Source organism: Streptomyces sp. NPDC088252 (genome assembly GCF_044740965.1).
Taxonomy (GTDB): domain Bacteria; phylum Actinomycetota; class Actinomycetes; order Streptomycetales; family Streptomycetaceae; genus Streptomyces.
In genome coordinates, this window is the sequence record NZ_JBIURS010000006.1 from 1 (window position 1) to 57,671 (window position 57,671).

The window sequence follows — 57,671 nt, forward strand, 5'->3', positions numbered from 1 at the left end:
TTCCGTCGGGACGATCGGCGTGATGAGCGTTCGGGTGGGTTCCGTCGGGATGACAGCCGTGGTGGTTCCGGTGGCGGTTTCCGTCGGGACGACCGCGACCGTGATCGTGGGCCGCGTCGTGACGACGACCGCGGTGGTTTCCGTGGGCCGCGACGTGATGACGACCGTGGTGGTTTCCGTGGGCCGCGTCGTGATGACGACCGTGGTGGGCGGTCCGGCGGTGGGTTCGAGCGGCGGGACGACCGACCGCGTGGGCCGCGTCGCGACGACGACAGCCGTGGTGGTTCCGGTAGTGGCTTCCGTCGGGACGATCGGCGTGATGAGCGTTCGGGTGGGTTCCGTCGGGATGACAGCCGTGGTGGTTCCGGTGGCGGTTTCCGTCGGGACGACCGGGACCGTGATCGTGGGCCGCGTCGTGATGACGACCGTGGTGGTTTCCGTGGGCCGCGTCGTGATGACGACCGTGGTGGGCGGTCCGGCGGTGGGTTCGAGCGGCGGGACGACCGGCCGCGTGGGCCGCGTCGCGACGACGACAGCCGCGGCGGCGGGTACCGGCGCGACGACAGCCGTGGCGGGGGCTACCGCGGCCAGCGGGACGATCGTGGTGGTGGCCGGGGCGGCTACCGCGGCCGTGACGACCGCGGTGGGTACGAGCGGCGGGACGACCGGGACCGCGAGCCCATCAAGCGGCTTCCGATTCCGGAGGACGTCACCGGCGACGAGATCGACAAGGATGTGCGGCAGGAGCTGATGAGCCTGCCGAAGACCCTGGCCGAGGATGTCGCCAGGAACCTCGTCATGGTGGCCCGCCTGATCGACGAGGACCCCGAGCAGGCGTACGCGTACTCGCGGATCGCACTGCGGCTGGCCTCACGGGTCGCGGCCGTGCGTGAGGCGGCCGGGTTCGCCGCGTACGCGACGCAGAAGTACTCGGAGGCGCTGGCGGAGTTCCGCGCTGCCAAGCGGATGACCGGTTCCGTGGAGCTGTGGCCCGTCATGGCCGACTGCGAGCGTGGGCTCGGGCGCCCCGAGCGGGCGATGGCCATGGCCGGCGAGCCCGAGGTGCAGAAGCTGGACAAGGCCGGTCAGGTCGAGATGCGTCTGGTGGCTGCCGGGGCCCGTCGTGACATGGGGCAGATCGATGCGGCCATCGTCACGCTGCAGAGCCCCGAACTGGCTTCGAGCGCCGTGCACCCGTGGACGCCGCGACTGCGCTACGCGTACGCGGACGCGCTGTTGGCGGCCGGGCGCGAGGACGAGGCGCGTGAGTGGTTCGGGAAGGCGCTGGAGGCCGACAAGGACGGCGCCACCAATGCGTCGGACCGGCTCGCCGAGCTGGAAGGTGTCGAGTTCGTCGATGCCCTGGATGAGGACGGCGAGGGCGAGAACGACGTCGCCCCCTCGGCCGCCGCTGCGGACGACGACCAGGAGAAGGGTCGGGGCCAGGACGGTACGTCCGAGGCGTAAGGGATGAGAGTGGGCGGCACCCTGCGGGGTGCCGCCCTTTTGCCGTTTCCGGGGGGTCAGCCGAGAGCGAGGCTTCGCAGGACCAGGCCGGAGGCGGGCTTGGGGCCGAAGGAGGTCGACTTGCGAGGCATGGTGACGCCCTGTCGGGCGAGGTCCCGGACGACCTCCTCGCGTACCGGATGCATCAGGACCGCCGTGGCGTTGTGGCGTTCGGCCTGTTCGACGGCGGCCGCGGTGTCGTGGATGTATGCGATCTGTTCGGGGGCGTCGGGGATCTGCCAGACGTGGTCGAGCAGAGCCGCGTGCAGGACCGTCGCGTCGAGGGTCTGCCAGGCGGTCGGGTGATCGGCCGGAATCGTACGTGCCAGCAGGGCGGCGTCGGGGCGGTCGACGAGGTGGAAGCGGCCGTCGCCGGCGAGCAGGAACGCGTTGCCTTCGACGGCCGCCTCGGCGAGTGCCTCCAGGGCCAGGGGCAGCGGGCCCTCGATGTCGCGGACGTGGAAGAGGCCGTTCAGCGCGGCGAGCGCGTCGGCGACGGGCAGGCGGTGGAGCAGTCGGTGGATGGCGCGGACCCGGAGCGGGTAGCGGGCCGTGTCGACGAGGAGGACCAGGCCGAAGTCCCAGGGGCCGGGATCGGTGTGCTCCTGTTGCAGCCGGAGATAGGTGGCCCAGCGGTGGTGGCCGTCGGCGATCAGGGCCTGGTGGTGGGCCAGATCGGCCTCGATCTCGGCTCGTTCGGCCGGATCGGTGACGGCCCACAGCCGGTGGCTGTAACCGTCCTCGGTGGTGGTGGCGAGCAGCGGTGGACGCTCGATGGTCCGCTCGATGACGGCGGTCGCGCCCGAGACGTCCTCGTCGCTGCGGTAGGTGAGCAGCAGCGGTTCGAGATGGGCGGCCGTGGTGCGCATCAGGGCGGCCCGGTCCTCGACGACGTGGGCCATCACGTCCTCGTGCGGCAGGACGATGCCCTCGGCGGGCGCGGACAGTGCCAGTGCTCCGACGATGCCGCGTTGCAGGATCTCGGCGTCGCGCTGCTCGTAGACGTACAGCGCGGGCTCGGCATCGGGAGCGAGGACGCCCTCGGCCAGCCAGCGGTCCAGGGTCTCGGCGGCCTGCTTGTGACGGGCCGCGGCGGTGTCGGCCTGCGGCAGGATCAGCCGGACGATGTTGTGCGGGTCCGCCGACTCCAGGTGGTGCAGTCCGTCGGGGCGTACGACGACGTCGTACGGCGGTGAGGTCACCGCGGCGAGACTGCCGACCCGCTCGGGGACGTAGCGCAGTCCACGGAACGGGGTCAGACGCAGTCCCTGGCCGGCCGGACCTGATGTGTTCATTTCTGCATCGTATGTGTGCGGCGGGGATGCGCGATGATCGGGACAGAAGCATGGAACGAGGAGCGCAAAGAATGAGTCAGGCGAGCAGGACCAGGCCGAGCGGCAGCGGCACCGCGTTGAACGAGGCGTACGACACCGCGCTGCTCGATCTCGACGGGGTGGTGTACGCGGGCGGTCACGCGATCGCCCACGCCGTCGACTCGCTGGGAGCGGCGCGGGAGGGCGGGATGCATCTGGCGTACGTGACCAACAACGCCCTGCGGACCCCGGCCGCGGTGGCCGAGCACCTGACCGACCTCGGGGTGCCGGCCGGGCCCGGCGATGTGATCACCTCGGCGCAGGCGGTGGCGCGGCTGATGGCGGATCAGCTGCCCGCCGGTGCGCGGGTTCTGGTGGTGGGTGGCGAGGGGCTGCGCGTCGCACTGCGCGAGCGCGGGCTGGTGCCGGTGGAATCGGCGGACGACGAGCCGGCCGCGGTGGCGCAGGGGTACGGCGGGCCCGACATGGCGTGGGGGCGGTTTGCCGAGGCGGCCTACGCGATCGCGCGGGGGGTGCCGTGGTTCGCGTCCAACACGGATCTGACGATTCCGAGTGCCCGGGGGATCGCGCCGGGGAACGGTGCGGCGGTGGAGGTCGTACGGATCGCGACCGGGGCCGAGCCGCAGGTTGCCGGGAAGCCGTTGCCGCCGATGCACCGGGAGACGGTGTTGCGGACCGGGGCCGAGCGCCCGCTGGTGGTCGGGGACCGGCTGGACACGGACATCGAGGGTGCCTTCAACGGCGGTGTGGACTCCCTGCTGGTGCTCACCGGGGTGACGGACGCGGCGCGGTTGCTGGCCGCCGGGCCGAAGCACCGGCCGACGTTCGTGGACGCGGACCTGCGGGGGTTGCTGACCGGGCAGCCGGAGGTGACGCGGACGGGCGAAGGGTTCGGCTGTGGTGGCTGGACGGCGTCGGTGCGTGGTGACGACCTGGTGATCGAGGGGGACGGGGAGGCGCTCGACGGGCTGCGGGCGCTCTGCGGGGCGGCGTGGTCGTACGCCGGGGACGGCTCGTGCGGGCTCGACGCGGCGAAGGCGGTTGCCAGGCTGGGGCTGTAGGAACGGTTCCCGGTGCGTCGAAGACAAAAGAGGGTAGGCTAACCTAACTTTGTTCTGCTCGGTGTGCCACCGTCCGGATGGCCGACCCGCCCGGCGGGTGGTGCCGGGCTCGGGCCCACCCGCCGCCTGTGGTGAAGGACGGCCCTCGCGCCCGATCACCCCCGACCCCGGGAGTACGACCATGCAGCGCCTCACCGCGGACTCGGTGACCCTCGGCTACGACCAGCGGGTCATCGCGGAGAATCTCTCCGTCGAGATCCCCGACAACTCGTTCACGGTGATCGTCGGTCCCAACGCCTGTGGCAAGTCGACCCTGTTGCGCGCGCTCTCGCGGATGCTGAAGCCGAACAGCGGACGGGTGCTCCTGGACGGGCAGGCGATCCACGCGATGCCCGCGAAGAAGGTCGCCAGGACGTTGGGACTGCTGCCGCAGTCCTCCGTCGCGCCGGACGGCATCACCGTCGTCGACCTCGTCGGGCGCGGCCGGTACCCGCATCAGGGGCTGCTGCGGCAGTGGTCGCCGGACGACGAACGCATTGTCGAGGAATCGATGGCGGCGACCGGGGTCGGCACGCTCGCCGATCGCTATGTCGATGAATTGTCCGGCGGGCAGCGGCAGCGTGTCTGGATCGCCATGGCGCTCGCCCAGCAGACGCCGCTCCTGCTGCTCGACGAGCCGACGACGTACCTCGACATCCAGCACCAGATCGACGTCCTCGACCTCTGCGCGGAACTGCACGAGGCGCAGGGGCGCACCCTGGTGGCCGTCCTGCACGATCTGAACCACGCCGCGCGGTACGCCACACATCTCGTCGCGATGCGGGAGGGCGAGGTGATCGCCGAGGGTGCGCCGGGCGACGTCGTCACCGCGGAACTGGTGGAGCGGGTCTTCGGGCTGCGCTGCCAGGTCATCGACGACCCGGAGACCGGCACGCCGCTGGTGGTCCCGGCCGCACGCAAACCGCGGAGCGGCGGGGCGGGCACACGGGGCAAGGCGCCGGCCGGGGCCTCGACGGGGGGCTGACGGGTCGAAAGGGACCCAACGAGCTGCCGTCCCGGTCGCGCCACGGCCCGGGCAAGGGGCCCACGCGGTGGCTACAGCAGCGTCCTGAGTCTCAGAAGGTCGCGGAATCCTGCCTCCAGCCGGACCCGGCCCGTGCCCCATGCCTTGGCGAAGTTCAGCTCACCGTCCACCATGGCCACCAGGTCGTCACCGGTCATCGCGAGCCGGATCTCGGCCTTCTCCCGGGGCGGACCGTCGGCCGTGTCCAGGACCTGGATCCGGCCATGGGCCAGCCGCCCGGTGAAGGTGATGTCGAGGTCCTTGATGTGGCAGCTCAGCGAGCGGTCGAGGGCTGCCGCGCTGCGCACGTCGCCGTCGGCCACCGCGAGGTTGCCGGAGAGTCTGTCGAGTGCGCTGCGGCACTCCGCCATGGTCGCCATCGTGACCGACGGTACCGCAGCGCTACGCGGTAGCGTTTCCCGCATGAGCGACTCGATGCCGGGGCCCGGGGCGGCATACGGAACAGTGCCCGGAGCCACGTCCGGGGAAGCGGCGCAGGGCTCGCCCGACGAGGACGCGGCCCCGGCCGCCGCAACCGCGTCCGAGCCCGCCGCGCCCGCTCCCCTCGGTATCGCACGCACCTCGACCGGCGACGCCGAGATCGACGCGCGGCTGGAGCGTCTGGCCGACGCGGACCACCTCACGGCGGACGGGCACATCGAGGTGTACGAGGATGTACATCGTGGGCTGCGCGACGCGCTGACCGCGCTGGACGCAGGACCCGCACCCGCACCGATGCCCTCGTACAACCACAGGAGCTGAACCGAACGTGGCAGGAGTGACACGTCACCGCCTCGACGCCGAGCTGGTACGCCGTGAGCTCGCCCGCTCGCGCGAGCACGCGAGCCAGCTGATCGCCGCGGGACGGGTGACCGTCGGTGGCAACACCGCGACCAAGGCCGCCACCCAGGTCGAGACCCGCGCCGCCATCGTCGTGACCAAGGACGACAGCGACCCCGAGTACGTCTCCCGCGGTGGACACAAGCTCGCCGGAGCCCTCGCCGCCTTCGTACCCCTCGGGCTGAAGATCGAGGGGCGGCGGGCGCTGGACGCCGGGGCGTCGACCGGCGGCTTCACCGACGTGCTGCTGCGGGCCGGCGCCGGTCATGTCGTCGCCGTCGACGTCGGCTACGGACAGCTCGCCTGGTCGCTGCAGTCGGATGAGCGCGTCACCGTCAAGGACCGTACCAACGTGCGTGAGCTGACCCTGGAGACGATCGACGGCCGGCCGGTGGATCTGGTGGTCGGTGATCTGTCGTTCATCCCGCTGGGGCTGGTCCTGCCCGCCCTGGCGCGCTGCGCGGCCCCCGACGCCGATCTGGTCCTCATGGTCAAGCCGCAGTTCGAGGTCGGCAAGGAGCGGCTCGGCAGCGGCGGCGTGGTGCGCAGCCCCGAACTGCGGGCCGAAGCGGTACGGGAGGTGGCGCGCCGGGCCTGGGCGCTGGGCCTCGGAGTGCGGGGGGTGACGGCGAGCCCGCTGCCGGGGCCCGCAGGAAATGTCGAGTACTTTCTCTGGCTGCGGGCCGGAGCGCCCGAGCTGGACCCGGCGGATGTCGACCGTGCAGTGGCGGAGGGGCCTCGTTGACGACGAATGCGGCACGAACTGTCTTTCTTCTGGCGCACACCGGCCGTCCGGCCGCGATCCGCAGCGCCGAACTTGTCGTACAGGGACTGCTGCGCAGTGGCCTCGGGGTGCGGGTGCTGGCCACCGAGGCGGCCGATCTGCCGCTGCCGGCGTCCGTCGAGACGGTCACGGACACCACACCCGGGGCCGTGGACGGCTGTGAGCTGCTGATCGTGCTCGGCGGGGACGGGACGCTGCTGCGCGGCGCCGAGTTCTCCCGCGCCTCCGGGGTGCCGATGCTCGGCGTCAACCTCGGCCGGGTCGGCTTCCTCGCCGAGGCCGAGCGGGACGACCTGGACAAGGTGGTCGACCGGGTCGTCACCCGGGCGTACCAGGTCGAGGAACGCATGACGCTCGATGTCGTCGTGCACAGCAACGGCGACGTCGTCCACACCGACTGGGCGCTCAACGAAGCGGCCGTGCAGAAGGTGTCGCCCGAGCGGATGCTGGAGGTCGTCCTGGAGATCGACGGCCGGCCGGTGACCGGGTTCGGCTGCGACGGGATCGTCTGCGCGACCCCGACCGGATCGACCGCCTACGCCTTCTCGGCGGGCGGTCCCGTCGTCTGGCCCGAGGTCGAGGCGCTGCTGATGGTGCCGATCAGCGCCCACGCGCTGTTCGCCAAGCCGCTGGTGACCTCGCCGGACTCGGTGCTGGCCGTCGAGGTCCAGCAGCACACCCCGCACGGGGTGCTGTGGTGCGACGGGCGCAGGACCGTGGAGCTGCCCTCTGGGGCGCGGGTCGAGGTGCGCCGCGGTGCGGTGCCCGTACGGCTGGCTCGGCTGCACCACGCCTCGTTCACGGACCGGCTGGTGGCGAAGTTCGCGCTGCCCGTCTCGGGGTGGCGGGGCGCGCCGCACTGACCGGCGGACATGCCTCCGGAGGCGGTGCGAATGCTCCAGGAGCACACGGGGGAGTGAACCCCGGGTGGCGGGGTCCGTCGCACATCGGGGCTCGGACCTCGTAAGGTCATGTCCGTGTTGGAGGAGATGCGGATACGGTCGCTCGGAGTCATCGACGACGCGGTGGTCGAGCTGTCACCCGGTTTCACCGCGGTGACGGGTGAGACCGGCGCGGGCAAGACCATGGTCGTCACCAGCCTGGGGCTGCTGCTCGGCGGGCGTGCCGACCCCGCCCTCGTACGGATCGGGGCCAAGGCCGCCGTCGTCGAGGGACGGATCACGGTGTCCGAGGGCGAGGCCGTGGCCCTGCGGGCGGAGGAGGCCGGGGCCGAATTCGACGACGGTGCGCTGTTGATCAGCCGTACCGTCTCCGCGGAGGGGCGCTCCCGGGCGCATCTCGGCGGGAGATCGGTGCCGGTGGGGGTGCTCGCGGAACTGGCCGACGAGCTCGTCGCCGTGCATGGCCAGACCGACCAGCAGGGGCTGCTCAAGCCCGCCCGGCAGCGACAGGCCCTGGACCGGTACGCGGGCGACGGCGTCGCCGTGCCGCACGCCAAGTACGCGGCGGCGTACCAGCGGCTGCGGGCCGTCGTCACGGAGCTCGACGAGCTGACGACGCGCGCCCGCGAACGTGCCCAGGAAGCGGATCTGCTGCGTTTCGGGCTGGGCGAGATCGCCGGGGTCGAACCGTTGGCGGGCGAGGACGACGACCTGGCCGCCGAGGCCGAACGGCTCGGTCACGCCGAAGCCCTCGCCTCCGCGGCGGCCCTTGCGCACACCGCGCTCGCGGGCAACCCGGAGGACCCGGAGGGCGTCGACGCGACGACCGTGGTCGCGGCGGCCGGACGGTCCCTGGACGCCGTGCGGGCCCACGATCCGGCGCTGGCCGCGCTCGCCGACCGGATCGGCGAGATCTCGATCCTGCTCGCCGACGTGGCGGGTGAACTGGCCGGGTACGCCGACCAGCTGGACGCCGATCCGCTGCGGCTCGCCGCGGTGGAGGAGCGGCGCGCGGCGCTCACGGGGCTCACCCGCAAGTACGGCGAGGACATCACCGCCGTGCTCGCCTGGGCCCAGGAGGGGGCCGCCCGGCTCACCGAGCTGGAGGGCGACGACGACCGCATCGGCGAACTGACGGCGGAGCGCGACGCGCTGCGGGCCGAACTCTCGGGCCTCGGACAGGCGTTGACCGATGCGCGTACCGGGGCGGCGGAGCGCTTCGCCGAGGCCGTCACGGCGGAACTGGCGTCCCTCGCGATGCCGCACGCCCGGGTCTCCTTCGACATCCGGCAGACCGAGGCGGCCGACGAGACCTCCGGCATCGAAATCGGTGGGCGGAGCGTGGTCTACGGTCCCTCCGGCGCCGACGAGGTCGAGCTCCTGCTGGCCCCGCACCCGGGAGCCCAGCCGCGGCCGATCGCCAAGGGCGCGTCGGGCGGCGAGCTGTCCCGGGTGATGCTCGCCGTCGAGGTGGTCTTCGCCGGCTCCGACCCCGTCCCCACGTACCTCTTCGACGAGGTGGACGCGGGCGTCGGCGGCAAGGCCGCCGTGGAGGTCGGGCGGCGGCTCGCGAAGCTCGCCAGGTCCGCCCAGGTCGTCGTCGTCACGCACCTGCCGCAGGTGGCGGCCTTCGCCGACCGGCAACTGCTGGTCGAGAAGACCGTCGACGGGGCGGTGACCAGCAGCGGGGTCACGGTCCTGGAGGGCGAGGACCGGGTGCGGGAGCTGTCCCGGATGCTCGCCGGGCAGGAGGACTCGCAGACGGCGCGGGCTCATGCGGAGGAGCTGCTCGCGGCGGCGCGGGCGGACGGGTAGCCGGGGCTTCGGGGCCGTCGGGCGCGCGTTCACGGCCCGCCGCCGGGCGACCCCGCCCTCCGGGGGCCGTCCGGCGGTTCGCTCACCGGACGGCCGCCGGACGGCCCCGGCGGACCGCTGCGTAGCCTGCTCGTATGGGAACAGCGCGCAGCAGGGCCGTGGTGTCAGGTGCGGTCGCCGCCGTCGTCGCGGGGGGTGTGTACCGGGTGCTGCGGGCCCGGCCGCGCAGGCGCTGGCAGCGCACCAACTACGCGGGCCGCACCGTCGATCTGTACGCGGGCCCGGCCGTCGCCCTCGGAACCGTGGCCGCAATCGCCGTCCTTCCGCTGCCTGCTCGCACCAAGTACGCCGCAGCGCTCGCCGTGCTCGCGGCCGGCGGCTGCGGTGCCTACGACGACCTCGTCGGTGGAGGCGATCCGCGCCGCGGGTTCCGGGCCCACCTGGGCGCGCTGCGGGGCGGCGAGGTGACCAGCGGAGCGGTGAAACTTCTCGGCATCGGGACCGCTGGGCTCGTGGCCGGGACGCTGATCGAGGAACGTCCCGTCGATCGGATCCTCGCCGGGGTCGTGATCGCCGCAACCGCGCACCTCGTCAATCTGACGGACGTACGGCCCGCCGCCGCTGCCGCCACCGTGCTCGCCCTCGGGGCCCCGGGCCTGCCGACGACCGCGCTCGCCGCCGCGCCGATGGGCGCCGCGGCGGCCCTCGTCACCGACGACCTGGGGGAGCGCACCATGATCGGGGACACCGGGGCCCACGCCCTGGGCGCCGCGCTCGGCGTCGCCGTCGTCGCGGGCCGCGGCCGGGCCGGTCTCGTCGCTCACGCCGTGGGGCTCGTCGTGGCGACGGTCCACGGGGACCGGGTCAGCCGGCTCGTCCGGGAGCTGTGGGACCGCTGACGGAGGAGGCCGGGACACAGGCGCGTCAACATCGCGTCAGCTTCTCACCTGTACGAGTGGTAGGTCGCGGTCGGTTGCTGTTGTATGCAGCGGGACAGTGGCCCGATTGTGCCGGAACGTGCGTACGGACTGGCATCCTTGGCGTGCCATCACCGCCGACTCGGGAGCCCCGGGAGCCATTCAACGTGTCACAGCTGCGTACGGTCCAAGTCCTGGGCGGCGGCAGCGCGGGCAGCAGTGCCCACGTCAGCTCGCTCGCCGCGGGGCTGGTGGCGAGAGGCGTGCACGTCACCGTCTGCGCCCCGGCCGAACTGGACCATGCCTACGACTTCTCCGGCAAGGGAGTCGACTTCGCCCCCGTACCGCGACGCAGTGACCCCACCGCCGTCGCCGCGCTGCGTACCGCATGCCTGACCGCGGACGTGGTCCACGCGCACGGTCTGCACGCCGCCGTACGGGCCGCTCTCGCGCTCGGCGGCCGACGCGTCCCGCTGGTCGTCACCTGGCACGCCCGCGCCCACGCCGAGGGCGCTCGCAGCCGACTGCTGCATCTGATGGAACGAAGGGCCGCCCGTGCGGCGGCAGTTGTGCTCGGCACGACATCGGACCTGGTCGACCGGGCGCGGCGCCGGGGCGCGCGCGACGCCCGGCTCTCGCCGGTCTCGGCCCCCGTGCCGCAGCGGCCCGCCGTCGTCCACGAGGGCAAGACGCGGGCCGAACTCGGTGTGACGGAACGGCCGTTGATCATGTCGTACGGGAGTCTCGTGCCGCACCACGGGTACGACACGCTGCTCGACGCCGCACGGATGTGGCGCGGGCTCGACCCCGTGCCGCTGCTGGTCATCGCGGGGGAGGGGCGGGAACGGGCCGCCCTGCAGCGCCGGATCAGGGACGAGGAACTGCCCGTCCGGCTCATCGGCAGCCGCGACGACATCGCCGAACTGCTCGCCGTCGCCGATCTGGCAGTGCTGTCCAGCCGGTGGGAGGCGCGCTCGGTGCTGGCCCAGGAGGCGCTGCGGCTCGGCGTTCCGCTGGTCGCCACCGCGGTCGGAGGGGTGCCCGAACTCGTCGGGGACGGGGCGGAGCTCGTGCCGTGCGGCAACGGCGAGGCGCTCGGACGGGCGGTCGTCAGGCTGCTCGGTGATCCGGAGCGGTGCGAGCAGTTGGTGGCCGCGGGGCGCGCGCAGGCCGCCGACTGGCCGACGGAGGACGACACGATCGCGCAAGTCCTCTCCGTCTACGACGAGTTGACGCAGCCGTTGGCGGCGGCCCGGACGCGGTGAACGCTCCGCCTGCCGTGCCCCGCCAGGTCTGGGGTCATGGGGCTGCGACGTGCGGCGGCGGGCTCGGGGCTGCGATGTGTGGCGGCGGGCCCGGGGGCTACGAGGTGTGGCGGCGGGCCCGGGGGCTACGAGGTGTGGCGGCGGGCCCGGAGCGCCAGACTGAGGGCCAGGACCGCCTGCGGGTCGTCGAGGTCGGTGCCGAGCAGCTCGCCGATGCGGGCCAGCCGGTTGTACAACGTCTGCCGGTTCAGATGGAGTTCGCGTGCCGTCTCCGCCTTGCGGCCCGCGTGGGCGAGGTACGTCTCCAGCGTCGGCAGCAGTGGAGGGCGCGAGCTGCGGTCGTGGTCGCGCAGCGGACCGATCGCCCGGTCCACGAACGCGGCCAGATCCGGATGGTCGCGCAGCCGCCACAGCAGCAGATCGATGTCCAGGCGCCGGGCGTCGTACCAGGGCCGGTCGCTGAGCCCCTGCGCGGCCGTCGCCGTCTCCGCGGCGTGCCGCAGTCCGGCACCGGCCGCGGCCCAGCCACCGGCCACGCCCACCACCACGACCGGCGGATGCGATCCGGCCCGCTCCAGACCGGCGCGTTCCACACCGGCCCGCAACGCCGCCGCGACCCGGTCCGCGACCGCCGTGCGCTCCGTCTCGGACCGCAGCCCCAGCAACACCGGAACCCGGCCCTCCACGGGCCGCACGCCGAGCAGCACCGGCACGCCCACCGACGAGAGCTCCTCCAGCACGGCCCGTGCCAGCAGCGCCCAGTTCCCCGACACGGACAGTTCGGGGGCCAGCCGCATCACCACCGGCAGCAGCGGTGTCCCGCCCGGTTTGAAGCCCAGCACACGGGCCTGCGCCGGGGCGTCCTCCGGAGTGATCCGGCCCTCCGCGAGATCCGACAGGAAGTCGCCCCGGCCGCGCGCCGCGAGCTCCTCCTCCTGACGGGCCTGCATCAGCACGACGGCGAGGATCCCCGCCGCCCGTTCCGCCGCCATCCGGTGCACCGGCACCAGCGGTGCGGACACGGCCAGCAGCACCAGCCTGGCCCGTACCGAACCGGTTCCCGGCCCGCCGCCCGGCACGTCCACCAGCACCGAACCCGTGGGCGGCGCCTCGCGGGCCGCCCGGCCGCCGCGCATGCCGTCCCACACCTGGAGCGGATCGGCGGACACCGGGCCCGACCCGGGGCCGGCCGCGTACAGCAGCTGGCCGTCCGCCGTCTCCAGGAAGACCGGGTTGGCCGCGAAGTCCGCCAGGATGCCCAGCACCTGGGGCACCCCGCCACCGCCGAGGAGCGCCTCCGTACACCTGCGGTGCACATCCTCGGCCTGTCGCAGCAGGGCGTAGTGACCGTTGACGATCTCGGTGTGTATCTCCTCGGTCACCGTCACGAACGGCACCTCACGGTGCAGCTGCACCAGCGGCAGACCGGCCGCGCGGGCGGCGTCCACGATCGATGCGGGCAGCCTGCTGAAGCGCGGACCGAGCTCCACCACCAGGGCGGCGATCCCGCGGTCGGCGAGCCTGCGGACGAAGGCGCGCTGCTCGGCGGGACGGGTGCCGAGCCCCAGTCCGGTGGTGAGCAGCAGCTCACCGCCCTTGAGCAGCGAAGCGATGTTCGGGACCTCGCCCGCGTGCACCCAGCGCACCGTACGGTTCAGCCGGTCCGCACCGGCCACCACCTCCGGGAGCCCGCTGCGCAGCCCCGGCAGCTCAAGGGCCCGCTGCACGGTGATTCCGCCTTGCGTCTCCACTGGCTCCGGCCTCGCGTTTCCATTCGGTTCAAACGGGCGGTCGCCCTGATTCAGGAAGGTACCGGCCCCGGGCGCGGGGGGCGCGGTCGGGGAGGTGCCGAGCGGGTCCGCCGACCGGGAGCGGCCGCTCTGATCTGCCGCTTTCGACCTGCCCGAGGACATGGAACCACGGTTGACACGGGTCGGGGCCGCTGCGATCTTGTGACCGCCGTGCGGTTCGGACCGTGTGGCTCTCCTACCCGGACCTGGAGCAGACGTGGGCGACGACGTATCGGCGTACGCAAGCCGGGAGGACCTTCCCGGCCCCCTGGTCGGGGTCGACTGGCTCGCGTCGCGGCTGGGCGAGCCCGGACTGGTGGTCCTGGACGCCTCCGTGGGTGCGCACCGGGGCTCCGGGCGGCGGATCCCGGACGCGCGGCCCTTCGACATCGACGGGGCGCTGTCCGACCACTCGGGACCACTGCCGCACACGATGCCCGATGCCCGCCGGTTCACCGAGGAGCTGCGCTCCCTCGGCGTCCACGACACCGACACCGTCGTCGTCTACGACGGCGCGGGCATCTACTCCAGCCCGCGCGCCTGGTGGATGCTGCGCGCGATGGGCTTCGACCGGGCCGCGGTGCTCGACGGCGGCCTGCCCGCCTGGACGGCCGCCGGGCTGCCGCTGGAGACCGCCCGGCCCGCGCCCGCCGCGGAGTGCGGCGACTTCACGGCCCGGCCGCGCGCGGGACGGATCGTGGGCAGCGACGAGGTGGTGGCGGCCCTGGCCGACCCTGCGGCGGCGGTCTTCGACGCCCGCTCCGGGGAGCGGTACTCCGGCGTGGTCGCCGAGCCACGACCGGGACTGCGCGCCGGCCATATGCCGGGGGCGGTCAATCTGCCCTTCGGCGAGCTCCAACGCGACGGCCGGATGCGCCCGGCGGATGAGCTGCGCGCCGTGTTCGCCGCCCTCGCCGGTGACCGGCAACGGCTGTTCTTCAGCTGCGGATCGGGCGTCACCGCCTGCGTGCTGGCGCTCGGGGCCGAACTGGCCGGGTACCGCGAGCCGGCCGTGTACGACGGGTCCTGGAGCGAATGGGGGCTGCCCTCGGAGCTGCCCGTCGTGACCGGAACGGGGGGCGTGGGGCAGCCGCGCCGACCCGGCTCGCCGCACTCCTGCGAGAACCCGGAACCGGAGCAGATCGGCGTCCGGGCGGACGGAAGGGGGCGGACACCGCTCGCGCGATGACCGCCCCCTTCCCGAGGTCAGCCGACGTACGCCCCGCTCGCCGTCAGGCGCAGTGCCGTGTCGATCAGCGGCACGTGGCTGAACGCCTGGGGGAAGTTCCCCACCTGGCGCTGCAGCCGGGAGTCCCACTCCTCCGCGAGCAGGCCCAGATCGTTGCGCAGGGACAGCAGCCGCTCGAAGAGCTGGCGTGCCTCGTCGACCCGGCCGATCATCGCCAGGTCGTCGGCCAGCCAGAACGAGCAGGCCAGGAACGCGCCCTCGTCGCCCTCCAGGCCGTCGACGCCGGCGTGCTCGCCCTTGGTGGGGTAGCGCAGCACGAAGCCGTCCTCGGTGGACAGCTCGCGCTGGATCGCCTCGATCGTTCCGATCACGCGCTTGTCGTCGGGCGGCAGGAATCCCATCTGGGGGATCAGCAGGAGGGAGGCGTCCAGTTCCTTCGACCCGTAGGACTGGGTGAAGGTGTTGCGCTCCTTGTCGTAGCCCCGGTCGCAGACGTCGTGGTGGATCTCGTCACGCAGTGCGCGCAGCCGCTCCACCGGTCCCTCCGCGTCACCGGACTCGATCAGCTTGATGGTGCGGTCGACGGCGACCCAGGCCATCACCTTGGAGTGGACGAAGTGGCGGCGCGGGCCGCGCACCTCCCAGATGCCCTCGTCCGGCTCGTCCCAGTGCTTCTCCAGGTACTCGATCAGCTTGAGCTGGAGGCCCGTGGCGTAGTCGTTGCGGGTCAGGCCCGTCATGTGGGCGAGGTGCAGTGCCTCGGTGACCTCGCCGTACACGTCCAGCTGGAGCTGGCCCGCGGCGCCGTTGCCGACCCGGACCGGGCCGGAGTTCTCGTAACCGGGCAGCCAGTCCAGCTCGGCCTCGCCCAGCTCGCGCTCGCCCGCGATGCCGTACATGATCTGCAGGTTCTCCGGGTCCCCGGCGACCGCCCGCAGCAGCCACTCGCGCCAGGCGCGGGCCTCCTCGCGGTAGCCGGTGCGCAACAGGGACGAGAGGGTGATCGCGGCGTCACGCAGCCAGGTGTAGCGGTAGTCCCAGTTCCGGGAGCCGCCGATGTCCTCGGGCAGGGACGTGGTCGGCGCGGCGACGATGCCGCCGGTCGGGGCGTACGTCAGAGCCTTGAGGGTGATCAGGGAGCGGACCACGGCCTCGCGGTAGGGCCCGTGGTACGTGCACTGTTCGACCCATTCACGCCAGAAGTCCGCGGTCGCGTCCAGCGAACCCTCCGGGTCCGGCAGGCCGGGCGGCTCGTGGTGCGAGGGCTGCCAGCTGATCGTGAACGCGATCCGGTCACCCGGCGCGACCGTGAAGTCGGAGTACGTCGTCAGGTTCTCGCCGAAGGTGTCGGCGGGAGTGTCCAGCCAGACGGAGTCCGGGCCGGCGACGGCGACCGTACGGCCGTCGACCTTGTGCACCCACGGGGTGACCCGGCCGTAGCTGAATCGCATGCGCAGCTCCGAGCGCATGGGCACCCGGCCGCTGATTCCCTCCACGATCCGGATCACCTGCGGGGCACCGTCACGCGGTGGCATGAAATCGGTCACTCTGACCGTTCCGCGCGGGGTGTCCCATTCCGATTCCAGGATCAGGGAATCCCCGCGGTAGCGGCGGCGGTCGGCGGAGGGCGGCTCGGCCCCCTCCTCCCGCGCCGGTCCCAGGCGCCAGAAGCCGTGCTCCTCAGTACCCAGAAGTCCCGCAAAAACGGCATGCGAATCGAAGCGGGGAAGGCACAGCCAGTCGACTGTGCCGTCCCGGCAGACCAGGGCGGCGGTCTGCATGTCTCCGATAAGTGCGTAATCCTCGATGCGCCCGGCCACGTGCATCTCCAGTCGAACGGCCTTGTCACCCCGTAGGGCATTACTGCGGGTCAAGAGGTCGTCGCAAGGGGTTGTTGTGGGGGAACCTGCGTGCTCGGAACCTCGCCCGGAGCGAGTGTCCGAGCAGGATACGACGCACCCGGGTGGTCTGCGCGACCGTCTCATCAACGGGTCTGCGCCGAACGGGTGCGGTGTGAGGGGCTTGAGATGATCTTGTGTAGTGAGTGTGCGGGGTGTGGCCGGAAGCAGCCTCCCCGGGTCGCTGATACCCTGGTAGCCCGTGGACCGGTGGTCGTCCGCAACAGCGGACGAGGCCCCCGAACCGCAGCGACGGCACCTCCGGAACGACCGGACGGCAACGCCGGTACGCACCTCACGATCGCGACCACGGGAGCCCCCTTTGGCTATGCAGCCCACATCCACGACGACCAAGCACATCTTCGTCACCGGGGGTGTCGCCTCTTCCCTCGGCAAGGGTCTGACTGCCTCCAGCCTCGGCGCCCTGCTCAAGGCGCGCGGACTCCGGGTCACCATGCAGAAGCTCGACCCGTACCTGAACGTCGACCCGGGCACGATGAACCCGTTCCAGCACGGTGAGGTGTTCGTCACCAACGACGGCGCCGAGACCGACCTGGACATCGGCCACTACGAGCGCTTCCTCGACGTCGACCTCGACGGCTCCGCCAACGTCACCACCGGGCAGGTCTACTCCCAGGTGATCGCCAAGGAGCGGCGCGGCGAGTACCTCGGTGACACCGTGCAGGTCATCCCGCACATCACCAACGAGATCAAGCACCGCATCCGCCGCATGGCCACCGACGACGTCGATGTCGTCATCACCGAGGTCGGCGGCACGGTCGGTGACATCGAGTCGCTGCCGTTCCTGGAGACCGTGCGCCAGGTCCGCCACGAGGTCGGCCGGGACAACGTCTTCGTCGTGCACATCTCGCTGCTGCCCTACATCGGCCCGTCCGGCGAGCTCAAGACCAAGCCGACCCAGCACTCCGTCGCAGCGCTGCGCAACATCGGCATCCAGCCCGACGCCATCGTGCTCCGCGCCGACCGTGACGTGCCGACCGCCATCAAGCGCAAGATCTCGCTGATGTGCGACGTCGACGAGGCCGCCGTGGTGGCCTGCGTGGACGCCAAGTCGATCTACGACATCCCCAAGGTGCTGCACACCGAGGGCCTGGACGCCTATGTCGTGCGCAAGCTCGACCTGCCGTTCCGTGATGTCGACTGGACCACCTGGGACGATCTGCTGGACCGCGTCCACAACCCCGACCACGAGGTCACCGTCGCGCTCGTCGGCAAGTACATCGACCTGCCCGACGCCTACCTCTCGGTCACCGAGGCCATCCGGGCCGGCGGCTTCGCGAACAAGGCCCGGGTCAAGGTCAAGTGGGTCGCCTCCGACGACTGCAAGACCCCGGCCGGCGCCGCCAGGCAGCTCTCCGACGTGGACGCGATCTGCGTCCCGGGCGGCTTCGGCGACCGCGGTGTCAACGGCAAGATCGGCGCCATCCAGTACGCCCGTGAGAACAAGGTGCCGCTGCTCGGCCTCTGCCTCGGCCTCCAGTGCATCGTGATCGAGGCGGCGCGCAACCTCGCCGAGATCCCCGACGCCAACTCCACCGAGTTCGACGCCGCCACCGCGCACCCCGTCATCTCGACGATGGAGGAGCAGCTCGCGTACGTCGAGGGCGCGGGCGACCTGGGCGGCACCATGCGGCTCGGCCTGTACCCGGCGAAGCTCGCCGAGGGCTCGCTGGTCCGCGAGGCGTACGACGACCAGCCGTACGTGGAGGAGCGTCACCGCCACCGCTACGAGGTCAACAACGCCTACCGTGCCGAGCTGGAGAAGAAGGCCGGTCTGGTCTTCTCCGGCACCTCCCCGGACAACAAGCTCGTCGAGTACGTCGAGTACCCGCGCGAGATCCACCCCTACCTGGTCGCCACCCAGGCGCACCCGGAGCTCCGCTCCCGCCCGACCCGCCCGCACCCGCTCTTCGCGGGCCTGGTGAAGGCCGCCGTCGAGCGCAGGACGGGCGCCGGGGCCGGTGGCAAGCAGACCGCCGCATCGGGCAAGTAGTCCGGCGGCAGGCAGGCGTTAACGTTGACCGGGGTACGGATCCACTGTGGATGCGTGCCCCGGTTTCTGTTCTTCGTGGGAGGACGTAGATGGGTTTCCAGGACACGCCCGAGGAGTGGCAGGTCACCGCGACCAAGACGCCCTTCACCGGCAACAAGACCAGCGTCCGCACCGATGAAGTGGTGATGCCCGACGGCACGGTCGTACGCCGCGACTACCAGGTCCACCCGGGTTCGGTCGCCGTGCTCGCGATCGACGAGGAGGACCGGGTCCTCGTGCTGCGGCAGTACCGTCACCCGGTGCGCCACAAACTCTGGGAGATCCCGGCCGGACTGCTCGACATCCCCGGCGAGAACCCGCTGCACGCGGCGCAGCGCGAGCTCTACGAGGAGGCGTACGCCAAGGCCGAGGACTGGCGGGTGCTGACGGACGTCTACACCACGCCGGGCGGCTGCGACGAAGCCGTACGGATCTTCCTGGCCCGGAATCTCTCCGAGGCCGACGGGGAGCGCTACGAGGTCTCCGAGGAGGAGGCCGACATGGAGCTGGCCCGGGTGCCGCTCCAGGAGCTGGTGCGAGGGGTGCTCGCCGGGGATCTGCACAACAACTGCCTCGTGGTGGGTGTCCTCTCGCTCGCGGCGGTGCGCGCCGGTGACGGGATCGATTCCCTGCGTCCGGCCGAGGCGCCCTGGCCGGCCCGTCCGTTCGAGGTCTGACGATGGCAAGGACCGCTCGGGGTCCGGCCGTTCGACGGGAAGGTGTCGTCCGGGGCCCGGTGGTCCGATCGGCACCCTGACCGGGCGGCGCGGCGGGCCGCTGAACGGTTCACCGACATCACCGACATCTTCCGATCGGAAAAGATGCTGATCCGATCGGGGGACCTCTGCGCCATGCTCCACGGAATTCGTCCATACGCCTGAACTACGCTCGGAATGCCCAGACCGGAGTCCCGGCGGGCGATGCGTGCAGCGAAGTGGAGCGTGGCTCGTGACGGATCAGGCGGTGGACACCAGCGGCCCGGTCGAGGCAGCGGGAACCGAGGAGCCGTCCGGCGTCGCCCCACCCCAATTCTTCGGCCGCGAACGCGAGTTGAAGGCACTACGGGCCGACATCGAGCGGGCCGGACTGGACACCCTGGCCGGCCGCAAGGCCGCCCGCGCCCGGGTCCTGCTGATCGCCGGCCGTCCCGGTTCCGGACGCACCGCGCTCGCCGGTGAACTCACCCGCCGGCTGCTCTCCACCGACGACTACGCGGACGGACTGCTCAGGGCTCGGCTCACCGATCCCGGCGGCGCGCCGGTTCCCACCGAGCGCACCGCGCGGGAGCTGCTCGACCGGCTGGGTGTGACGGGGCCGCCCGGCGCGGACGGGGACGAACTCTCCGAGCTGCTCCGCGAGGCGCTCGCCGGGCGCCGCACCCTGCTGCTCCTCGACGACGCCGTGGACGCGGAACAGGTCGACCCGCTGCTGCCGGACGACCCCGACTGCCTGGTCGTCGCCACCTCCGAGGGCCCGCTGACCGGCATCCCGGGCGTCCGCCCCTGCACCCTCGGCGGTCTGGACGCGGGCTCAGCGGTCCGGCTGCTCGCCCGGCTCATCGGCCAGGTCAGGATCACCGTCGACCCGCGGACCGCCGAGACCCTGGCCGAGGAGTGCGGTGGACTGCCGGCGGCCCTGGTGATGGTCGGAGGCTGGCTCGCCGCCCGTCCCATGGCCTCGGTCGCGGATGTCACCAAACAGCTGCGGGAACTGCCGGACGACCCGGAGCAGTCCAACGGTGCCCGCCCGCTGGCCCGCGCCTTCCGGCTGGTCCACGACTCCCTGCCGGCGACCGCCGCCCGGATACTGCGCCTGCTCGCACTCGCTCCCGCCGGGCTCGCTGACGCGCACACCGCCTCCGCGCTGGCCGGCTGCTCCGTCTCGGCCGCCCGGACGACCCTCGACGACTTCGTGGCCCTGGGACTGCTGCGCAGCGACGGGGCGGACGAGCCGGAGTACGAGGTGCCCGGCTGCCTCGCCCCGTTGCTGGGGGCGCTCCTGGAGGCCAGGGACCGGCCGACGGAGATCCAGCTGGCCAGGGCCCGGATGCTGGAGCGGACGGTACGGCTGTTGCAGTCCTGCCGGGCGGTCACCGACCCCGAGGGTTCCCCGGCCCGCCGCAAGCTCGCCGGGCTGCCGCGCTCGCTGCGCTTCCCCGGCCCCGAGGCGGCCGCCGAATGGCTGCGGATGCGCCGGCCCGCGCTGCTGGCCTCGGCCAGGATCGCCGTCGAGGACGGTGAACTCGACACCCTGGCAAGGAGGTTGGTGGCGGCTCTGGTGCGGGCGCTGGCCGTGCACCAGGGCACCGAGGCCGCCGCGCCCGAGCTGTACGGACTGCACGGTCTGGTCCTGGCCGTCGCCGAACGGCGTGATCTGCCGCGCGAGCGGGCCGCCGCACTGCTCAACCTCGCCGACCTCGATGCCAGGACCGGCCGTACGCGGGAGGCGCTGGCCCGCTACCGCGCCGCGCTGGACGCCGGACGGGCCGCGAAGGACCCGTACGCCACCGGCCGCGCGATGGAATCCGTAGGCGGCGCCTACGCCGAGCTGGGGGACTTCCAGCGGGCCTCCGACTGGTACGGCCGGGCGCTGGCGCAGCGGCTCACCCAGGGCGAGCGGGCCGACGAGGCGCGGTTGTACGGGCGGCTCGGCGCCGTCCACACCTATGCGGGGCGGTACGGCGAGGCGCTGCGGAACTGGCGCGCCGCCGCCGCCGGGTACCGCAGGCTCGGCGATGTCCCGGCCCAGGCGCGGGCGCTGAGCGAGGCCGCCCGGGTACAGGAGTACGCGGGCCGCCCTCGCGAATCGCTGCACACCTGCCAGGAGGCCGTTCAGTGGGCCAGGCGGGCCGGGGACGTAAGGCTTCAGGCGGCGCTGGAGCTGCGGCTGGCCGACACCCTCGAACGGCTCGGCGACCCGGCCGCGGCCCGGCTGCACAGGGGTCTGGCCGACAGATTGCTGGGCGAGAAGGGTGCAACCTGCGAAATCCGTAGTGCGGTCACTGAAAAATAATGCTTTGTAAGGCTAGACAGCGAGAAGTCCTTCATTAAACTGGCTGTACCGCGTGTGCTCGCGGTATCTCCATTTACGCAGTGTCTATCCGGGTATGTGTAGCTGTGTCCGGGTAACCCTCTGAGCCAAGGACCGTGATCGACGTGAAGGTCGGCATCCCCCGCGAAGTCAAGAACAACGAGTTCCGCGTGGCGATCACGCCTGCCGGTGTGAACGAGCTCGTCCGTCACGGCCATCAGGTCGTCGTCGAGGAGAACGCCGGGGCCGGCTCCTCCATCACGGACGAGGAGTACATCGCCGCCGGAGCGCAGATACTCGCCACCGCCGACGAGGTCTGGGCCGCCGCCGACCTGCTGCTCAAGGTCAAGGAGCCGGTCGCCGAGGAGTACCACCGCCTCCGCAAGGACCAGACGCTCTTCACCTACCTGCACCTCGCCGCCTCCCGCGAGTGCACGGACGCGCTGCTGGAGTCGGGCACCACGGCCATCGCGTACGAGACGGTCGAGGCCGCGAACCGCGCGCTGCCGCTGCTCGCCCCGATGTCCGAGGTCGCGGGCCGGCTGGCCCCGCAGGTCGGCGCATACCACCTGATGCGCTCGGCCGGTGGCCGCGGCGTGCTGCCGGGCGGGGTTCCCGGCACGGCGGCCGGCAAGGCCGTCGTCATCGGCGGCGGTGTCTCGGGCTGGAACGCCACGCAGATCGCCGTCGGCCTCGGCTTCCACGTCACGCTGCTCGACAAGGACATCAACAAGCTGCGCGAGGCCGACAAGATCTTCGGCACCAAGGTGCAGACGGTCGTCTCCAACGCCTTCGAGCTGGAGAAGGCCGTCGTCGAGGCCGACCTCGTCGTCGGTGCCGTGCTCATCCCGGGCGCGAAGGCCCCGAAGCTCGTCACCAACGAGCTCGTCGCCAAGATGAAGCCCGGAAGTGTACTTGTCGACATTGCGATCGATCAGGGTGGCTGCTTCGAGGACTCCCACCCGACGACCCACGCCGAGCCGACCTTCATGGTTCACAACTCGGTCTTCTACTGTGTCGCGAACATGCCCGGCGCGGTGCCGAACACCTCCACGTACGCCCTCACCAACGCCACGCTGCCGTACATCGTGGAGCTCGCCAACCGTGGCTGGGTCGAGGCGCTGCGCCGTGACGCCGCACTGGCCAAGGGTCTCAACACCCATGACGGACAGGTCGTTTACCGCGAGGTGGCCGAGGCGCACGGTCTGCCGCACGTCGAGCTGAGCTCGCTCCTCGGCTGACGGGTCAACATCTTCCGTCAACCCCATGAGTCCGGCCGGACCTTGCCGAGCAAGGTCCGGCCGGACTCATGTCGGGCCCCGCGGGGTCCCCGCGCAACTCGTCTCGAACGTAACCCTTCAACCGATTCGTGCACCTGTTGAAAGTGTGCGCCGGTGGCTGCGTGCCCTTGACAGGGAGGTGTTCGATTGCCGACACATCGGGCCGGGTCCGGCGGATTGTGTTGCTGCGGAGCGGTGACACGCCATAGAGTCGCCAATCGTCGGCATGGTGCCACGCTGACCTATCGATAAGTTTCCTGGTCACATCCAAGGAGGTAAGACGACTTGTGAATGAGTCGACATTTACTCCCGGGGGTGTTCAACCAGGGATGCCTGCACGGGGCCAGAGCCCGAACGGGCTGGAGGCTGTCGGCTCCGTCGCTGTTCGCACCTTCGCCACCCACCAGCACATGACGACAGCCCCCCAGATGATGGACGGCCTACACGTGAACGCCATGGCCGGCAACGAGAGTGGCCGAGACACCGCCCACTTCGCCGACTTCGACGAGGTGCCCCAGGGGCACTTCTACGACCCCGACGCCGAGTACGAGCCCGATCCGGAGTACGCGGCCACCCTCGCGCCCGACGCTGCCCGACAGCGCCGCGAGCGGATCGGCCCGACCGGTCGGCCCCTGCCCTATTTCCCGATCCCGGGTCCGCTGACCGACCACGGTCCCGCGAAGATCATCGCGATGTGCAACCAGAAGGGCGGCGTCGGCAAGACCACGTCGACCATCAACCTGGGTGCCGCACTCGCGGAGTACGGACGTCGCGTCCTGCTCGTCGACTTCGACCCGCAGGGAGCCCTGTCGGTCGGGCTCGGCGTCAACCCGATGGAGCTCGACCTCACGGTCTACAACCTGCTCATGGAGCGGGGCATGTCGGCCGACGAGGTCCTGCTGAAGACCGCGGTCCCGAACATGGACCTGCTGCCCAGCAACATCGACCTGTCGGCTGCGGAGGTGCAGCTGGTGAGCGAGGTCGCCCGGGAATCCACGCTGCAGCGCGCCCTGAAGCCGCTGATGGCCGACTACGACTACATCGTGATCGACTGTCAGCCGTCGCTGGGCCTGCTCACCGTGAACGCCCTGACGGCGGCCCACAAGGTCATAGTGCCGCTCGAATGCGAGTTCTTCGCGCTGCGCGGCGTGGCCCTGCTCACCGAGACCATCGAGAAGGTCCAGGAGCGGCTCAACCCGGATCTGGAGCTCGACGGCATCCTCGCCACCATGTACGACTCCCGTACGGTGCACAGCCGCGAGGTCCTCGCGCGCGTCGTCGAGGCCTTCGACGACCACGTGTACCACACGGTCATCGGGCGCACCGTGCGTTTCCCGGAGACCACGGTCGCGGGTGAGCCCATCACCACGTACGCCTCCAACTCGGTCGGTGCCGCCGCCTATCGCCAGCTCGCCAGGGAGGTGCTCGCCCGGTGTCACGCCGAGTGAGTCTGCCCGGGGCCGACGAACTGTTCCGTACCACCGGGGGGATGGGTCTGCAGGCCTCGTCCCCCGCGGACCGGCGACGCAAGGCGAACGGCGAGGCCCGGGTGCCCGGCCCGGCCGGTGAGAGCGACACCGGGGCCGACGGGCCGGCTGCGGGCACGACGGAGACCGGAACCGCCGCCGCCGCGCGGGAGGAGCACTCCGCGGCGGACACCGACGCGGGGGAATCGCGCAGCCGCGGCGGCGACCGGGTCGCGGTGGCGGGACAGTCGGGGCGCAGGCCTCAGCAGTCCCCGCCGTCCGCGCCGTCGCCCGCGCCGTCGTCCGCGCAGGAGGCGGTTCCCGCCCCCGCCGTCCAGCAGCAGCGCAGGCGTGGCGGCGGGCGCGGGGCGAACCGGCGGCCCAGCGGCCGTGAGCGCCACGACGAGAAGATCACCGTCTATGTCTCCGCCGAGGAACTGATGGACCTCGAACACGCGCGTCTCGTGCTGCGCGGGGAGCACGGGCTCGCGGTCGACCGCGGACGGATCGTCCGCGAGGCCGTCGCGGTGGTTCTCGCGGACCTGGAGTCGCGGGGCGACGCGAGCATCCTCGTACGGCGGCTGCGCGGCCGCTGACGGGCGGGGCGCCGGTAGCCTGCCCGGGGTGCCGCCGTCGGCCGAGCGGCCCGGCCCCCTTCCGTGCGGGCCTTCGCCCGCCGCCCGTATCCCGCTTGCCCCTGGACCCTCATGCCGACGAACGACGAGCCCGCCCGCACCCCTCGCCGCCCCTTGGGCCGGGGTCCGGGCGGTCGGCCTGCTCCGGCACCCGCGGTGTCCGGGGGCGGCGACGGCGAATCCGCCGTGGTGCCGCTTCCCGGCACCGATGAGGCGTCCCCGGCCCCGTCACCGGCGGATGCGGCGGCGGCCGGGACCGACGCGTCCCGGGACCCCGTACCGCCTGCCGAGCCCGTCGCGACGGCACCACCGGGCCCGTCCCCCGAGCCGGCCGACGACGGGCGGTTCACCGTTCGGCTGGCGAACTTCGAGGGGCCGTTCGATCTGCTGCTGCAGCTCATCTCCAAGCACAAGCTGGATGTGACCGAAGTCGCGCTGTCCAAGGTCACCGACGAGTTCATGGCCCACATCCGGGCCATGGGACCGGACTGGGACCTGGATCAGACCACCGAGTTCCTCGTCGTCGCCGCCACCCTGCTCGACCTGAAGGCCGCTCGTCTGCTGCCCGCGGCGGAGGTGGAGGACGAGGCGGATCTGGCACTGCTCGAAGCGCGCGACCTGCTCTTCGCCCGGCTGCTCCAGTACCGTGCGTACAAACGCATCGCGGAGATCTTCAGCGACCGGCTGGAGTCGGAGGGGCGGCGCTTCCCGCGGACCGTGGGCCTGGAGCCGCACCACGCCGAGCTGCTGCCCGAGGTCGTCATCAGGATCGGAGCGGAGAAGTTCGCCGAACTGGCCGTGCGGGCGATGCAGCCGAAGCCCGAGCCGCAGGTGTACGTCGACCACATCCACGCGCCGCTGGTCAGCGTGCGTGAGCAGGCCGAGATCGTGGTGGCCCGGCTGCGCGGGGCCGGGGAGATCAGCTTCCGGGTGCTCACCGAGGACGCGCCGGACACCCTCACCGTCGTCGCCCGGTTCCTCGCGCTGCTGGAGCTGTACCGGGAGAGGGCCGTGGCGCTGGACCAGGACGAGGCGCTCGGCGAGCTCCTGGTGCGCTGGGCCGGGGGAGAGGGGGCCGGGCCCGTCGTGACGGACGAGTTCGACACCGAGGTGACCGGGGCGCAGGACGTCCGGGAGGATGGGAAGGCATGAGTCAGCAGGACACCACGGGTTCCACCGTCGCGGATCTCGATCTCAAGCCCGCGCTGGAGGCCGTCCTCATGGTCGTCGACGAGCCCGCCACGGAGGAACACCTCGCCAAGGTGCTGGAACGGCCCCGCAGGGCCGTCGCCGACGCGCTGCGCGAGCTGGCCGACGAGTACACCGTGCAGCGCCGCGGGTTCGACCTGCGGCTGGTCGCGGGCGGCTGGCGCTTCTACACGCGCCCGGAGTACGCGGCGGCCGTCGAGGGCTTCGTCCTGGACGGCCAGCAGGCGCGTCTCACGCAGGCGGCGCTGGAGACCCTCGCGGTGGTCGCGTACCGTCAGCCGGTCAGCCGGTCGAGGGTCTCCGCGGTCCGCGGCGTGAACTGTGACGGGGTCATGCGGACCCTGCTGCAGCGGGGCCTCGTCGAGGAAGCGGGCGCGGAACCCGAAACAGGTGCGATCCTGTACAGGACGACGAACTACTTTCTGGAGCGGATGGGCCTGCGTGGCCTGGATGAGCTCCCGGAGCTCGCGCCCTTCCTTCCCGAGGCGGACGCGATCGAGGCCGAGACGCAAGAGGGTGTGCCGTCGTTCGATCCGGACGCACCGGACACCCCGGAAACTCACGCAGACGACAAGACGGAATTTTGATGCGAAGCAGTGGCAGGAACAGCGGCAGCGGCAGCGGCAGGAGCGGCGGCAACCGGAATCCCCGGGGTGCCGGCGCCGAGCGCGACGGCAAGCAGGAGCAGCGTCCTCGTCGGCCCCGGCCCGAGGAGCGCCGCTACGACGTGGGCGCCACCGGCGAGAAGAGCGGCGACGGTCCCCGCAAGGGCCGTGGTGCCGCGGCCCGCGGCGGTGCCAAGGGCGGTCCGAAGCCCGCACAGGCCGGTGGCGGCCGGAGCGGCGGCGCGCGTCGCCAGGGCGCCCCGTCCCGTCCGCGTGAGCTCGACGCCAAGATCGAGCAGCGCAACCGGGACAGGTACGCGAACAAGCCCGACATCAGGACGCCCAAGACCTTCCCGGGCGCCGAGCAGGAGGGCGAGCGGCTGCAGAAGGTCCTCGCCAGGGCCGGCATGGGCTCGCGCCGCGCGTGCGAGGAACTGATCGAGCAGGCCCGCGTCGAGGTCAACGGCGAGATCGTCGTCGAGCAGGGCATGCGCGTCGATGTGCACAAGGACGAGATCAAGGTCGACGGTCTGACCGTCGCCGCGCAGTCGTACCTCTTCTTCGCGCTGAACAAGCCCGCCGGTGTCGTCTCCTCCATGGAGGACCCGGACGGCCGTCAGTGCCTCGGCGACTACGTCACCAACCGTGAGACGCGACTCTTCCACGTCGGCCGGCTGGACACCGAGACCGAGGGCATCATCATGCTCACCAACCACGGCGAGCTGGCCCACCGCCTGACCCACCCCAAGTACGGGGTGAAGAAGACCTACCTGGCCGCCATCCAGGGACCGCTCCCGCGCGACCTGGGCAAGCGGCTCAAGGACGGCATCCAGCTGGAGGACGGCTACGCCCGCGCCGACCACTTCCGGGTCGTCGAGAACACCGGCAAGAACTACCTGGTCGAGGTGACCCTCCACGAGGGCCGCAAGCACATCGTCCGCCGGATGCTGGCCGAGGCCGGCTTCCCGGTCGAGCGGCTCGTACGGACGTCCTTCGGGCCGATCCCGCTGGGCGACCAGAAGTCCGGCTGGCTGCGCCGCCTCACCAACACCGAGGTCGGCATGCTGATGCGCGAGGTCGGCCTGTAACGGCCCGGTGCACTCTCTGTCGTGCACCGAGCCGTAAGACCGTCCGGACGCTCCGCCCCGGCTCCGTCCGCTCCACGGCCCGCGGCCGGTTCCTGCTTTCGATTTTCGAACAGGAATCGGCCGCGGGCCTTTTGCTGCGACCGTTCCGCCTTTATAGTCAGACTGACTATTAAGGAGGCGGGAGTGAGTCTCGCGGATGTCCTCGATCCCCTGCAACAGCCCCTGGTGACGGTCCTCGACACCCCGGTCAGCTGGACCGAGGTGCTCGGCTTCGGCAGCGGGGCGCTGTGCGTGTGGCTCGTGGCCCGCCAGCACCTCGCCAACTGGCCGATCGGCATCGCCAACAACCTCTTCTTCATCCTGCTGTTCGCCCAGTCCGGCCTGTACGCCGACGCCGGACTCCAGATCGTCTTCATCGCCCTTGCCGCGTACGGCTGGTGGACCTGGACCCACGGGGGTGGACCAGGGACGCCGGACCTGCCGGTGCGGCGCACCTCACGCACCGAATGGACCTGGCTGCTCGCGGCAGGGGTGGTGGGGACCCTCGCCCTCACCCTCCTGCTGGACCGCGCCACCGACTCGACCGTGCCCTTCTGGGACGCCCTGACGACCGCGTTGTCCCTGACGGCGACGTACGGGCAGTGCAGGAAGCTCGTCGAGTCGTGGTGGCTCTGGATCGCCGCCGATGTGGTGTACATCCCGCTGTACGCGTACAAGGAGCTCTATCTGACCTCCCTGCTGTACGTCGGCTTCCTGACGCTGTGCCTGATCGGCCTGAGCAACTGGCGGCGAGATCTCGCCGGGCGGCGGCCCGTGGAGGTGGCGGCACCCGGGTACGAGGTCGGCGTGGGCCGGGGGCGTGGGGGGTCGCTGTGAGTGGTCGGTCTCCACGGGGCAGCGGCGCGAAGCGCTTCGCGCACGGGCTCGTCCTCGGCAAGTTCTACCCGCCGCACGCCGGCCACCACCACCTCGTCCGCACCGCGCAGGACCGCTGCGAGCGGCTGACCGTCCTGGTGTGTGCCGCCTCCGTCGAATCCATACCGCTCGCCGACCGCGTGGCCTGGATGCGGGAGGTGCACCCGGACGCACGGGTCGTGGGCGCCGTCGACGACGTCCACATGGACCTCCACGACCCGGCGATCTGGGACGCGCACATGGCCGTCTTCACCGAGGCCGTGCCCGAACCGGTGGACGCCGTCTTCACCTCGGAGTCGTACGGGGACGAACTGGCCCGCAGATTCGGTGCCGAGTCCGTCTGCGTCGACCCCGACCGTACGGTCTTCCCGGTCTCCGGCACCGCCGTCCGCAAGGACCCGGTCGGCTGCTGGGACTTCCTCGAACCGCCCGTACGGGCCGCGCTCACCCGCCGGATCGTCGTCCTCGGCGCGGAATCCACCGGTACCACGACGACGGCCCGCGCCCTCGCCGACCACTACCGGCGGCGTGGCGGTGTCTGGGCGCGGACCCGATGCGTCGACGAGTACGGACGGGAGTTCAGCGAACAGAAGCTGGCCGCGCTGCGCGCCCGGTGGCCCGGGGCCCAGTGGGAGGACGTCACCTTCGGCACCGACGACTTCCCGCTGATCGCCGAGAAGCAGAACGCCGAGGAGGAGGCGGCCGCGCGCACCGGGTCGCCGGTGCTCTTCTGCGACACGGACTCCTTCGCCACCACCGTCTGGCACGAGCGGTACGTCGGCGGACGCAACCCGCTCGTCGAGGAGACCGCCGACCGGGTCGCCCACCATCTGTGGCTGCTCACCGACCACGAGGGGGTCGCCTTCGAGGACGACGGGCTGCGCGACGGCGAGGAGCTGCGGCCCTGGATGACCGACCGGTTCCGGGCCGAACTCACCCGTACCGGAAGAGAGTTCATCGTCCTCACCGGAACCCGTGAGGAACGCCTGGCCACCGCCGTCGCCGCCGTCGACGCCCTGCTCGCCGCCGGCTGGAACTTCGCCGCCCCCCTCCCGGAGCACCGATGAACGCCGGTGCCCCCGCAGGCTACGACCCGTACGCCTTCGAACCCTTCGCGGTCACCGTCGACCTCGCCGTCTTCACGGTCCGCGACACCCGGCTGCACGTCCTGCTCGTCGAACGGGGCGAGGACCCCTACAAGGGCCACTGGGCACTGCCCGGCGGCTTCGTCCAGCCGCGCGAGTCCGCCGAGGACGCCGCCCGCCGGGAGCTCGCCGAGGAGACCGGCCTCACCGAGGGCACCGTCTGCGCCCTCCACCTGGAACAGTTGCGCACCTACAGCGCGCCGGACCGCGACCCGAGGATGCGGGTCGTCTCGGTCGCCTACGCCGCGCTCGTACCCGACCTGCCCGAACCCCGTGGCGGCGGAGACGCCGCCAGCGCCCAGTGGTGGGACGCCCGAACCGTCGGCCCGCTCGCCTTCGACCACGACCACATCCTCGCCGACGCACACGACCGCATCGGCGCCAGACTCGAATACAGCTGCCTGGCCACCGCCTTCTGCCCGCCCGAATTCACCCTGGGAGAGCTCCAGCAGGTGTACGAGACGGTCTGGGGAGTCGAGCTGGACCGGCCCAACTTCCGGCGCAAGGTCCTCACCACGCCCGGCTTCGTCCAGGCCGTGGAGGGTCCGCCGCGCCGCACCGGCGGACGGGGGAAGCCGGCCGCTCTCTACCGGGCGGGCGCCGCCACCGCACTGCACCCTCCACTCCTGAGACCGGAAGGAAGAACCTCGTGATCGTGACCAGGACCATCACCAAACAGGCCGCCACCGGCGCACTGACCGGGCTCGCGCTCGGCGATGCACTGGGCTTCCCGACCGAGTTCAACAACGTGCCGTCGATCCTCGCCAAGTGCGGGCCGTGGCGCCGGATGCGGCTGCCGAAACCGGCGATCGTCACCGACGACACCCAGATGACACTGGCCCTGGGGAGGGGCATCCGGACCGCCATGGACCGAGGGCTGCTCACCCCGCTGCGGCTGGCCCGCCCGGTCCGTGAGGAGTTCGTCGACTGGTACCACTCGCCCGACAACAACCGTGCCCCCGGCCGCACCTGCATGACCGCCTGCCGCCTGCTCGACAGTGACCGGCTCTGGCAGGAGGCCAGTCAGACCGGGTCCAAGGGCTGCGGCGCCAACATGCGGGTCGCGCCGGTCGGACTCGTGCCGGGTCTGAGCGACGAACAGCGCTCCGGCGCCGCGCAGTTGCAGGCGGCCCTCACCCATGGGCACCCGACGGCGCTCGCCGCGTCCGATCTGATGGCCCGAGCGGTGTACCTGCTGGCGCAGGGGGCGGAGCCGAGGGGCCTGATCGGGCAACTGCGCAGTTACGCGTACGAGAACAGCAGCCGCTACCTCACGCGCTGGCTCGGCGATCTCTGGCGGTACGCGGGCGACTCCTCGCCGGAGCTGTACATCCAGCGGGGCTGGGACGAATGCCTTGCCGCCCTGGCCCGTGTCCAGGACGCGCTGCGCGACCCGTCCCCGGAGACCGACCCCTGCGAGGCGACCGGCGACGGGTGGATCGCCGAGGAGGCCCTGGCCACGGCCCTGCACTGCTTCCTGCTCTTCCCCGACGAGCCCGTCACCGCGCTGCGCCGGGCCGCCTGCACCCGGGGCGACTCGGACTCCCTCGGCTGCCTGACCGGCGCGCTCGCCGGGGCGCACCTGGGAGCGGGGGCCTGGCCCAAGGAGTGGTCGGAACGGATCGAGTACCGGAGCGATCTGCTGGCGTTGGGGGCGCTCTGGGACGCTTGACCCATGCACAGCAAAGCGACGCGCCTCCAGGAGGCCGGGCTGCCGGTCACGGACTTCGGCCCGGTGCTCGCCGAGGAGAGCCACCCGCTGCTGTTCCCCACGGTCTCCGGGGCGCATCTGTACGGGTTTCCGTCCAGGGACTCGGATGTGGACCTTCGGGGGGTCCATCTCCTGCCCGCGGAAGCACTCGTCGGACTGCGCCGCCCCAAGGAGACGCGCTCGCGGATGTGGGACCGGGACGGGGTCGAGATGGACCTGCCACCGCCGACCCACCAAATGGAACGACGTCCAAATGGCTCCGGCGCGGCCTGACGCCCCGCTCGACAGGCCCGCACGGAGCTTTGGCCGGGCGGGTGCCCGCCCATCGACGCACCGGGGGCTGGACGGATCTGCGCCCAGCCCCCACATCGCATCGGAACGGGATCAGACGGCCGGCAGAGGCACAGCGCCGTACAGGGTCCAGTGGTCGGACTTGCCCGCAGTGCCGGAGACCGAGCACCGGGAGAACGTGTGCGGCGCGAAGATGTAGTCGAGCTTGCGCGTGGGGTTGCCGTCGGCGTCGGCGTTGGCGGTCGGCTTTCCGGTGCGCGGGGAGAGAAGCCCGTTCAGCTGGCTGCACTCCTGGTAGGCGTCGTAGACCGGAATGAGCGCCGTGCTCGGGCCGCCCTCGTCGACGGTCGCGTCCGGGACGGGCGGTACCAGGTTCAGGTCGCCGCCGAAGACGGGCCGGTAGCCCTTCGCCTTGAACGTGTCGGCGAGGTCCCGCAGCTGCACGGCCTGCTTGCCACGCCACGAGCCGTCGTTGTCGTCATAGCCCTTGCCGGCGCTGAAGTGGGCGGTGCATGCCATCACCGCGCGGGACGGAATGGACGCGCACAGGGCCGTGCGCTGCTCCTTGTCGGCGGGCGACGTGAGGTCGTACCGCTTGTACCAGGTGTTCTCGTCCGGGACGGCCAGAGCGATGCCGTAGGCGCCCCGGTCGGCGTTCGACTCACCGCCCATGGCGCACTGCTTCTGGATGAGCGGGCTGCCGCCGACGCGGTTATGGATGGGCGCGAACCTCACGTCCCAGCCTCTGCCCGTCTGGGCCTCCAGCATCTCCTCGGCACGCTTGGCGTGCTTCTCACAGAACTCCTGGAAGAAGATGACGTCCGGATATCCGCCGATGACCGAGCTGACCAGGCGTTCGCGAATCGCGTCGTTGAGTTCCTGGTACCCGGCCTCTCCTTGGTAGGGAGACTGGTTCCAGCCGCAGTTCTTGTTGGCGTTGGCGCAGACGTTCCAGGTCATCACGTTCAGACTCGACGCGGGAGCCGATCCCGCGTACGGCGCCTCGGCCGGAGCGTCGACCGGCTCCAGCACGAATCGTGTTTCCTCGCCCGGGGTCAGTGTCATGGCACGCAGCGTGCCGTCCCCTGTCACGGCCACCCACCTGCCGGCGTATCCCGACTCGTCGACGGACTCGAAGGACACGCCCACCGAGCCGGCAGGGGAGTTCAGAAACGCGGGCGGGGTCGAGTAGTGCGCAGTGAACTGCTGCCAGCTGCCCAGCCGGTAGCCCCGGGCGCGAAGCATGCCGTTGCGGTCACCCGCGTCCTCGTACTCGGCGGTCGCGAAGAAGCCGGTGACCAGCGAGCGCAGACTCATCGTCGTGCCCGCGTGGTTGGTGTGGAGCGTGAACTTCTCCCAGGAACCGACCTTCTCGCTCCTGGCCTTCATCCGCCACTCGTACTGATCCGTGTCGTTCAACTCCACGGACACGTACCGGCCCGTGAGTACCGACCGCAGTGCCCACTTCTGCCCCGCAGACTTCGCGACATCCGCAGCATCCGCTGAGACGTCCGTGGCCGAGGCCACAGGTGCCGATGCGAGCGATACCCCCGCGATCAAGGCAAGCAGCGCGGTCAGAAAGCTCAACGTACGGCGCATGCCCCCTCCTTCTCATGCATGAACAAATGAAAAGCAGATCATAGGTTTCGCCCGCGGCGACTCCGCCGTCGGGCCGAGCCCGCAGTTGGGTCAGTCCTTCGTCGACACACGTAGCGGCATGCCCGGTCCCGGAGTGTTCACGGTTCTCGCGATCCGGCCGAAGGAGGGCGCCCGTACCACTGGCTGTGATCAACGACTCATACGCACCGCCGGTCACTATGTGCGCGCCGGTGCGCAAACCACCGTGCACAGTACCGTCGTTGGGCAGACTTACCGGAAATCACCCTCGGCGTGCCGATCGTGGGGAGCGCCGAGGGCCGTGCACCGGAACCGGATCAGCAGGAAGGGTTGCCGAGGCCCCGTCGGGTCGTTCAGCTCTCCTCGGGCCGGAGCGCGGACGCCCGGCGGGTGCGGATCAGGAAGTCCTCCACCCGGGCCCGGTCCGGTTCGGGCGGCAGCGGTGAGGAGGCGACCGCCGCGTCGTTCTCCTCGGCCAGGTGGGTCATACGGCGTTCGACCTCCGCCCAGGGCACCTCGCCGCGCTTCACCGCCAGCAGTTCCTCCCGGGCCGGGCCCACCTCGATCGTGAGCTCGCCCGTGCGCAGCAGATCCCGGCCACTGGTCAGCAGCCGCAGCAGATGCATGGCGTGCTTCCAGCGCGGCTCCCCGTACTGCCGTTGGTCCGCCTCCAGCTTTCTGCGTTGGCCCAGCGCGTACCGGACGAAGGTCTGATGGGCCAGCCGGGACAGGAACGCCGCCCGCAGGGAAAGGAGTTCGCCGCCCACGGCGTCGATGTGTTCCACCAGCGGCGAGTGCAGGCACTCCAGAACATTGGGGTTGGCCCGCAGGGCCAGCTCGCAGAAGCGCTCCAGCTCCCAGGAGAACTGCTCCTGCGCCGGGCCCTCGACATGCGTCGGTGGTTTGTCGAACCGCCAGAACAGCGGGGTCGGCGCGAGGAAGACGCCGCGCCGGTCGGTGTCGCTGTCCTCCGTGGCGAGCCCGAACGCGCGTGAGCCCATCACACAGGAGTAGACCGTGTGGTCGCGTACGAGCGCTACGTGGTCGGGGGTGATCATGCCCGCGAGGGTACGTGAGCGAAAAGATGTTGCCCCGGACGTTTTCCGGTGCCACGATCGCCGCCATGACGATGATCGGAAAGGCACGCCGCGCCCCCCTCCGGTGAGCGCGATGACGACACCTCCGTACCCCAGAGAAGAAGCAACCGCTCTGTACACCAGGTATGCACACCTGCCGTACCCGGCCCGGATGCGGGCCATCGCCGAACACACCCGCTCCCTGGACGACGCCGCCTACCGCGCCGCGCAACGGGCCCTCGACCGCGGGAACCCCGAGGAACGCCGGCTGGCACTGTTCCTGGCCGTCGTCCGCCGCGACCTCGACGTGGTCGCCCGGGCACTCACGGATCCGCTGCTCAGACCGCGCGCCCTGGCCGCCGCGATCAGGCTTCCGGTCGACGAACAGGTCCTGACGGAACTGGCGTTGGGCGACCTGAGGGACGTACGCCATCACACCTACCGGATCCTCCGGCTGTCGGGCCGGTCCGCGCTCGCCGACCGGCTGCTGCCCCGTGTGCACGCACGGCACGGCGACGAGGACGCGGCCCGGCTGCTTCCCGCCTGCACGCCCTGCGCCGCCGAACAGTGGCTGCCACGGCTGGTCCAGGTGCCGCCCGGTGTCCTGCACGCCCTCGCCCGGACCGCACCGGCCGCACTCGCCGCCCATCTCGCCGACCGTCTGCCCGCGAAGAGCGTCGAACGGTCCGCACCCAGGGGTCTGCGGGCACGCAGCACATTCCTGGTGACCCGCCTCGGCACCCGCGATCCGTCGGCCGGGATGCTGCTGCTCGACCGGGCCCCGCATCTGGTCACCGGTACGACGATGGCCGCACTGCTGCGCGACCCCGCCGCCGTACTGGCCTCACTGCGCCGCACCGGCGCCGCGCGCCTGCCCCTGGCTCCGCGACGCCTGCCGCGGCGGGCGCTGAGCGCCCTCGCCTCCTGCGCACCGGAGGACATCGTCCTGCTCGCGAGTGTCCTGCGCGTCGAATCCCCGAGGGGGCGGGCGTCCTTCGGGGCGTACGAGGCCCCCGAGCCGCTGCTCGCCCTGCTGCCCCCGGTGCAACGGCGGCGCGTGGTCGAATCGCGATCGGGCGACGGGCTCACCGACTGGCGGGGCGAACTCGGCGGCGTCGCCGCCCTCGCACCCTCCGACAGGGCGGAGATCGCCTCACGCTGGCTGACCGGACGGGCCGGGCGCCGCACCTGCCCGCGCACCTTCATCTCGGCCCTGCTCCCGCTGCCCGACGGCGAGCCGCGCCTGCGCGAACTCGCCGCCGCGCACCGCCCGTACGACCGGGCAGCGGCCTGGCCCGCCCTCCTGGTCTGTGCCGCGCTACACGCGGATCCGGAGGAGTACGCGCGTGTCCTCACCTCCTGCGAACGGGCCTGGCACGACCAGGAGGAGGTGCGCCGGGCGACCCTGGCCGCGGCAGGCGCCGTCCCGGAGGCATTGCTGGACGCGGCACCGTACGCGGCTCTGCGCGATGCCGCGATGACCACGGTGCAGTCCCGCGACTCGACCCGGGCGTCGCTCCTGGCCGCCGAGGAATGGCTGCGGCGCACGGCGGTGAGCGCCGCCCGCAACGGCGACCTGCACCGGGCCGAAGCGGTCATCGGCCTGCTGCTCCAGGTCCTCGCCGACCCGCGCGGCCCCGGAACCGTCCGGCCGCTGCCGCTGGGCAGGGACACGGCCGTCGGTGTATGGCAGCTCGGCGGCCCGATGCCGGTGCGCACACTCGTGCGCTTCGCGGCCCTGTTCGTGCGTCATCTGCCGTACATCCCCGCCCTGGACGAGGCGATCGGCCGGGCGGCACGGGACCTGTCGGGCGGAAGGCACGCCCGGCAGGCGGCCGAACTGTGGCTCGCGGACCCGGTCACCCGGGAGCGTCGCTGCGCCGAACTCCTCGCCGCCGCGCCCACGTCGGTCGTCGTGCCCGTCGTCTGGCGCACCCTCGCCCGGCGCCGTACCGACCTGCTCGACACCGTCATGGGATCGGGACTGCCACCGCGCTGGGTGCCACGGATGCGCCGGAGCGTCCTGGGCCGCTGGCTGCCGCGTCAGCGCGCCGCACTCGACGCGCAGTTGGCGGGTGTCGCCACCGACGACGAGGCACCCCTGCTGGAACGGACCGACGCCGCCGCCCTCTGGGGTGAGACGGACGGTCTGCGCGCGCTGGTGGGGACGGCGCCGCAGCCCGTCGCCGCGGCCGCACTCACCGCGCTCGGGGAGCGCGCCGCGGACAGCGGTGGTGTTCAGGCCCATACCGACACCCTGGACTTCCTGCTCGGACACGCCGGGCAGGGAGGGGTGCGGGGGCGGGCCGCGATGACCGGTGTGCGGGCCTTGCTCGGCACGGTGCCCGACGACGGGGCCGTGGCGCTGCTCAGCCGGGTCGTCGGGGACGTCACCGGGTCCGTCGGCAGCCGGAAGGCGGCGGTGCGCGGGCTGGCCGAGCGGTCCTCTCCTGCGGCGTTCGCGGCCGTGCTCGCCGGATGGGACGTACCCGGACAGCACCGGGACGTCCACGCCACGATGGCCGGGGTGCTCGCGACCCGTATGGACGCCGCCGGTGTCGCGGAGCGGTTCACGGCGCAACTGCATCATGCGGCGGTGCGTGAACGGGTGATGGCGGCGCGGCCCGACCGGCCGTCGGCCGCCGACGCCCTGGCCGGGTTCCTCGCACACACGGTGGCCACGGGCGAGCCGGTGTCCGCGGCGGCCGCCGCCCACGCGCTCCTCGGTACGGCGGGAACCGCCCCGGTCCGCGACGCCGTCGCCGCCGCGGTGACCGACAGCGGCCGCCCGAGCGGGGTCCGTGGCGAGGCGGCGCGCCTGCTGTGCGCATGGGCGACCACCGGGGAGGGGCGGTCGGCGCTCAAGGGCGCACTCGACGCGGTGGTGAACCAGGCCGGTTCCGCGGACGAGGAGGAGCGGTGGGACGCGCTGTTCGTCCTCGACTCGCTGAAACGGGACTTCCCACCGCGCCCGGTCGCCGCCCTGGACACCGTCACCGAGGCGCTCCGGCGGGCGGGGCTCGTCCGCACCGCGTCCGGGGTGGCCCTCGCGGCGGCCCTCGCGTCGCTGACGGAGGTGGACGAGGCGGACGAGGCGGACGAGTCGGCGCCGGCGGAGGCGGCCGGGGGAGCGGTCGGAGGGACGGTCGAGCGGTGGGATCGGTGGCTGGCCCTCGCGGGGGAGCGGCCGGGTTCCCTCGACGCCATCCGGTACGACTGGCGGGGGCCGCAGAAGGCACTGCCGCTCGCGGCGATCGGCACGGTGGTGGCCGCGCTGCGGGCGCGGGGATCGGCCGTCGCGGGGCTGGCCGCGGTGGAACTGGTGGTCCGGGCGGGCGGGCACACCCGGTGGGCGGACCCCTGGCCGGACGAGCTGTCCGCACTGAAGGGCAGTGCGCATCCGGACGTCGCGGAGGCGGCGCTCCTGGCCGATGTCCGCCGGAGCCGTCGGACGAGCTCCGGTTGACGGTGGCGGGGCCGTGCTCAAGTGGCAGAGGCCAGGATTCCGATCGACATGGTCGATGAATCTCCACGTCTGGAGAGGTGGACTCATGGCGGAGAACGACCTCGGCAGTCTGCTGGGCGGTTTGCTGGGCGGCGGTGGCCAGGGCGGCGCCTCGGCGCTTCCGGTGGCGCCGGGAACATCCTCGGTGCGCTGCCGGGCGTGCCGGGCGGCGGCCGGGGCGGTTCGGGCGGCAGCGGCAATGCGCTCGTGGGGCTGATCGGGATGCTCACCGGGTCCGGCCTCGTCGACCGGACGTACTCCTGGATCGGCACCGGTGAGAACCAGGTGGTCAGCGACGCCCGGCGGAGCCCCCCGGCCGCGCCGTGCGCCCGCCGTGAACCGGGAGCCCCGGGGCCGGCCACCACGCGCGTCGGCGCCCCGTCTCACCGACAGAGCACCCCGGCCGCCCGCCGCTCCGTCCCTCTAGGCTGATCACGCGGAAAGATCACGCAAACGGACAGCGGGCGTGGCACGCACGAAGAAGCGAGGAGCACGACGTGGCGGTACGAGCGGTCCGTGGAGCCGTCCAGCTGGAACGGGACGAGGCCGGACACATGGGCGAGCGGGTCAGTGCCCTGCTCACCGCCGTCCTGGAGCGCAACAGCCTCGTCGCGGACGATCTGATCAGCATCTGGTTCACGGCCACCCCCGATCTGCACAGCGACTTCCCGGCCGCCGCGGCGCGCGGGATCGGTATCGTCGACGTACCGCTCATCTGCGCCCAGGAGCTGGACGTCGTGGGCGCGATGCCCCGGGTGGTGCGCATCCTCGCGCACGTCGAGACGTACCTCCCCAAGTCCGAGATCGCACACGTGTACCTCGGAGCCACCGCCGCCCTCCGCAAGGACATCGCCCAGTGAGAACCGCCCTCGTCATCGGAACGGGCCTCGTCGGCACCTCCGCGGCCCTCGCCCTGGCCGGGCGCGGCATCCATGTCCACCTCGTCGACCACGACCCCGAGTCGGCCCGCACCGCGGCCGCGCTCGGCGCCGGTACGGACCAGGCGCCCGAGGGCCCCGTCGACCTGGCGATCATCGCCGTGCCGCCCGCCCATGTGGCCCCGGTCCTGGCCACGGCCATGCGGGACGGCGTCGCCCGCGGCTACCTCGACGTCGCCAGCGTCAAGGGCGGCCCGCGCCGTGAGCTGGAGGAACAGGGCGTCGACCTCACCCCGTACATCGGTACGCACCCCATGGCCGGGAAGGAGCGATCCGGTCCCCTCGCCGCCACCGCGGACCTCTTCGAGGGCCGTCCCTGGGTCCTCACCCCGACCCGGGACACCGACACCGAGGTCCTGAACCTCGCCCTGGAACTGGTGGCCCTCTGCCGCGCCGTCCCCGTCGTCATGGACGCCGACGCGCACGACCGGGCCGTCGCCCTGGTCTCGCACACCCCGCAGCTGATCTCGTCGATGGTCGCCGCCCGTCTGGAGGAGGCCGACGAGACCGCCGTACGTCTCTGCGGCCAGGGCATCAGGGACGTCACCCGGATCGCCGCTTCCGACCCCCGGATGTGGGTGGAGATCCTCTCCGCCAACCCCGGGCCGGTCGCCGACGTACTGGCCGGGGTCGCCGCCGATCTGGACGAGACGGTACGGGCGCTGCGCGGTCTGCAGTCCGGTGACGACGACAGGCGCCGCGAAGGCACCGAAGGCATCGAGGACGTCCTGCGTCGCGGCAACGCGGGACGGGTCCGGGTGCCCGGCAAGCACGGGACGGCCCCCACCTCGTACGAGATCGTGTCCGTGCTCATCAGCGACCGGCCGGGTGAACTGGCCGGGATCTTCGCCGATGCCGGACGGGCCGGGGTCAACGTCGAGGACGTCCGCATCGAGCACGCCACCGGGCAGCAGGCCGGCCTGGTCCAGCTGATGGTCGAGCCGAGCGCGGTCGCCGGGCTGAGCGCGGCGCTGCGCGAGCGGGGCTGGTCGCTGCGCCAGTAGGCCCCGGGCGGCGGGCCCGCGAGGGGGTTGTCCACAGGGGTGCAGAGGACCCCTCCGGCACTCGGTAACCTTGTGCGGGGCGGGTTCGCGCGTCCCCGTCCCGCCCACCCCGAGTACCAGGAAGGTGTCCACCACCGTGGAAACCGCAAGCGCCGCCGCCCGGACGGCCCCGGCCGCAGTGATCGTCGCCATCGACGGGCCCTCCGGCACCGGCAAGTCCAGCACGTCCAAGGCCGTCGCCGCCCAGCTCGGCCTGAGCTACCTGGACACCGGCGCCCAGTACCGGGCGATCACCTGGTGGATGCTGAACAACGGCATCGACGTGCAGGACGCGATGGAGGTGGCGACCGCCGCCGCCAAGCCGGTCATCGTCTCGGGTACGGACCCGGCCGCCCCGACCATCACCGTCGACGGCGAGGACGCCTCGGGCCCGATCCGGACCCAGGAGGTCACCTCCAAGGTCAGCGCCGTCAGCGCGGTCCCCGAGGTGCGCACCCGGATCACCGAGCTGCAGCGCACCATCGCGGCCTCGGCCGAGCGGGGCATAGTGGTCGAGGGCCGTGACATCGGCACCACCGTGCTGCCCGACGCCGACCTGAAGATCTTCCTCACCGCTTCGCCGGAGGCGCGTGCCGCCCGCCGCAGCTCGGAGGTGAAGGGCTCCGATCTCGCCGCCACCAGGGAGGCGCTGATCAAGCGGGACGCGGCCGACTCCGGCCGCACGACCTCCCCGCTGGCCAAGGCGGACGACGCCGTCGAGGTGGACACCACCGAGCTGACCCTTCAGCAGGTCATCGAGTGTGTCGTCACCCTTGTCGAGGAGAAGCGGGCCGCGAAGTGACCCGAGCCACGGGCTCGCCCACGCCGCGCGGCGCGGCGGTCGGGCGCGGGATCGGCATCGGACTGATGTACGGGCTGTGGAAGCCCCGCGTCCTCGGTGCGTGGCGGGTCCCCGCCTCCGGACCCGTCATACTCGCGGTGAACCACTCCCACAACATCGACGGTCCGATGCTGATGGGCACCGCGCCCCGGCCCGTCCACTTCCTGATCAAGAAAGAGGCGTTCGTCGGCCCGCTCGACCCGTTCCTGCGCGGCATCGGTCAGCTGAAGGTGGACCGTACGACCGCCGACCGCACCGCCATCACCGACGCCCTCGGCGTGCTGAGGAGCGGCGGGGTGCTCGGGATCTTCCCCGAGGGCACCAGGGGCGAGGGCGACTTCGCCTCTCTGCGTGCCGGGCTGGCGTACTTCGCGGTTCGCAGCGGGGCGCCGATCGTGCCCGTGGCCGTACTGGGAAGCACCGAGCGCCGCGGACGGTTGATATCGGCACTGCCGCCGTTGCGCAGCCGGGTCGACGTCGTCTTCGGCGAGGCCTTCGACGCGCAAGAGGGGGCGCGCAGATCGGACAAGGGCGGCGGCGGGCGGCGGACACGCAAGGCGCTGGACGAGGCGACGGTGCGGATCCAGGCCCGGCTGACCGCCCACCTGGACGAGGCCAGGCGTTTCACCGGGTGTAGGTAAGACTTGAGTAGTGGGCCGCGTGGTCGTGGCCCATCGATGATGATGCAAAGAGGAACGGACTTCATGAACGACCAGATTCACTCCGACGGCTCGGACCACGAGCACGGAGCGCTTGGCGACGCCGAGTACGCGGAGTTCATGGAGCTCGCCGCGGAGGAGGGCTTCGACGCCGAAGAGGTCGAGGGCGCGATCGGGGAGGCCGGTCACGGACCGCTTCCCGTGCTCGCCGTCGTCGGCCGTCCCAATGTCGGCAAGTCGACGCTGGTGAACCGGATCATCGGCCGCCGCGAGGCGGTCGTCGAGGACAAGCCCGGCGTCACCCGTGACCGCGTCACCTACGAGGCCGAGTGGGCGGGCCGCCGCTTCAAGGTCGTCGACACCGGCGGCTGGGAGCAGGACGTACTGGGCATCGACGCCTCCGTCGCCGCCCAGGCCGAGTACGCGATCGAGGCCGCCGACGCGGTCGTCTTCGTGGTCGACTCGACCGTCGGCGCCACCGATACCGACGAGGCCGTCGTCAAGCTGCTGCGCCGGGCCGGCAAGCCCGTCGTGCTGTGCGCCAACAAGGTCGACGGCCAGAGCGGAGAGGCGGACGCCACCGCACTCTGGTCGCTGGGCCTCGGCGAGCCGCACCCGGTCTCCTCGCTGCACGGGCGCGGCACGGGCGACCTGCTCGACGCCGTACTCGAAGCGCTTCCGGAGGCCCCGGCACAGCGCTTCGGCACCGTGATCGGCGGACCCCGCCGGATCGCGCTGATCGGCCGTCCGAACGTCGGCAAGTCCTCGCTGCTGAACAAGGTGGCGAACGAGGACCGCGTCGTCGTCAACGAGCTCGCGGGCACCACCCGTGACCCGGTCGACGAGCTGATCGAGCTCGGCGGCATCACCTGGAAGTTCATCGACACGGCCGGTATCCGCCGCCGCGTCCACCTCCAGGAGGGCGCGGACTACTACGCCTCGCTGCGTACCGCCGCCGCCGTGGAGAAGGCCGAGGTCGCCGTCGTTCTGATCGATGCCGCCGAGTCCATCAGCGTCCAGGACCAGCGCATCGTCACCATGGCCGTGGAGGCCGGGCGTGCCCTGGTGATCGCGTACAACAAGTGGGACACCCTCGACGAGGAGCGCCGCTACTACCTGGAGCGCGAGATCGAGACGGAGCTCGCGCAGGTCGCATGGGCCCCGCGGGTCAACGTCTCCGCGGTCACCGGCCGTCACATGGAGAAGCTGGTCCCGGCGATCGAGACCGCCCTCGCCGGCTGGGAGTCCCGCGTCCCCACCGGTCGGCTGAACGCCTTCCTCGGCGAGATCGTCGCCTCGCACCCGCACCCCGTCCGCGGCGGCAAGCAGCCCAGAATCCTCTTCGGCACCCAGGCGGGCACCAAGCCGCCGCGCTTCGTGCTGTTCGCCTCGGGCTTCCTGGAGCACGGCTACCGACGCTTCGTGGAGCGCCGCCTGCGCGAGGAGTTCGGCTTCGAGGGCACCCCGATCCACATCTCTGTGCGGGTGCGCGAGAAGCGCGGCCGCAACAAGTAGTACGCAAGGGCCCAGGAAAGAGCCCCGGACCGTTCCGCAGCCGGAACGGTCCGGGGCTCTTTCATACGGTCAGGCCCCTCTCCATACGGTCAGGCCCCTCGCGATCCCGGCGGCAGAGCCGCGGGCTGGGTGCGCCCGGAGTGCCGTCCCACCCGCTGCCAGGAACCGAGGCTGCCGGTGTGTGTGCTCGGGCCGCTGCCGTGTCCGGTGGTCGCGCCGTGCGCGGAGAGGCCGGTGGAGAGACCGGAGAGACCGGAGTGGCCGGAGTGGCCGCTCAGCGGGAGACGGCTGCCGAAGAGCCCGGTGCCGAAGGCCATGAAGCCGAGATTCTCCTCGCCGCTCCGATCGCCCGGCAACGCCCGGAACGACCGGCGGTACTCCGAGTACAGCGCGTCGTAGATCGGAGTGTGGGACTGACCGCCCGAGGGTTCCTGCGAGGGACGCATGGCAGGGATCGGGCTCGGTCGCTGGTGGGAGGAGTCGTATGAGTGCACGTATGTGCCAACGACCCCGGTGTCCGTCGGATGCGGGCCCGGCGGAGAAATAGCTGTTCGCCGCAGACGCGAGGAGCCGAGGGACATGATCAGGTCCCGGCCAGGGGCATCGCCGCGGCGACCAGGAGCCCGGCGGCGGCGGCCTTGTCCAGGGCGTCGCGCAACAGGTCCTCGCGGGGCTGCTGGCCGATCGCTCCCGCCGGGGCGGCGAAGAGGAGCACGGTCTGCGACTTGGTGGCCGCCGTTCGCCAGCCCTCGGTGACCTGGAGCGGCGCGTGTGCCTGCCACCAGGCGACGGGGGTGCCGCCGCTGCCCGGCTGCAGCACGGCGTGCAGCCGGCCCATGGCGAGCAGGACCGACCAGCCGTGCAGCACCGAGGGCATCAGATCCACCCGGTGGGCCGGCTGGAAGCCCTGCTCCAGCAGCAGCTGCAGGAACTCGTCGCCCCGGCTGCCGTCGGTGCCCGGACGGGCGATGGCGCCGGTCGGCTCGACGACGAGGGCCGGATGGAGCTCGTCGTCGATCAGGACGAGGCCGCTGGTGACCCCGAGGACGGCCTGTTCGGTGCTCGGGCCCTCCGGGTGTTCCGCGTCGCTGCGGGTGATGCTGCGGACGGCGCCCTGAAGCTGCTCCTCGGCGACCTGGACGACCTGCGAGGGGATGCAGCTCGCGTGGGCGAAGGCCAGGACGGCGGTCTCGTCCCCGACGAAGAGCACCGTGCTGGTGCGTTCCTGCTCGGAGTCTCCGGGAGTGCGGCAGGAGGTGCAGTCGTAGCTGCCCGGGGTGTTGTCGCCGACGAGCAGCCGGTCGGCTTCGGCGTCGCCGATCTCGGCGCGTACGTCCTCGCTGACGTCGAGCATGCGCGGCACGGGTGGCTCCTCGAACTCGTTGCGTGAGCCGAGCGGTTCCCGGCTCATGAAAGACAACGGGCGATCCGTGGCCGGGGTCACGCGAGAAAGGGAACGTAATCGAACCATCCGACGCGGAGGGTGAATCTCGGGATCCGAGGAGCCGCTTACGGCTTATTTGTCCTGATTGATCGTGGGGTGATGTGGTCGACTCGGCCATGGAGCGGTTCACCGATACATCGATAAATCAGGAAAACGAGCGAATATGAAGATGGCCGGAACTGACCGATGTCCGGAGTGAACCGCCGGTCGATTCGCGTCGTCATGGCCAGTGCCGCCCTCCACCGGCCGGTCGAACCGGGAGATGCACCGTTTTATGCACATTTCTTTCCTGCTGCACAACGCCTACGGCGTCGGGGGCACGATCCGTACGACGTTCAATCTCGCCGGGGCACTGGCCGAGCACCATGACGTCGAGATCGTCTCCGTCTTCCGGCACCGGGACGTCCCGGCGCTGGGCGCTCCCGCGGGCGTGCGTCTGGGCCACCTCGTCGACCTGCGGAAGAAGAGCCCGACGTACGACGGCGACGCGGCCGAGCACGCCCGTCCCGCGACCGTGTTCCCGCGCGGCGACAGCCGGTACCGGCAGTACAGCAGGCTGACCGATGCGCGGGTGGCGGACCATCTGCGGTCGCTGGACGCGGACGTCGTGGTCGGAACCCGCCCGGGGCTCAATGTGCAGATCAGCAGGCAGGCCCGGCGCGGTCCGGTCCGGATCGGTCAGGAGCACCTCACCCTCGACAGCCACGGCTACCGGCTGCGCCGCGAGATCGGGCACCGCTACGCCCTGCTGGACGCGATCACCACCGTCACCGAGGCCGACGCCCGTGCCTACCGCAGCGGGTTCAAGCTGCCCGGCGTGCGGATCGAGTCCATTCCCAACAGCGTTCCCGCGCCGAGGATCGAGCCCGCAGACGGCGACGGCAAGTGGGTGATCGCCGCGGGCCGCTTGCACAAGGTCAAGCGGTACGACCTGCTGGTCCGGGCCTTCGCCGACGTCGTCGCCGTCCGTCCGGACTGGCGGCTGCGCATCTACGGCGGCGGTGACGCGACCGGGAACGAGCGGCAGGCGCTGCTCACCCTCATCGGTGAACTCGGCCTGCACAACCACGTGTTCCTGATGGGTTCGGTCAACCCGCTGGAGGCCGAGTGGCCCAAGGGTGCGATCGCCGCGGTCACTTCGGACCGCGAGTCCTTCGGCATGACCATCGTCGAGGCGATGCGCTGCGGCCTGCCGGTCGTCGCCACCGACTGCCCGCACGGCCCCCGCGAGATCATCGAGGACGGCACGGACGGGCGGCTGGTGCCCGTCGGTGACACGGCGGCGGTGGCGGCGGCCCTGCTCGGTCTGATCGACGACGACGAAGCGCGGCACCGAGCGGGACGCGCCGCGCTGGTCGCCTCGCAGCGGTTCGATCCGTCGCGGATCGCCGAACGCCATGAGCGGCTCTTCACCGAACTCGCCTCCCGGGCCCCGAGCGACCGTTCGCACGGCGCTCTGAGCACCACACTGCACCGCGCCCGCGGCACCGTGCTGGACGGGGCGTACGCCGTGCGCTACAAGGCCGCCGACGTCATCCGCAAGGGGAAGCCCGCATGACCCTCTCCACAGAGCGACCGACACCACGAGCCGACTGCACCGCGGGTCCCGACGGCGGGATCGTCTTCGATCTCGACCCCGGTGGCCGTGCGGAGGGAAAGGCACCCGAACTGCTTCTCCGGCTGCGCGGCAGCAAGGGCGACGACGGCACCCTGCGACTGCCGCTGAGCCCGCTGGGTGACGGACGGCTGCGGGCGGAGCTGCCGAGCACCGCGGAGCCCGCCGAGGGGCGCTGGGACGTCTATGTGCGTGAGCCGGGCGCGGTTGACGACGGGGAGGTGGCCGTCGAGCCCGGGATCAGGGATCTGCGGCTCCTCATGGACCGCGCACCCCGGACCGGGCGGGTCGCGGTCCGCATCCCGTATCCGACCGTCGACGGCCGGCTCGCCCTGCACTGCTGGATCCGCTCACCGCACGCCGAGGCCGGACCGGTCACCTTCGACCGGGACGGGATGACCGTCGAGGGCACGCTGTACGGGACCGGTCTCGGCGACGGCGCCCGCGTCGAGGCGCGACCGCCCGGTACCGGCGAGCGGGTCTGCCGGGTGCCGGTCACCGGGAAGGGGGACACGTTCTCCTTCACGCTGCCCCTCGACAGGCTGGCCACCGGGCCGGTCACCGGGAAGCAGCTGTGGACGCTCTGGCTGGTCCCCGGCACGTCCGGCGGTGGGCCGGCCGACGGCGTACGGATCTCCCGTCTCCTCGACGACGTCTGGGACCGCGAGAACATCTTCGTCTACCCGGGACACGACGTGGGGGAGGGTGCACGCGCCACCCCCTGCTACTCGGCCGAGAACGACCTCTGTGTCCGGATCGAACCCGGTCCGACGCCGGAAGCCCGCTCGCTGTCGTGCACCGGGCCGTAAGGCCTCGGCAGCCGATCGCGGACGCGGGGTGACCGCGATCCCTGGCAGACTCGCCCCATGTTGGAGACATCGGCACGACTGCTGCGCCTGCTCTCACTGCTCCAGGCGCACCGGGACTGGTCGGGCGCCGGTCTCGCCGAGCGGCTCGGAGTCACGCCGCGGACCGTCCGGCGCGATGTCGACAAGCTGCGCGAACTGGGCTACCCGGTCAACGCGGCCCCCGGCACGGGCGGCGGATACCGGCTCGGCGCCGGTGCGCAGTTGCCGCCGCTGCTCCTCGACGACGAGGAGGCCGTCGCGGTCGCCGTCGGGCTGCGCACCGCGGCGGGCAACGGGGTCGAGGGCATCGGCGAGACCTCCGTACGCGCCCTGGCCAAGCTGGAACAGGTGCTGCCGAACCGGCTCCGCCGCCGGGTGAACGCGCTGAACACCTTCACGGTGCCGTTGCTGCGCGGGCCCGGCGCGTCCACCGCCGACCCGGGGGTGCTCACCGAACTGGCCGGAGCCTGCCGGGACAGCGAGCGGCTGCGCTTCGAGTACCGGGACCACTCCGGTTCCGTGTCGCGCCGGTCCGTCGAACCGCACCGGCTGGTGTGCACCGAACGCCGCTGGTATCTGGTCGCCTGGGATCTGGACCGTGCGGACTGGCGCACGTTCCGTGCGGACCGGATCACCCCCGCCCCGCCGCACGGTCCGAGGTTCGTGCCCCGCGACGCACCGGCCGAGGATCTGGCCGCCTATGTCTCGGAGGGCATCTCCACCACCGCGTACGCGACCCGTGCGGTGATCCGGCTGAAGACGGGGATCGAGCGCGCGGCGGAACGGATCCCGCCGTCGGCCGGGGTGCTGGAGGCGGACGGCACCGACAGTTGTCTGCTGCGCACCGGGGCCACGAGTCTCGATGTGATGGTCATCCATGTCGTGCTGATGGGGATCGACTTCGAGGTCGTCGAACCTCCGGAGCTCAATGACGCCATCAGGGCGGTCAGGGACCGGCTGTCGAGGGCCCTTGGCTGACCGCCTCGCGGTGTTCCCGCACGGTGACGGTTCGGCTCGTCCGCTATACGGGCGGCGGCGGGCGGTAGTGCCGGCCCGCGGCGCGGGTTTTGTGACCAAAGGATAAGGCTGCCATAAGGAAGCGTGAATTCCCGGTGGCATGCTCCTTTACACGGGTTATTCGGTGCGAGAATTCCGGCTGCCCGATACGGCGTACTCCGTTTTGTTTTCGGGTGTTCCGTATGATCGCTTCCCGGCTTGTGTGATTACTGTGTGTCGGGTCCTGGACCGCGAGTTCGGGCGGCGTGATCCGAGCAGCGCACGTGTCGAGATCCTGTGACACAAGCGTGACAGGCGGGGGACGTGAGGATGCCGTGCGGCAACCCGTGCCCCGGCTTCCGTCGTGGTCCCGGGGAGCCTACGGTGAGAGACATGGCACCCATACCGACCCCTCCCGTCCAGCCCGAGGACGCACCCGGTGCGTACGTCGGCCTCGCTGTCGAAGCGGCCGAACGGCGAGCCCGCAGCCATGGCTGGACCACTGTCAGATCCCTGCCGCCGGGGGCGATCATCACCATGGAGTTCCGGGGCGGACGGATCAACTTCGAGGCCGTCGACGCCGTCGTCACCCGCTGCTGGGTGGGCTGAGAACGGCTGTTGCCCGGCTCCGGGCACAGCGAAGGCCCCGACCGGAGTCGGGGCCTTCGCTGTGCGGGGGGAGCGGTTGTGCGTACCGGCTCCCGGCTCCGTTCAGCCGCCGGACACCGGGCGGGCCGAGGTCGTGCCGCCGCGTGGCGTACGGTCCGCGTGCGGCGGGCGCCGACTCCCGGCCGGGGTGATCGGAGTCCGTTCCGAGCGCACCAGATGTGTCGGATGCGACGGGGGAGCCGGATGCGTACGCGAACGGGGGCCCGTGACCGTGCCTGCGGCGACCGGTTCCAGCACCGGGCTCTCCGCCACGGCGTCGCCGCCGTCCAACTGCGGGAGCAGCGCGGTCCGGGGTCCACCCACCGCGACGGGCAGGGAGGGAACGGGGCGGGCGCGTCCCCGCAGGATCTCGCGCTGGGCGAAGATCCAGGCCTCGGACCGGGTGATCAGCGGCTCGACCCAGGGCAGCGCCAGCAGGATCAGCAGCCCCGCGGCCCAGCCGAGCAGCACATCGCTGAGCCAGTGCGTGCCGAGGTAGACCGTGGTGAGTCCGACGCCGAGCGAGACGATCGCGGACACGGCCGACAGATAGCGCCTGGCCCGTGGGGTGGTCGCCAGGTAGGCGAGGATCCCCCAGGTCACGACCGCGTTGGCGGTGTGGCCCGACGGAAATATATCGCCGCCGGCGAAGAGTTCGGCGGAGCCGATCTGGGTCGCGTAGTGCGGGCCGAGCCGCCCCAGGCCGATCTTGACCGCGCCGACCGTCGCGTTGAGCAGCAGCAGTGCGGCGCCGAGTGTGAGCAGGGGCCGCAGTGTGTGCTGCCGCCAGGAGCGCCAGCCGAGCCAGCAGGCGACCATGGTGGCGGTGGGGCCGCGCTGACCGAGCACGATGTAGTAGTCGAGGAACGCATGGATTTGCGGCCACTGTTGATAGGGCCGGAAGAGCATGACCTTCCAGTCCAGGGTCACCAGCCAGGAGGAGACCAGCACGGCGACGACAATGGCGAGATAGAACGCCAACGTCCCGCCGAAGAGAGCGATGCGGTGACGGCTCATCCGCGGCGGCTCTATCTTCGGCGGCTCCGGCTCCCGGTCCAGGCGGGCAAAGATGTCGGTACGCACCCAATCGACGTTACAGCGAGTTAGCGTGTGGACAGGTCGATCCGGTCTCTTTGTGATGACGATGTGATGTGGACTATGTCTCAGCCGGACCTTAATTTCTGACTCGAAGAAGCGCCTCGGTACGCCTCCGCGCTTTTTATTTCGCACTTATTTCGGAAGGGTGTTCAGGGGTGGGAAGAAAGGCGAAGGAGGTGCCGGTATGAATTTATCCGGCCCCTACGGGGGGTGAAACCGAAGGTATCCGCCCGGTCACCGACCGCTTTCGGCGCAGGCCCGGCCGGTGGTGCCGGAGTGGCGCCGGGTACCTTCTGAGCCGGGTGCGCAGGTCGGCGGCGCGGCTTCGGACGGTCTCCCGGTGGCGGTCGTTCGTGCAGGTCCGACGGGCTCCGGGCGGTGCCCCGGCGTGGCGTACGCCACACTCCACGGCCCGTCGGGGTATGAGGTGGACCACGTGTGGGTGCTCCGAACTCGCGTACGCTGACGGATCACTCGCCCGTCGATGCCGGGCCCCGAGGGGCAGCGAACCGCCGCGTCCCCGGCTGGCCCGCCGAGCGTGAGGACCTTTTGGGAGGTACGTGCATGTCCGGGACGACCACAGGCCGAATCCGGCTGCGCCCAGCCGTCGACGGTGCCAATCGATGGGTCGTCCTCGTCGTCCTCTGCCTCAGTCTGCTGCTCGTCGCACTCGACGCGACCGTGCTCCATGTCGCCGTCCCCGCCGTCACCGAGGACCTGCGGCCCAGTGCCGCCGGTCTGCTCTGGATCGTGGACGCCTATCCGCTGGTCTGTGCCTCGCTGCTGATCCTCTTCGGCACCCTCGGCGACCGGGTCGGACGACGCCGCGTGCTGCTGCTCGGCTACGCCCTCTTCGGCGTCGCCTCGGCGATAGCCGCGATGGCCGACAGCCCCGGCGTGCTGATCGCGGCGCGTGCCCTGCTCGGGGTCGGCGGGGCGATGATCATGCCCGCGACGCTGTCGATCCTCCGGCAGGTCTTTCCCGACCGGCGCGAACGGGCCGTGGCGATCGGCGTCTGGAGCGCGGTCGCCGCCGTCGGAGCGGCCACCGGGCCCGTCATGGGCGGCTTCCTGGTCGAACACTTCTGGTGGGGCTCGGTCTTTCTGATCAATGTCCCGCTGATGGCCCTGGTCCTGCCGGTGGGCCGCCTGCTGCTGCCCGAGTCGCGCGGCAGTGACGACGGCCCGTGGGACGTACTGGGCGCGCTGATGGCCGCGGCCGGTGTGCTCGGCGTGGTCCTCGGAGTGAAGCGGGCGGGCGCCGGGGAGGGGCTGCTGAGCCCGGCCACAGTGGCCCCGCTGCTGATCGGGGCCGTACTGCTCGTCACCTTCGTACGTCGTCAGAAACGCCGTAGGCATCCGCTGATAGACATCGGGATGTTCGCCCGGCCGGCCTTCTCCACCGCGGTGGGTTGCATCGTCCTCGCCATGCTGGCCCTGGTCGGGCTGGAACTGATAGCCGTGCAGTACCTCCAGCTCGTGCTGGGGCTGAGCCCGCTGGAGACCGGGCTGCGACTGCTGCCGCTCACCTTCGCGGCCATGGCCGCGGGCGCCACCGGGTCGTACACGCTGCGCCGCGTGGGGCCGCGGCGGATGGTCGGCTGGGGCTTCGTGCTGACGGCCGCCTCGGTGCTGATCCTGACCGCGATGGGGCAGCACGACCGGCCCGGCCTGCTGACCGCGGCGTTCGTCGCACTCGGCTTCGGACTGCAGACCACGCTCTTCGGGGCGTACGAATCGATGCTCAGCGACGCCCCGGCCGACCGGGCGGGCGGAGCGGCGGCGATCGGCGAGACCTCGTACCAGCTGGGAGCGGGCATGGGCATCGCCCTGCTCGGCAGTGTCATGAACGCCGCCTATGCCCCCGGACTCGCGAAGCTCCCCGGAAAGGGCGTCCCCGTCGGGGACGGCGCGGCCGCCGCCCACTCGCTGGGCGAGGCCTACCAGGTGGCGGACCGGCTCGGCGGTCCGCTGGGCGAGGCGCTGCGCTCCACGGCCCGCCATGCCTTCATCACCGGGCTGCATGTCACGCTGCTGGTCAGCGCGGCCCTGCTGCTGGCCGGCGCGCTCGCCGCGCTGCGGCTGCCCCGCGCGATGGAGTGTCCGTCGCCGGCTCTCGACGAAACCCGGGCGACCGACGCGGGTGAGGCGCCGGAACGCCCCGAGCCGCACGAGGTGCCCGTCGCGGGCTGTACGCAGCGGTCGCTCGCGCTGTCCGCCCGGCGCCGACCCGCCGAGGCGACCGGCTCTGGACGGGCGGGGCACTGAGCCGTAACGTCGGCACGAGGCCATAACTAACACTGCTAGTTTTAGCATCGTGCGAGCCGCCGGAGGCGCCCCTCATGTCCACCACCCCGTCCTCGAAGCTCCCGCCCTTCGACCCCGCCGACCCGATCGGCATCGACGATCTGCTCGACACCGAGGACCTCGCCATCCGCGACACCGTCCGGGGCTGGGCCACCGACCGCGTACTGCCGCACATCGCCGAGTGGTACGAGAACGGCGAGCTGCCCGGCATCCGGGAACTGGCCCGCGAGCTCGGTTCGCTCGGCGCTCTCGGCATGTCCCTGCAGGGGTACGGCTGCGCGGGCGCCACCGCCGTGCAGTACGGACTGGCCTGCCTGGAGCTCGAAGCGGCGGACTCGGGGATCCGCTCGCTGGTATCCGTGCAGGGATCGCTCGCCATGTACGCCATCCACCGCTTCGGCTCCGAGGAGCAGCGGCAGCGGTGGCTGCCGGGCATGGCGGCCGGCGAGGTCATCGGCTGCTTCGGTCTCACCGAGCCGGACCACGGCTCCGACCCGGCCGGAATGCGGACGTACGCCAGGCGCGACGGAGGGGGGGACTGGGTTCTCACCGGCCGCAAGATGTGGATCACCAACGGTTCGGTCGCCGGGGTCGCCGTCGTCTGGGCGCAGACCGACGAGGGCGGCGCGGGCGGCGGAATCCGCGGATTCGTCGTGCCGACCGACACTCCGGGATTCACGGCGCCCGAGATCAAGCACAAGTGGTCGCTGCGTGCCTCGGTCACCAGTGAGTTGGTCCTCGACGAGGTACGGCTGCCCGCCGATGCCGTACTCCCCGGAGTCACCGGTCTGCGCGGCCCGCTCAGCTGTCTCGGTCACGCCCGCTACGGCATCGTCTGGGGAGCCATGGGCGCGGCGCGTTCCGCGTTCGAGGCGGCCCTCGACTACGCGCGGACCCGGGAACAGTTCGGCAGGCCGATCGGCGGCTTCCAGCTCACCCAGGCCAAGCTGGCGGACATGGTCGTGGAACTGCACAAGGGCATCCTGCTCGCCCACCATCTGGGCCGGCGGATGGACGCGGGCAGGCTCCGCCCGGAGCAGGTCAGTTTCGGAAAGCTCAACAATGTGCGGGAGGCGATCGACATCTGCCGTACCTCGCGCACGATCCTCGGCGCCAACGGGATCTCGCTGGAGTACCCGGTGATGCGGCATGCGACGAATCTGGAGTCGGTGCTCACCTACGAGGGAACCGTGGAGATGCACCAGCTGGTGCTGGGCAAGGCGCTCACCGGTCTCGACGCGTTCCGGTAGACCGGTCCGGCGAGCGCCCTGCTCAGCTCTGGTTGAAGAAGCCGTCGGCCGGCCTGCCGACGGCTTCGCCGTTGACCACCCGGGTGTCGGCCGGGGTCAGCAGGAAGACCCGGGTGGCCACGCGCTCGATCGAACCGCGCAGCCCGAAGGTCAGCCCCGCGGCGAAGTCCACGACGCGCTTGGCGTCCGTGGGGTCCATGGTCGTGAGGTTGACGATCACCGGCACGCCGTCCCGGAAGAGCTCGCCGATGCCCCGTGCGTCCCGGAAGCTGTCCGGGGTGACGGTGGCGATCCGGCGGCCCGTCTCCACGGCCGCCTCGGAAGCCACCTGCACCCGGGGATCGGTCACCCAGGCCTGGCCGGTCCCGGTCTGCGCACCCCCGGCGTACTCCTCGTCGTCGTAGTACCGCTCGTCGTTGTCCTCCACGAGGCCCAGCCAGGCACTCGCCTTGCGCACCGATCCCATGGACGCCTCCTCTCACCGCGGTTCCGTGATGTTCCGCATCTCTATCTCTTTCGTGTCCCTATGGTCGTCCATGATGCGGATCGTGCGCCAAGTGGATAGTCGGCGCGCAGGGGATTCGTGACGGTACTGGTGCAGAAGATGTGGCGGTTCGTCAAGGTTTCTCCTGCATCAGGGGCCTGGAAGAAAGAAAATATGATGCGCCGGTCCGTACGGGTGACCCGGGGGACGTACGGGTGAACGGAGCGCTCGATACGATGCACGTCGCGCACGCGCACGAGCTCGGCGCACGAGTGAACGACTCTCGGGGGATCGTCGTGTTCGGAATGGTCAGGCCCTGTACGCACCGGTTGTCCGAAGGGCTCAGGACCGAGTGGATGGCCCATCTCTGCGGGCTCTGTCTCGCACTTCGCTCGGACCACGGGCAATTCGCCCGCATGGTGACGAACTATGACGGCCTGATCGTCTCGGTCCTGACGGAGGCTCAGGTCGGGCGGACCAACGGATGGCGACGCACCGCGGGGCCCTGCCCGCTGCGCGCCATGCGGACCGCCCCGGTCGCCCACGGCGAGGGTGCCAGGCTGGCCGCCGCCGTCTCGCTGGTGCTGGCGGCTGCGAAGGTGCGGGACCACGTCGCCGACCGGGACGGCCTGTTGAAGCGCCGCCCGGTCGCCGCAGCCGCGCGCCGGGTCGCGGCGGGCTGGGACCGGGCAGGCGCGCGCACCGGCGCGCAACTCGGCTTCGACACGGCTCTGCTCGTGGACGCCGTCGACCGGCAGACCGGAATCGAGCTGCTTGCCGGGCCCGGCACCCCGCTGCTCACGGTCACCGAGCCCACCGAGACCGCCACCGCGGCCGCCTTCGCCCACACCGCGGTACTCGCGGGCAGGCCGCAGAACGCGGAGCCGCTGGCCGAGGCGGGCCGGCTCTTCGGACGCCTGGCGCATCTGCTGGATGCCGTGGAGGACCAGGAAGCTGACGCCGCGTCGGGTGCCTGGAACCCGCTCACCGCGACCGGCACCTCGCGGGCCGAGGCCCGACGGCTGTGCGACGACGCGCTGCGGGGCGTAGGGCTGGCGTTGCGCGACGCGGAATTCACCGACGACAAGCTGGCCCATGTGCTGCTGGTGCACGAACTGCGGCAGTCGGTGGACCGGGCGTTCGGCACCACGGCATGCTCGCACGGGGCGGGCGTCCCGGTGCCGGACGGAGTCGGCCGTCCGTCGGACAGGCAGCAGACCGGGTCCTTCGGTCCGCCGCCGGGCAATCCGTACGCACCGACCCCCGGCAATCCCCTCGGCCCGCCACCATCCCCGCCCGAGCCTCCGCGCGACCGGCGAGGACTGATCGCCGGCTGCCTGGTGTGGGCGGGGCTGGCCTGCACCTGCCAGATGTGCTGCGGCACCTTCGAGGACCCGTGGACCCGTCAGCGCCGCGAGGGGCTGTGCAGTCAGTGCGACTGCTGCGATGCGTGTGACTGCTGCAGCAACTGCGGGGACTGCTGCGACGGATGCGACTGCTGCGACTGCGGGTGCGACTGCAGCTGCTGAGCGGGAGGCCGGGCGCCGCGACGTGGGCTGTCCCGTGACACGGAGCCGGTCCGGAGTCGGCCTGGACGCGCGGCTCGCGACGTGGGCCGGGCCGCGACATGCGTCCGTGAACGCCCCGGGCCGGTCCGCACGGCCGAAGCCGTCCCGAGGCATGGGGCGGCCCGGTGGCCCGGCCCCGGTCCGCAGGTCCGTTTCACCTGATCTCGGGCGGCGAGATCTGCGAGGTCTTGATGGCCGACGCGCCGATGCCCCACTTCTCCAGGATCCGGTCGTAGGTGCCGTCCGCCTTGAGACCGTTCACCGCGGCCTGGAAGGCGGGTGCCAACGGGGTGCCCTTCTTGAAGGCGAAGCCGACGTCGAGGCGCTTGAACTCGTTGAGGAATCGCACGCCCTCCTGCTGATCCACCGCGTACCGCAGCCCGTTGATGGTGGACATCACCACATCGCTGCGACCCTGCTGGAGCGAAGCCCAGGTCGCGCCCTGGTCGTTGTAGGTCTTCACCTCGTACGGCTTCTTGCCCGCGTCGGAGCACCGATGTCTGTTCTCCTCCAGCGTCACCTCGAAGGTGGTGCCCGCGCCGGTGCCGACCGTCAGACCGCAGAGCCCGGTGAGATCGGTGACCTTCTTCAGCTTGCTGTCGTCGCGGACCGCGAACCCCTGGCCGTCATTGATGTAGGTGACGAAGTCGATCGTCTTGCGGCGTTCCTCGGTCACCCCGAAATTCCCGGTGCCCACGTCGTACTTGCCGCTGTCCAGCGCGGGCAGGATCGCCTCGAAGGAGGCCACCTCGCGCTTCAGTCCCAGCCCGAGCTTCCTGGCCACCGCGTCCGCGAAGTCGATGTCCGTACCGGCCACCGTCTTCCCGTCGGCGAGGTAGGTGGCACCGGGCGGACTGCCGATGCTGGAGGCGATGGTCAAGGTGCCGGCGGCGCGGACGTCGGCGGGCAGCAGCCTCGCCGCCGCCTCGTCCTTGTGCACCGACGACACGACATCAGCGGTCGGGACCTTCCCCTTGGCGTCCGCGGCGCCGGCCGGCGCGGACGCCGGATCGCCGGACCCGCACGCGGTGAGGGTGAAGGCGGCGGCGGTGATCAGCGCGAAGGCGGCGGTGTGCCGGGTTCGGGGCATGAGGCGTGGTTCTCCAGGGTCGTCGGCCGTGAGCGGGCGCGGCGGCGGGCCCGTGAGCAGGGCAGCGCGCGGCGACCCCACAGCCGGGGCGAAGCGAACGGCAGGACGAAAAGTCGACAGAACGAGAGATCGACACAGCACGGAAGAGCTACGGACGGAAGAGCTACGGAACGAGGGAGGGGAGGGTGGTGCGGTGTTGTGTACGTGAAGACACGCGGGGAACAGTGCTCAGGCGCCGCACACGGCGCCGGGCGGAGACGCGAGGAGATGCAGGGGGTCGGCTCAACAGGAGGAGGACCACACGCGACCGAAGTCGATGTGGGAGCGCTTGACCAGCCACTGCTGCGAATGCATGGCCCCAGTGGAACAGGCATCCGGTGGTCCGTCAACTGAACTGAGACGTACGACTCACAGTGTGGACAAGCTTGACAACGCACGGTGAACAGCGCTTATCTCGGAAGCGGACCGGTGCTGAGGGGCCCGGTCCGCGTTGTGTCTCTGCTGAAGACGCGCCCCGTGTTCGATCTCTGCATCCACGGAGCCCTCGCATGTCCGCGCAGACAGACACCCTTCCTTCCCCGCTGCCCGCCCCACTCGCGAAGAGCGAGCGGACCGACCGGCTCAGGATCGTCCCGGTACGCCGAACAGGTCAGTGGGCGGCGGCAGTTGTCGCCCTGGCACTCCTCGCCCTGGTGCTGAACTCCGTCATCCGTAACGACGCCTTCCAGTGGGACGTCGTCGCCGAGTACTTCACCACCACCGCCGTCCTGCGGGGCCTCGGCCTCACTCTCTGGCTGACGGCGCTGGTCATGGTGCTCGGCTTCGCCCTCGGCACCCTGCTCGCCGTCCTCAGGCTCTCCGACAACCGCGTTCTGCAGGCGCTGGGTTGGGGATACGTCTGGCTCTTCAGGTCCACCCCGATCCTGGTCCAGCTGCTGTTCTGGTTCAACATCGGTGCGCTCTACCCGGAGATCCTCGGCGTACGTACGGTCGACCTCCTCGGCCCCGTCACGGTCGCCGTCATCGGGCTCACCCTGCACGAGGCCGCGTACGCCGCCGAAGTCGTCCGCGGTGGCATCCTCTCCGTCGAACGCGGACAGATCGAGGCCGCCCAGTCCCTCGGGCTCGGGCCCTGGCGCCGGCTCCGCCGGATCGTGCTGCCACAGGCGATGCGCTCCATCGTCCCGCCCGCCGGAAACATGCTGATCGGCACCCTCAAGGGCACGTCGATCGTCAGCGTCATCGCCGTACAGGACCTGCTGTACTCGGTGCAGCTCGTGTACCACCGCACCTACCAGGTCATCCCCCTGCTGCTGGTCGCCACGCTCTGGTACACC

At 71.6% G+C, this 57,671-nt stretch carries 50 protein-coding genes and 1 pseudogene (1 of these 51 running past the window's edge); 40 read left to right on the plus strand and 11 right to left on the minus strand.

The window, feature by feature from the left end; translation table 11 throughout:
- Nucleotides 1-61 precede the first annotated feature (61 nt).
- A complete protein-coding gene (locus tag ACIOHC_RS14000) occupies nucleotides 62-751 on the plus strand; it encodes a hypothetical protein (protein WP_401842854.1) in 690 nt (229 codons plus the stop codon).
- Nucleotides 751-1,467, plus strand: coding sequence for a tetratricopeptide repeat protein (locus ACIOHC_RS14005; RefSeq protein WP_351085778.1), 717 nt, complete (start codon nucleotides 751-753; stop codon nucleotides 1,465-1,467). Before ACIOHC_RS14000 ends, ACIOHC_RS14005 begins: the two co-directional genes overlap by 1 nt.
- Nucleotides 1,468-1,523: 56 nt before the next feature.
- On the opposite strand, the gene ACIOHC_RS14010 is transcribed toward ACIOHC_RS14005, so the two are convergent.
- Nucleotides 1,524-2,801 (minus strand): DUF1015 domain-containing protein, encoded by a 1,278-nt coding sequence (locus ACIOHC_RS14010; RefSeq protein WP_351085780.1) that lies wholly within the window; start codon nucleotides 2,799-2,801, stop codon nucleotides 1,524-1,526.
- A 71-nt stretch (nucleotides 2,802-2,872) separates the two neighbouring features.
- Between ACIOHC_RS14010 and ACIOHC_RS14015 the strand changes: the two genes are divergently transcribed.
- Nucleotides 2,873-3,901, plus strand: a complete 1,029-nt coding sequence (locus tag ACIOHC_RS14015) for an HAD hydrolase-like protein (protein ID WP_351085782.1) — start codon at nucleotides 2,873-2,875, stop codon at nucleotides 3,899-3,901.
- A gap of 181 nt (nucleotides 3,902-4,082) precedes the next feature.
- Nucleotides 4,083-4,925: an ABC transporter ATP-binding protein gene (locus ACIOHC_RS14020; RefSeq protein WP_401842857.1), complete on the plus strand. Its 843-nt coding sequence runs from the start codon at nucleotides 4,083-4,085 to the stop codon at nucleotides 4,923-4,925.
- A gap of 71 nt (nucleotides 4,926-4,996) precedes the next feature.
- Here the strand turns inward: ACIOHC_RS14020 and ACIOHC_RS14025 are convergent, their stop codons facing one another.
- Entirely contained in the window at nucleotides 4,997-5,344 is a 348-nt protein-coding gene (locus ACIOHC_RS14025) for an SCP2 sterol-binding domain-containing protein (protein WP_351085786.1), read from the minus strand.
- Between the two features lie 55 nt (nucleotides 5,345-5,399).
- Between ACIOHC_RS14025 and ACIOHC_RS14030 the strand changes: the two genes are divergently transcribed.
- From ACIOHC_RS14030 to ACIOHC_RS14055, 6 genes are all read left to right on the plus strand, one after another.
- Nucleotides 5,400-5,726, plus strand: a complete 327-nt coding sequence (locus ACIOHC_RS14030; protein WP_389637215.1) for a hypothetical protein — start codon at nucleotides 5,400-5,402, stop codon at nucleotides 5,724-5,726.
- A gap of 7 nt (nucleotides 5,727-5,733) precedes the next feature.
- Nucleotides 5,734-6,549, plus strand: a complete 816-nt coding sequence (locus ACIOHC_RS14035) for a TlyA family RNA methyltransferase (protein ID WP_351085790.1) — start codon at nucleotides 5,734-5,736, stop codon at nucleotides 6,547-6,549.
- On the plus strand, nucleotides 6,546-7,451 hold the full coding sequence (locus ACIOHC_RS14040) for an NAD kinase (protein WP_351085792.1): 906 nt from the start codon (nucleotides 6,546-6,548) through the stop codon (nucleotides 7,449-7,451). The genes ACIOHC_RS14035 and ACIOHC_RS14040 overlap by 4 nt, the downstream gene beginning before the upstream one ends.
- A gap of 108 nt (nucleotides 7,452-7,559) precedes the next feature.
- Nucleotides 7,560-9,305 carry a DNA repair protein RecN gene (recN, locus tag ACIOHC_RS14045; RefSeq protein ID WP_351085794.1) on the plus strand — a complete coding sequence of 582 codons (1,746 nt, stop codon included), beginning with the start codon at nucleotides 7,560-7,562 and terminating at the stop codon, nucleotides 9,303-9,305.
- Between the two features lie 134 nt (nucleotides 9,306-9,439).
- Nucleotides 9,440-10,204 (plus strand): hypothetical protein, encoded by a 765-nt coding sequence (locus tag ACIOHC_RS14050; protein WP_351085796.1) that lies wholly within the window; start codon nucleotides 9,440-9,442, stop codon nucleotides 10,202-10,204.
- 185 nt (nucleotides 10,205-10,389) lie between these two features.
- Entirely contained in the window at nucleotides 10,390-11,487 is a 1,098-nt protein-coding gene (locus tag ACIOHC_RS14055; protein ID WP_365694495.1) for a glycosyltransferase family 4 protein, read from the plus strand.
- A 125-nt stretch (nucleotides 11,488-11,612) separates the two neighbouring features.
- On the opposite strand, the gene ACIOHC_RS14060 is transcribed toward ACIOHC_RS14055, so the two are convergent.
- Nucleotides 11,613-13,238 (minus strand): PucR family transcriptional regulator, encoded by a 1,626-nt coding sequence (locus ACIOHC_RS14060; RefSeq protein WP_351085800.1) that lies wholly within the window; start codon nucleotides 13,236-13,238, stop codon nucleotides 11,613-11,615.
- A gap of 256 nt (nucleotides 13,239-13,494) precedes the next feature.
- Here ACIOHC_RS14060 and ACIOHC_RS14065 point away from each other — a divergent pair, with 256 nt between their 5' ends.
- On the plus strand, nucleotides 13,495-14,466 hold the full coding sequence (locus ACIOHC_RS14065; RefSeq protein ID WP_401842860.1) for a sulfurtransferase: 972 nt from the start codon (nucleotides 13,495-13,497) through the stop codon (nucleotides 14,464-14,466).
- Between the two features lie 17 nt (nucleotides 14,467-14,483).
- On the opposite strand, the gene ACIOHC_RS14070 is transcribed toward ACIOHC_RS14065, so the two are convergent.
- Nucleotides 14,484-16,286, minus strand: coding sequence for a glycoside hydrolase family 15 protein (locus tag ACIOHC_RS14070; RefSeq protein WP_351085802.1), 1,803 nt, complete (start codon nucleotides 16,284-16,286; stop codon nucleotides 14,484-14,486).
- A 406-nt stretch (nucleotides 16,287-16,692) separates the two neighbouring features.
- Between ACIOHC_RS14070 and ACIOHC_RS14075 the strand changes: the two genes are divergently transcribed.
- The 14 genes and pseudogenes from ACIOHC_RS14075 to ACIOHC_RS14140 all read left to right on the plus strand — a co-directional run.
- Nucleotides 16,693-18,378 carry a CTP synthase gene (locus ACIOHC_RS14075; protein ID WP_351085804.1) on the plus strand — a complete coding sequence of 562 codons (1,686 nt, stop codon included), beginning with the start codon at nucleotides 16,693-16,695 and terminating at the stop codon, nucleotides 18,376-18,378.
- An 89-nt stretch (nucleotides 18,379-18,467) separates the two neighbouring features.
- On the plus strand, nucleotides 18,468-19,094 hold the full coding sequence (locus ACIOHC_RS14080) for an NUDIX hydrolase (RefSeq protein ID WP_351085806.1): 627 nt from the start codon (nucleotides 18,468-18,470) through the stop codon (nucleotides 19,092-19,094).
- A gap of 271 nt (nucleotides 19,095-19,365) precedes the next feature.
- Nucleotides 19,366-21,429, plus strand: coding sequence for a tetratricopeptide repeat protein (locus ACIOHC_RS14085; RefSeq protein WP_351085808.1), 2,064 nt, complete (start codon nucleotides 19,366-19,368; stop codon nucleotides 21,427-21,429).
- A 143-nt stretch (nucleotides 21,430-21,572) separates the two neighbouring features.
- Nucleotides 21,573-22,688: an alanine dehydrogenase gene (gene ald / locus ACIOHC_RS14090; protein ID WP_351085810.1), complete on the plus strand. Its 1,116-nt coding sequence runs from the start codon at nucleotides 21,573-21,575 to the stop codon at nucleotides 22,686-22,688.
- Nucleotides 22,689-23,056: 368 nt separating this feature from the next.
- The gene (locus ACIOHC_RS14095) at nucleotides 23,057-24,175 is read left to right on the plus strand and encodes a ParA family protein (RefSeq protein WP_351074738.1); all 1,119 of its coding nucleotides are present in this window, start codon (nucleotides 23,057-23,059) and stop codon (nucleotides 24,173-24,175) included.
- A complete protein-coding gene (locus ACIOHC_RS14100) occupies nucleotides 24,172-24,789 on the plus strand; it encodes a hypothetical protein (RefSeq protein WP_351074899.1) in 618 nt (205 codons plus the stop codon). The genes ACIOHC_RS14095 and ACIOHC_RS14100 overlap by 4 nt, the downstream gene beginning before the upstream one ends.
- A gap of 111 nt (nucleotides 24,790-24,900) precedes the next feature.
- Nucleotides 24,901-25,980, plus strand: a complete 1,080-nt coding sequence (locus ACIOHC_RS14105) for a segregation/condensation protein A (RefSeq protein WP_351074740.1) — start codon at nucleotides 24,901-24,903, stop codon at nucleotides 25,978-25,980.
- Entirely contained in the window at nucleotides 25,977-26,624 is a 648-nt protein-coding gene (scpB, locus tag ACIOHC_RS14110; protein ID WP_351074742.1) for an SMC-Scp complex subunit ScpB, read from the plus strand. The genes ACIOHC_RS14105 and scpB overlap by 4 nt, the downstream gene beginning before the upstream one ends.
- Nucleotides 26,624-27,730 (plus strand): pseudouridine synthase, encoded by a 1,107-nt coding sequence (locus ACIOHC_RS14115; protein WP_401842862.1) that lies wholly within the window; start codon nucleotides 26,624-26,626, stop codon nucleotides 27,728-27,730. Before scpB ends, ACIOHC_RS14115 begins: the two co-directional genes overlap by 1 nt.
- A 183-nt stretch (nucleotides 27,731-27,913) precedes the next feature.
- Nucleotides 27,914-28,606 carry a nicotinamide riboside transporter PnuC gene (gene pnuC, locus ACIOHC_RS14120; protein WP_351074745.1) on the plus strand — a complete coding sequence of 231 codons (693 nt, stop codon included), beginning with the start codon at nucleotides 27,914-27,916 and terminating at the stop codon, nucleotides 28,604-28,606.
- A complete protein-coding gene (locus ACIOHC_RS14125; RefSeq protein ID WP_351074747.1) occupies nucleotides 28,603-29,712 on the plus strand; it encodes an AAA family ATPase in 1,110 nt (369 codons plus the stop codon). Before pnuC ends, ACIOHC_RS14125 begins: the two co-directional genes overlap by 4 nt.
- Nucleotides 29,709-30,443: an NUDIX domain-containing protein gene (locus tag ACIOHC_RS14130; protein ID WP_351074749.1), complete on the plus strand. Its 735-nt coding sequence runs from the start codon at nucleotides 29,709-29,711 to the stop codon at nucleotides 30,441-30,443. Before ACIOHC_RS14125 ends, ACIOHC_RS14130 begins: the two co-directional genes overlap by 4 nt.
- Nucleotides 30,440-31,462 carry an ADP-ribosylglycohydrolase family protein gene (locus tag ACIOHC_RS14135; protein WP_351074751.1) on the plus strand — a complete coding sequence of 341 codons (1,023 nt, stop codon included), beginning with the start codon at nucleotides 30,440-30,442 and terminating at the stop codon, nucleotides 31,460-31,462. The genes ACIOHC_RS14130 and ACIOHC_RS14135 overlap by 4 nt, the downstream gene beginning before the upstream one ends.
- 3 nt (nucleotides 31,463-31,465) lie before the next feature.
- A pseudogene (locus ACIOHC_RS14140) lies at nucleotides 31,466-31,747 on the plus strand (DNA polymerase beta superfamily protein); the annotation flags it as partial.
- Nucleotides 31,748-31,885: 138 nt separating this feature from the next.
- Here ACIOHC_RS14140 and ACIOHC_RS14145 read toward each other — a convergent pair.
- Together ACIOHC_RS14145 and ACIOHC_RS14150 are read right to left on the minus strand one after the other, a co-directional pair.
- Entirely contained in the window at nucleotides 31,886-33,391 is a 1,506-nt protein-coding gene (locus tag ACIOHC_RS14145) for an endonuclease/exonuclease/phosphatase family protein (RefSeq protein WP_351074753.1), read from the minus strand.
- Nucleotides 33,392-33,762: 371 nt separating this feature from the next.
- Nucleotides 33,763-34,467, minus strand: a complete 705-nt coding sequence (locus tag ACIOHC_RS14150; RefSeq protein ID WP_351074755.1) for a DNA polymerase beta superfamily protein — start codon at nucleotides 34,465-34,467, stop codon at nucleotides 33,763-33,765.
- Nucleotides 34,468-34,579: 112 nt separating this feature from the next.
- On the opposite strand from ACIOHC_RS14150, the gene ACIOHC_RS14155 reads away from it, so the two are divergent.
- From ACIOHC_RS14155 to der, 7 genes are all read left to right on the plus strand, one after another.
- Complete coding sequence (locus tag ACIOHC_RS14155) at nucleotides 34,580-37,951, plus strand: hypothetical protein (RefSeq protein WP_401842865.1); 3,372 nt, start codon at nucleotides 34,580-34,582, stop codon at nucleotides 37,949-37,951.
- A gap of 198 nt (nucleotides 37,952-38,149) precedes the next feature.
- Nucleotides 38,150-38,422, plus strand: a complete 273-nt coding sequence (locus ACIOHC_RS14160; RefSeq protein WP_401842867.1) for a hypothetical protein — start codon at nucleotides 38,150-38,152, stop codon at nucleotides 38,420-38,422.
- 65 nt (nucleotides 38,423-38,487) lie between these two features.
- The gene (aroH, locus tag ACIOHC_RS14165; RefSeq protein WP_351074760.1) at nucleotides 38,488-38,850 is read left to right on the plus strand and encodes a chorismate mutase; all 363 of its coding nucleotides are present in this window, start codon (nucleotides 38,488-38,490) and stop codon (nucleotides 38,848-38,850) included.
- Nucleotides 38,847-39,932, plus strand: coding sequence for a prephenate dehydrogenase (locus tag ACIOHC_RS14170; RefSeq protein WP_351074762.1), 1,086 nt, complete (start codon nucleotides 38,847-38,849; stop codon nucleotides 39,930-39,932). Before aroH ends, ACIOHC_RS14170 begins: the two co-directional genes overlap by 4 nt.
- 124 nt (nucleotides 39,933-40,056) lie before the next feature.
- Nucleotides 40,057-40,773, plus strand: coding sequence for a (d)CMP kinase (cmk, locus tag ACIOHC_RS14175; RefSeq protein ID WP_351074764.1), 717 nt, complete (start codon nucleotides 40,057-40,059; stop codon nucleotides 40,771-40,773).
- Nucleotides 40,770-41,453 carry a lysophospholipid acyltransferase family protein gene (locus ACIOHC_RS14180; RefSeq protein ID WP_401842869.1) on the plus strand — a complete coding sequence of 228 codons (684 nt, stop codon included), beginning with the start codon at nucleotides 40,770-40,772 and terminating at the stop codon, nucleotides 41,451-41,453. Before cmk ends, ACIOHC_RS14180 begins: the two co-directional genes overlap by 4 nt.
- Nucleotides 41,454-41,516: 63 nt before the next feature.
- Complete coding sequence (gene der, locus ACIOHC_RS14185) at nucleotides 41,517-42,986, plus strand: ribosome biogenesis GTPase Der (RefSeq protein ID WP_351074767.1); 1,470 nt, start codon at nucleotides 41,517-41,519, stop codon at nucleotides 42,984-42,986.
- A gap of 89 nt (nucleotides 42,987-43,075) precedes the next feature.
- Here the strand turns inward: der and ACIOHC_RS14190 are convergent, their stop codons facing one another.
- A complete protein-coding gene (locus tag ACIOHC_RS14190) occupies nucleotides 43,076-43,432 on the minus strand; it encodes a hypothetical protein (protein WP_351074769.1) in 357 nt (118 codons plus the stop codon).
- 137 nt (nucleotides 43,433-43,569) lie between these two features.
- Nucleotides 43,570-44,349, minus strand: a complete 780-nt coding sequence (locus ACIOHC_RS14195) for a hypothetical protein (RefSeq protein ID WP_351074901.1) — start codon at nucleotides 44,347-44,349, stop codon at nucleotides 43,570-43,572.
- 355 nt (nucleotides 44,350-44,704) lie between these two features.
- On the opposite strand from ACIOHC_RS14195, the gene ACIOHC_RS14200 reads away from it, so the two are divergent.
- The 4 genes from ACIOHC_RS14200 (at nucleotide 44,705) to ACIOHC_RS14215 (ending at nucleotide 48,498) form a co-directional block, all read left to right on the plus strand.
- Nucleotides 44,705-45,988 carry a glycosyltransferase gene (locus ACIOHC_RS14200; RefSeq protein WP_351074771.1) on the plus strand — a complete coding sequence of 428 codons (1,284 nt, stop codon included), beginning with the start codon at nucleotides 44,705-44,707 and terminating at the stop codon, nucleotides 45,986-45,988.
- On the plus strand, nucleotides 45,985-46,854 hold the full coding sequence (locus ACIOHC_RS14205) for a transferase (protein ID WP_351074773.1): 870 nt from the start codon (nucleotides 45,985-45,987) through the stop codon (nucleotides 46,852-46,854). The genes ACIOHC_RS14200 and ACIOHC_RS14205 overlap by 4 nt, the downstream gene beginning before the upstream one ends.
- A gap of 57 nt (nucleotides 46,855-46,911) precedes the next feature.
- The gene (locus ACIOHC_RS14210) at nucleotides 46,912-47,871 is read left to right on the plus strand and encodes a YafY family protein (protein WP_351074775.1); all 960 of its coding nucleotides are present in this window, start codon (nucleotides 46,912-46,914) and stop codon (nucleotides 47,869-47,871) included.
- Nucleotides 47,872-48,282: 411 nt separating this feature from the next.
- The gene (locus ACIOHC_RS14215) at nucleotides 48,283-48,498 is read left to right on the plus strand and encodes an I78 family peptidase inhibitor (protein ID WP_376208776.1); all 216 of its coding nucleotides are present in this window, start codon (nucleotides 48,283-48,285) and stop codon (nucleotides 48,496-48,498) included.
- Between the two features lie 102 nt (nucleotides 48,499-48,600).
- Here ACIOHC_RS14215 and ACIOHC_RS14220 read toward each other — a convergent pair whose 3' ends face one another.
- Nucleotides 48,601-49,620: a phosphatase PAP2 family protein gene (locus tag ACIOHC_RS14220; protein ID WP_351074778.1), complete on the minus strand. Its 1,020-nt coding sequence runs from the start codon at nucleotides 49,618-49,620 to the stop codon at nucleotides 48,601-48,603.
- A 579-nt stretch (nucleotides 49,621-50,199) separates the two neighbouring features.
- On the opposite strand from ACIOHC_RS14220, the gene ACIOHC_RS14225 reads away from it, so the two are divergent.
- Entirely contained in the window at nucleotides 50,200-51,903 is a 1,704-nt protein-coding gene (locus ACIOHC_RS14225; RefSeq protein ID WP_351074780.1) for an MFS transporter, read from the plus strand.
- A 74-nt stretch (nucleotides 51,904-51,977) separates the two neighbouring features.
- Nucleotides 51,978-53,192 (plus strand): acyl-CoA dehydrogenase family protein, encoded by a 1,215-nt coding sequence (locus ACIOHC_RS14230; protein ID WP_351074781.1) that lies wholly within the window; start codon nucleotides 51,978-51,980, stop codon nucleotides 53,190-53,192.
- Nucleotides 53,193-53,214: 22 nt separating this feature from the next.
- Here the strand turns inward: ACIOHC_RS14230 and ACIOHC_RS14235 are convergent, their stop codons facing one another.
- The gene (locus ACIOHC_RS14235) at nucleotides 53,215-53,658 is read right to left on the minus strand and encodes a cell division protein SepF (protein WP_351074782.1); all 444 of its coding nucleotides are present in this window, start codon (nucleotides 53,656-53,658) and stop codon (nucleotides 53,215-53,217) included.
- Between the two features lie 314 nt (nucleotides 53,659-53,972).
- Between ACIOHC_RS14235 and ACIOHC_RS14240 the strand changes: the two genes are divergently transcribed.
- A complete protein-coding gene (locus ACIOHC_RS14240) occupies nucleotides 53,973-55,205 on the plus strand; it encodes a DUF5685 family protein (protein WP_389637212.1) in 1,233 nt (410 codons plus the stop codon).
- Nucleotides 55,206-55,398: 193 nt separating this feature from the next.
- On the opposite strand, the gene ACIOHC_RS14245 is transcribed toward ACIOHC_RS14240, so the two are convergent.
- Nucleotides 55,399-56,334, minus strand: coding sequence for an ABC transporter substrate-binding protein (locus ACIOHC_RS14245; protein WP_351074784.1), 936 nt, complete (start codon nucleotides 56,332-56,334; stop codon nucleotides 55,399-55,401).
- Nucleotides 56,335-56,882: 548 nt separating this feature from the next.
- On the opposite strand from ACIOHC_RS14245, the gene ACIOHC_RS14250 reads away from it, so the two are divergent.
- Nucleotides 56,883-57,671, plus strand: the 5' portion of a protein-coding gene (locus ACIOHC_RS14250) for an amino acid ABC transporter permease (RefSeq protein ID WP_351074786.1). The gene runs 78 nt beyond the window's last position; only the first 789 of its 867 coding nucleotides appear in the window; it begins with the start codon at nucleotides 56,883-56,885; its stop codon lies off the right edge, out of view.

Coding starts and splice junctions, on each gene's coding strand:
- ACIOHC_RS14205 (WP_351074773.1), top strand. CDS start 45,985: ATGACCCTCTCCACAGAGCGACCGACACCACGAGCCGACTGCACCGCG.
- ACIOHC_RS14010 (WP_351085780.1), bottom strand. CDS start 2,801: ATGAACACATCAGGTCCGGCCGGCCAGGGACTGCGTCTGACCCCGTTC.
- ACIOHC_RS14190 (WP_351074769.1), bottom strand. CDS start 43,432: ATGCGTCCCTCGCAGGAACCCTCGGGCGGTCAGTCCCACACTCCGATC.
- ACIOHC_RS14130 (WP_351074749.1), top strand. CDS start 29,709: ATGAACGCCGGTGCCCCCGCAGGCTACGACCCGTACGCCTTCGAACCC.
- ACIOHC_RS14015 (WP_351085782.1), top strand. CDS start 2,873: ATGAGTCAGGCGAGCAGGACCAGGCCGAGCGGCAGCGGCACCGCGTTG.
- ACIOHC_RS14025 (WP_351085786.1), bottom strand. CDS start 5,344: ATGGCGACCATGGCGGAGTGCCGCAGCGCACTCGACAGACTCTCCGGC.
- recN (WP_351085794.1), top strand. CDS start 7,560: ATGTCCGTGTTGGAGGAGATGCGGATACGGTCGCTCGGAGTCATCGAC.
- ACIOHC_RS14080 (WP_351085806.1), top strand. CDS start 18,468: ATGGGTTTCCAGGACACGCCCGAGGAGTGGCAGGTCACCGCGACCAAG.
- ACIOHC_RS14155 (WP_401842865.1), top strand. CDS start 34,580: ATGACGACACCTCCGTACCCCAGAGAAGAAGCAACCGCTCTGTACACC.
- ACIOHC_RS14105 (WP_351074740.1), top strand. CDS start 24,901: ATGCCGACGAACGACGAGCCCGCCCGCACCCCTCGCCGCCCCTTGGGC.
- ACIOHC_RS14210 (WP_351074775.1), top strand. CDS start 46,912: ATGTTGGAGACATCGGCACGACTGCTGCGCCTGCTCTCACTGCTCCAG.
- der (WP_351074767.1), top strand. CDS start 41,517: ATGAACGACCAGATTCACTCCGACGGCTCGGACCACGAGCACGGAGCG.
- scpB (WP_351074742.1), top strand. CDS start 25,977: ATGAGTCAGCAGGACACCACGGGTTCCACCGTCGCGGATCTCGATCTC.
- ACIOHC_RS14145 (WP_351074753.1), bottom strand. CDS start 33,391: ATGCGCCGTACGTTGAGCTTTCTGACCGCGCTGCTTGCCTTGATCGCG.
- ACIOHC_RS14050 (WP_351085796.1), top strand. CDS start 9,440: ATGGGAACAGCGCGCAGCAGGGCCGTGGTGTCAGGTGCGGTCGCCGCC.
- ACIOHC_RS14095 (WP_351074738.1), top strand. CDS start 23,057: ATGCCTGCACGGGGCCAGAGCCCGAACGGGCTGGAGGCTGTCGGCTCC.
- ACIOHC_RS14215 (WP_376208776.1), top strand. CDS start 48,283: ATGGCACCCATACCGACCCCTCCCGTCCAGCCCGAGGACGCACCCGGT.
- ACIOHC_RS14115 (WP_401842862.1), top strand. CDS start 26,624: ATGCGAAGCAGTGGCAGGAACAGCGGCAGCGGCAGCGGCAGGAGCGGC.
- ACIOHC_RS14020 (WP_401842857.1), top strand. CDS start 4,083: ATGCAGCGCCTCACCGCGGACTCGGTGACCCTCGGCTACGACCAGCGG.
- ACIOHC_RS14245 (WP_351074784.1), bottom strand. CDS start 56,334: ATGCCCCGAACCCGGCACACCGCCGCCTTCGCGCTGATCACCGCCGCC.
- ACIOHC_RS14005 (WP_351085778.1), top strand. CDS start 751: ATGAGCCTGCCGAAGACCCTGGCCGAGGATGTCGCCAGGAACCTCGTC.
- ACIOHC_RS14225 (WP_351074780.1), top strand. CDS start 50,200: ATGTCCGGGACGACCACAGGCCGAATCCGGCTGCGCCCAGCCGTCGAC.
- ACIOHC_RS14075 (WP_351085804.1), top strand. CDS start 16,693: ATGCAGCCCACATCCACGACGACCAAGCACATCTTCGTCACCGGGGGT.
- ACIOHC_RS14150 (WP_351074755.1), bottom strand. CDS start 34,467: ATGATCACCCCCGACCACGTAGCGCTCGTACGCGACCACACGGTCTAC.
- ACIOHC_RS14030 (WP_389637215.1), top strand. CDS start 5,400: ATGCCGGGGCCCGGGGCGGCATACGGAACAGTGCCCGGAGCCACGTCC.
- ACIOHC_RS14200 (WP_351074771.1), top strand. CDS start 44,705: ATGCACATTTCTTTCCTGCTGCACAACGCCTACGGCGTCGGGGGCACG.
- ACIOHC_RS14235 (WP_351074782.1), bottom strand. CDS start 53,658: ATGGGATCGGTGCGCAAGGCGAGTGCCTGGCTGGGCCTCGTGGAGGAC.
- ACIOHC_RS14230 (WP_351074781.1), top strand. CDS start 51,978: ATGTCCACCACCCCGTCCTCGAAGCTCCCGCCCTTCGACCCCGCCGAC.